Genomic DNA, 57,671 nt, shown 5'->3' on the forward strand with positions numbered 1-57,671 from the left:
GTGGCAGAGAATCTTCCCAATCTCATCCCAGCCGCGTTTATGCCCACCCGACTTTACTTCCCCAGCGAAGAAGTGGATTTTGATAGCGAGGGCGGTCTGCGCGCGCCGGGGCCTCTACCCGTCGATCTAACCTATACGGTAATCTCATCTGTACCATTTCGCGATCGCACAGCTCTAGGTAAAGCTTCGCAGAGATATCCCACACCGATTCGCTCCTTCTATCTCAAGGTGCCTCCTGCAATCGCAGGTGCAATCGCGGCCAAGGCTCAGGAGATCCTGGACACAGCCACCAATGTTGTGGGCGATAAAAAGCTAGAGTTTGATAATCCCTACGATAAGGCTCTATATCTAGCCCAAACCTTAAAACAACGCTATCGCATTCAAGATTTGCAGCTCAGTGCCACACCCTCGAACGATCCGAATAGCGACCTGGTTTTGCAGTTTCTCAAGCAGGGCGGCGGTCAGCCCAGCCACTTTGTCAGCACTATGGTATTAATGCTGCGATCGCTCGGCATTCCAGCCAGATATATGGTGGGCTTCGACCCGGGCAAATACAATCCATTCACTGGATTGTATGAAGTGATGAATACCGATGCCCATTCGATGGTGGAGGTGTTCTTCCCACGTCACGGTTGGATTGCTTTCGATCCCGTGCCGGGGAGGAATCTATTTCCTGCTTCCATTGAGGAAGATAAAACATTTAGTACCTTACAAACTTTTTGGAATTGGATAGCGGGCTTTTTACCATCACCTGTAGTGGGCTTTTTTACCGTCGTATTTAATACCATCGGACGCTGGATCGGTAGCGTATTTATCGGGTTGATGAACTGGCTGATTAACCTGGGTTGGACGGGGTTTATTGTCGGTGCTTTGATTCTATTCTCTGTAGTGCTAGGTCTGTGGGGAAGTTGGCAGGCGATCGTCTGGGGACTCGATCTCCTGCGCCTGCGTCGCCTGGAGCCAGTCCAGCGCACCTACCAGTTGATGCTGCGCTTCCTGTCCGAGCGAGGTATGCGTAAATCTCCGCATCAAACTCCACAGGAATATGCTTTACAGGTGATAAATCGCGTGCAACCGCATCAAGCTAGTGCAATTCTAGAGATTACCAAGGCATATCAGGATTGGCGCTACGGCGATCGCGCGTCTAGTTGGAGGTATCTGCGATCGCTGCTAAATAAACTGCGGCAGCGCCCGAGCCGTAGCGATCGCTAACTTATGCCATTATGATCTATAGTTTGCCATAACCCGCTCAGTTCAAAGAACCTTCTGCACCATGAGTTCTAAATTCTTAAGCCATTTAAACCCCTCGCAACAAAAGGCAGCCAGCCATACCCAAGGCCCACTGCTGGTGGTGGCTGGGGCAGGATCGGGTAAGACTCGCACGCTCACCTACCGCATTGCCAACCTGATTTTGCATGGCGGGATCGATCCCAGTAATATTCTGGCGGTAACTTTTACTAATAAAGCTGCCCGCGAGATGAAGGAACGCATTGAGGCATTATTTGCCCAGGAGCAAGCTTTAGCAAAACACGGTTGCACCTACGCAGAACTAGGGGAGTTTGAACAAAAGCGGCTTAAATCGGAGGTTTATCACAACTACACCAAAGACCTGTGGATCGGCACATTTCATAGTTTGTGCGCCCGCATTTTGAGGTTTGATATCAATAAGTACGCCGATAGCAAAGGGCACGTATGGCAAAAGAACTTCTCTATTTTTGATGATTCTGATGCCCAATCTCTCGTTAAAGAGATTGTCACTAAACAACTGAATCTAGACGATAAGAAGTACGAACCTCGTTCCGTCCGCTTTGCGATCGGTAATGCCAAAAACCGAGGCTGGACACCACAACAGCTAGAAGCTAACGAGCCGGGGCTGCGCGGTCGCACGATCGCTCAAGTTTACGAAATCTATCAAGAGCGCCTGGCAACCAATAATGCCCTGGACTTCGACGATCTCATCTTTATCCCCGTACAACTATTTCGCCAGAACCCAGAAGTGTTGAACTACTGGCATCGTCGCTTCCATCACATCCTCGTCGATGAATACCAGGACACCAATCGCACTCAATACGAACTGATTCGCCTGCTCGCCACTAATGGAGTCAACAGGAAAGATTATGATTGGAAGGGGCGCTCTATCTTTGTGGTGGGCGATGCCGATCAATCGATCTACTCTTTCCGTCTAGCCGATTTTACAATTCTGATGGAATTTCAAGAGGCATTTGGCGATCGCCTCCCCGATGACGAAACAAAAACCATGATCAAGCTAGAAGAAAATTATCGCTCGGTGGCGAATATCCTGGAAGTAGCAAACCAGTTAATTGAGAATAATACACAACGAATTGAGAAAACGCTCCGTCCTACTCGCCCTGAAGGTGAAAAGATCGTCCTGCATCGCGTCAACGACGAAATTGACGAAGCACAATACGTCAGCGATCGCATTCGAGCTATCCAAGCGGAAATTCCCGACTGTCATTTAGGACATTTCGCGATTCTCTATCGCACGAACGCCCAATCGCGGCCATTTGAAGACATGCTGGTACGCTGGAACATCCCTTATCACATCGTCGGCGGTCTGCGTTTCTACGATCGCCGTGAAGTTAAGGACTTATTGGCCTACCTGCGCGTGCTTGCCAATCCTGCGGATACTGTCAGTCTATTACGGGTAATCAACACGCCACGACGCGGTATTGGAACTGCGACGATCGATCGACTGGTGGAATCAGCGCAAGCCCTAGGTATACCGTTATTCCAGGTTTTAACTGATGAGGCAACCGTGAAAACTGTAGCGGGGCGATCGGCCAAACCCGTCCTGGCATTCGCCGACCTGATTCAGAAATGGATGGATTTGGCGGGTTCCATCTCAGCGACTGAAGTAATTCAAGGTATCATCACCGAGTCTGGTTACGCAGCGGATTTGCAAGCTCAAGGTACGGACGAAGCCGCCGATCGCCTATCGAACCTACAAGAATTGGTGAACGCGGCAATTCAGTTTGCCGAGGAAAATGAGGATAACTCATTGGAAGCCTTTTTAGCTAATGCGGCACTTGCATCCAGTTTGGACGACTCGCCTGAAGATAGCAAAAGAGTAACGCTAATGACCCTACATTCCGCTAAGGGATTGGAGTTTCCCGTTGTCTTTCTGGTGGGATTGGAGCAGGGGCTATTCCCAGGTTTCCGATCGCTAGCCGACCCCATGCAGCTAGAGGAAGAACGCCGCCTACTGTACGTGGGAATTACCCGCGCCCAAGAGAAGTTATTTCTCACCCATGCCCAGGAACGCCGCCTGTACGGCAACCGCGAGCCGACCAGCCCTTCGCAGTTTCTGGCGGAATTACCCAAGGAACTGCTGAGTGGTAGCGGCAAGAATAAACTGCCGACCTACAAGCGCATTGGTTCGGTTAACAGCCTGGATCGCCTGCAAAAGAATGCCAAATCGTCTAGCCAATCGCAGCGATCGCCCTCCGAAAATTGGCAAATTGGCGATCGGCTCGAACATGAGGCTTTTGGTGAGGGCGAAATCACCCACATATTTGGCGAAGGAGATAAGAAATTTATTGCCGTCAAGTTTCCTAAGATGGGGCGCAAAATAATTAATCCTAAACTCGACCCGATTCAGAAAGTGACTTAGGAGATTTCCATAAAAAATATACCGATAATTGCAGAGGTATCGCCCCATGCCTACCCTAAATCAAAGGGAGCAACCATAAAGGATTACCCCTACATCCCATTTTAGAACCATATTTGAAACTATACTGAAAATTATGTCTAATAGAAGCGACTGGTTTCCCACTTCCATCTGGCATTTTGATGTAGACAACTTTCTGCCACTTAACAAGCGATTATTAGAAGCAATCCTGGCAGAGAGGAAAAAAGATCCGCAAGGAGTTTTACTATCAAATGCTGGTGGATGGCATAGTGCCGATAATTTTCAGACCCGCACAGAGTTTAAGGATATTGTGAGTTTAGTTGCTGACAAGGCTCTCCAGGTAGTGCAGGAAATCAACTGGGATCTCTCAAGGGTTAAACTTACCGTGCATAGTTGTTGGGCAATTGTTAACGGTAGGTTTGCTTCTAACTACATTCATACCCATCCCAACTCTCTCTTAAGTGCCGTCTATTACGTCCAGGCTCCAGAAAACTGCGGCGGGGTATTTTTCCGCGATCCTAGAGAAGCCGCCCATGTATTCTTACCACCTGTTGCCGAGGTATCGCCTTGGACGCTACAAAAAGTCACCTTTAAGCCAGTTGAAGGCAGAATCATAATTTTTCCCAGTTGGCTCTTGCATGGTGTGGAACCCAATTTCAGCGATCGTGATCGCATTAGCATGAGCTTCAATATTGGCATGCAAGCAACTTAAGCAGGCAGAAATTAAGACATGGCACTACTAATCTTTTTCTCTCTCCTAATCGTCGCAATCTCAATTTGGTGTTATTGCTCCGGCAACCTGAGATATTACAGGAGATACGGTTGTTTCAAGGGTCACTACCTAAAAAATGCACGCTCTATCATTGCCGGAGCAATATACCAATTCTCTAAAGCTATACTACGGATTTAGATCCCCCTAAATCCCCCTTAAAAAGGGGGACTTTAATTAGTTCCCCCCTTTTTTAAGTAGGTTAGGGGGGATCTTCACGTACACTGGTAATAGATACATTTAGTGTGACTTCCATCTATAGCCATAATTCTTAGAATTGGTATTATATAAAATCCGGGTATATACTTATTAGACTTTATCGGCAATAAAAAAGCAAAATGCCATCAAAAGCTTATGCAGCAAGCATTTCGCTTAATTTTAGGTCATTCCTGAAAGCCTTGCTGTAGCGGTTTTCAGATGAAAACGAGAAGGGGGTTTGGGGGCGTTGCCCCCAAGAAGTGGTTTCACCCCTTCACCCCGTCAATAAAACCTGTTCTCAATTGAAAAATGCTATACACAAGTCTTTGACTATTTACGATTAAGTCTACTATTTAACCGGATTTCATATCACTGGTGCAAAACATGCCTTTATCACTTCATCCCAAGGCACGGCATTGATTAAATTAACCGCCAGTGCTTCTAATGGGTCATTTACCCTTACAGGGCGAATTGGTGGACACATATGGGTTCTCCTATTGCGTTTTCTTGGTTCTTTGCTAGGGCGATCGCGACTTAATGAAGCGATCGCCTTTACTTTTAGAATACTACCGTAAGAGTTTTTATGGCGTCAATACTTTTTCGTAAATATTTGTTTGTAAGGACATTTACGGTAAAATATTGATATAAGCTTTTACATGGGAGAAATACCAATGTCACGAGTAGCGTTACTACGCAAGAAATTAGGGATAACTCAGCGTCAGCTTGCTGACTCTGTAGGTGTCACAGAAACTACTATCCGTAATTGGGAGAACAATAGAAACGGTGTTGATTGGTTTGTTCGTATTGCCAAACTGTGCGAAGCCTTGGAATGTCAGCCTGAAGAACTCTTTGATTATGAGGAGGTCAAATAGTCATGAACTTCATCCAGCACGTATACAAGGCCGTCACGATCGACCAGCGGGACATTGACGGCTATATAAACCTAAACGAGATGGCTAATGCCACTGGTAAGCGCATCGACAAATGGTTAACCAACCAATCAACTCAGGACTCGATCGCTGAATTTGAAAGTTTAACTCCCCCGAATTCGGGGGAGTTAAAACCTGCGATCGTCACTCAAGAGGGTAGATTTGGGGGCGGCACCTGGGCGCATCCCGATATTGCTATTCAATTTGCTCAGTGGTGCAGTCCCAGCTTTGCTTTGCAGGTTTCCAAGTGGGTTAGAGAATGGATTACCACAGGCAAGCGGCCTAGCAGTGAAGACTTGGAAGCTATGAGCGTAGGGCAACTGCAATACGAGTTGCAACGAGCTAGAAGCTGGTACAAGCTGATTGACTGCCATCTCAGTATGGTTAAGGAAAGGTCTTTATTTGAGGCTATCAAATATCAGCAGTCAGAGATCGATTTAGAGGTTGAGTAACATGACAGTAGAGAGATGGACAGATGAGAGATTGGATCGGCTGGCTACAACCGTTGCGGAAAACAGCGAGCAGATCGCTCGAAATGGCGAACAGATTAGGGAATTGCGGGAACTGTTTTCAGAGATGCGGTCAAGTCAAGCAATGCTACAACAGGAACAATCTGAGGCTAGTCGCCAATTTATGCATATGATTGGCATAATCTCCCAACAGCAGAGCGAGATAGCGGGTCTGCGCACTGAGACTAATCGCATGTTAGATATCTTGATCAACCAGCGCCAGGGCGAAGATGATGAGGGTGGCTGACAAAAAGCCCCCAAGTGCTTGGGGGCTTTTTGATTGTTTAATTATTTTGGCTTAACTTCATTTTCAAAAAGCTGAGCTACCAATACTTTGGCGAGTGGTTGGTGGTTACAGTGTACCAAAAAAAAATTGAGATTACAACTTCTTCAAAAACTCATTAGCTTGTTGCCTACCTATTTCTAAAAACTCTTTGTAACTTATTCCTTGGCATCTAGCTCCTATGCGATAAAAGCTTTCTGACGCTGGACTGTTACTGCTATATAGCCAGTTATCTCCTGAATAATTTTTTGTTGGTGGTTGGGATAAATAGTTCCTAATGTGAGAAGCATGAAACTTTAACCCATCAATAAGTTTCGGGTAATATTGCCTTAACAAATCATCTTGGATGAGCAATGAACCTTTCATCCTCTCAGCTTCAGCATCTATCTCATTTGCAATTTCAGTAATTCTTTGTGAATCAATCGGCTGATCGCGTATTCTAGTTAACGGCCCTTTTTGAACAAATTCATCACTTAATCTCCAAACACTAGAGCTATTCAAAGCGTCTGAAATTCTCTTACAATCGCCAGAGACTAAAGCTGCGTTAAAAAGCCGTTTGCCAAGGAACATCCAAAACAAGATTCCACCTATGCCTAAGACCAATAGCCCGTATCTGAGCCAAAGCTTTCTGTTCCGTTGCTGCCGATCGCGCTGCTGTTTCCTCAGTTCCTCTAAGTCTCTACGTTTCATAGGTCATCAATACTAGGAGGTTTAGGGCGATCCGATCGCATCATCAATGCTTCGTAGGCTCTCTGATGATGACGATGCGTTATCCATTGATGATAAGTTGTCGAATGTACCTGTACGCTATGTCCCATCTGTTGCGCTGCTAGGGAGATATCTAAGCCAAATTCAAGCGTTCTGATCGCCCATGCATGGCGCAGATCGTAGGGTTGAAATGGTATTCCCACTCTCTTAAAAAACTTATTTACCTTTGCCCCCAAGTAGGTGTTATTCTTCGCTGCCGCCGTTGGGCGCATACCGTTAAGCAAATCGAATTGCTCTACCCACTCTGGAAAACATGCCCACACCTGGCGAGCGCCTGTCTTACCATCCAGCACCGTAGCGATCGGCATGTCATCGATGCTGAGGTTAAATGCCTCATGGGGACGCAAACCATATGTAGCCAGCATTCCGTAGATCCATTGCCAGGGGCGATCGCTGATTTTGTAGTACCACTGCACGATCGTGCGATCGTCTGGTAGCTCCCTGGGTGTTACTTTGCTGGGTGAATAGCTGCCAGAGTAAGGTTTTAGGTCGATGCCGAGCTGGGCAAATCTGGCTAGCGCCCCCAAAGCTATGCAATAGCGCTTTCTTGTGCGCGTGTCCGGTTTGGTGTCTAGCATGGCAGCGGTTAAAATTTCAGCGGTTAGCAACTTGCCTTTCGGTAACTTGGTAAAGACTGCTGCATAGTCTTTCTCCCATGTGGTTTCTGTTTTTGGCGATCGCGATCGACGGCTAAAGTAATCTGTTTCAAATCTCTCAACCCAAGCTTTAATCGTGTCAGATCGTTCGATTTGTTCGATTCGCGTTTTTAGATCGCGATTTTGCCTTTTATATCAATCATAGAACTTGGACTAAAATCAGGACTAAAACTCTAGTTTGACGTTCCATAAAACATGGGGGTGGAGAGACTTGAACTCTCACGACTGTTAAGGTCAACGGATTTTAAGTCCGCAGCGTCTACCATTCCGCCACACCCCCAAAGGGCTTTGTCATTTTAACGCAACTTGTAACGCAACAACAGCGATCGCTTTAAAGAATTTTCTAGTTACTCGGGTGAATTTCGACATGAATTAACTGCGCGTTAACCCTTGACTGTAATGGTTACCTATGTAAACCCAAACGGGACGCAAAAATGGGAAGACGATCTCGGAAATCTGACGCACTTTGCGATCGCGAATGCCTTTTAATAACTTCTTGTAATTTGCCAGGATAAATATGTCCTTGATACAGGCTCCGAGGGCATAATTTTCGCCCACCAGCCGCCAGCCGTAGCCCTCGTCTATACACCTGCGCCGCAGTTGGGCAAAGTTATAGTCGTGGGTATGGTAGACAAAACCTTCGGAGTAGACGATCTCGTTGCCTTTTTTGTGTATGCGCCCCTGAAAGCCCTTATCCTCAAAAATATCCATTTTGCCAAAGGGATATGCTTGCCACACAGATCGCCGGATAGCACAATTAACCGTGGAGAATCCCATGTTGTGATAGGTACTAATCCAGTTTTTCGCTTCTGAGGTGAAGTAAAACGTCTCGCCGCAGGAGTCCCAGAAAAAACGCTGCATGTCATGGCGTTCCCTAATGCCACCCTGCACCGCCGCGATCGCTGCATTGTCAACCATAGGCTGCACCATCAGATCCAGCCATTGACGATCTCCGGGTTCGGCATCCTGGTTGATAAAAAGTAAAAATTCACCTGTAGATACCTCTGCACCTAGATCGCGGGTAAGTCCATGATTGAATTCGCGGTTATCGATCTCGATGAGTTTAATCGGAAATTCCTGCAATACCTGTTTAGTATCTGGACGGGAGCCGGAATCGATAATTACTACTTCGTAGGATTTGCTAGTCTCTTGGGTATATATTGCCTGTAAAGTGCGCCGTAATAGGTCACCACCGTTGTAGGTGGGAATAATGATGCTGGCATCCATGAAATTTCAGTAAAATTGCAAAACGAAACGAAGAACTCAAGTTCTTGGCTGAAAGCTCAAGTCAGTTAAAACTGACTGAAATACCTAGCCCCTAATATTACCTGGCGACTAGAAATCGCGGCTACACAAACAAAGTTTGCCTGCTCGGACTCCGAGAAAAGGGGGGTATAGCTATAGCCAACAGGCTTAGGACGGGGTGCAGGGGTTCCACACGGCAGTGGCTCTAGCGGGGAACCCCCAAGACCGCCCTGCCTCCCCTGCGTGGGGGCGCAGCCCCCACACCCCCCTGTCCTAACAGATCTGTCTATGGCTATAACAAACCAGGGTTTGGTATTAACCTGTTGAAACAGGTTTTAGCTCTTAGCCTTGAAATTGATTTCAAGGATTTTTTGATTGTGACACTAAAGTATAGATGCTTAGAATCCTAACAAGTGGTGTCCCCGACAAAATTTTGAATTAAGCCGATCAAAGTATCTGCCAGGCGATCGTAGAAAAAATAATCGTGGGCACCAATGGTTTTAACCACTTTGCCACCAAACTTTTGCTTAAACCGCGAGAACTTGTAATAGGCGTGCTGCGGGTCATTACTAAAGCCGTAAAAGTCATAAGTTTTACATCCTCTGGCTTTAGCCCTTTGGATGGCTGCCCAATGGATGGCGTAGCTTGCCATCACGTGGGGCGCTCGATCGCTACGCCCGCCATAGAGATAATAGGCGCGATCGCCCCAGTACAGGACTAAAATAGCGACGAGGGTCTGCCCCTGCCATGTTGCCAAGCCAATTTCAGCTAGATCGGCGCGGAAGAGCGTTTGACAGAGGTTAATAAAAAAGCCGTAGGGTTCGCCAAAGAATTTTTGCCGCTCCACCGTCTCCCAAAATAAATCGTAGAATTGGGGAATGGCCGCATCCGCCTGGCTAAATTGCGTTTCTACACCGTACCGCCAACTCAAACGCAGGTTGTACCTGCCCTTGGGATGCATGTCGGAGAGCATTTGTTCTTGAGATTGGCACAGATCGACAACCAGAGTTTCGCATGGGAAGGTATCGGCGATCGCGCGCGCAAATTCTGTCCCCAGCCATTGCGGCGTTTGCTCTAGGAGCGGTTCGATGCGCAGGGCGATCGCGCCCCACTCTTTAGCAATTTCCTCTGCCTGTTTGAGTAATAGCTCTATACCTTCGACTGCCCAGCGATCGCTCAGGATGGGACCACCTGGCGCGAGCAAAAGATTAGCTTTGCTGTGGTGGGGGAATAAATAAAAAATACAGCCCCCAACCAGGATGGTGGAGTTGGCATTATGGCTAAACAGACCATAACGGAATGTTTGATAGCCTTCCAGTTGTTTGAAATCCGCCCAAGCCCACGACTGCATAAAGCAACTATGAGGGGCAGCTTGCACCAATGCTTCCCAAGCCTGGCTTTCCGTGTTAGTTAATAAGGCAACTTTTAGATGCAACTAATTCCCTTCAAGCTCCCTGGCATTGAACTCACCGGATTTGCCACCACTCTTATGCAGCAAGCGCACGCTAGAAATGACCATTGTTTTCTCTAGTGCCTTTGCCATATCGTAAATCGTAAGGGCAGCAACGGTGGCGGCAGTGAGTGCTTCCATTTCCACGCCAGTTTCAGCCTTAGTTTTGACCTCTGCCTCAATTTGGTAGCCAGGAATATTTTCATCTAGCATAATCCGCACATCAACCGCCGATAGCGGCAAGGGATGGCACAGGGGAATCAGGTTGGCGGTATGTTTGGCAGCCATGATGCCTGCTAGTCGCGCCGTACCCAAGACATCGCCTTTAGGCACATTACCCGCTTGAATAGCATCTAGCGTCGTAGTTTTCATAGCTATTTCGCAGACAGCGATCGCACGTCGGATGGTTGGCTCTTTGGCAGAGATATCAACCATATGCACGGCACCTGTTTCATCCAGATGAGTCAGAGTTGGGGCAGAATCCATATAAATTTTAATTTCTAGCTCTAATCACTATTTTGAGCTACAAACTCCACTTTTTACACAGTCGTGAAGGCAACAAAATCTAGATCCGCGCGATCGCATCTCATAGCCCATCGTTAGCCAAATAAGGAAGAGTCGCATCATTTCTAGGGAAATTCTTGAATATAAAATAACCTAAAAGAGGAGCAGAGACAGCTAATAGAAGAACTCGTTGACCTAATATTGGTTCCATAAAATTTTGGTAATCATTTACAGTAACTAGTGCGTTTCTTTGTACTGGTGATTTGCCAAGGAAATCGATAATATTAAAGATTAAAATAATAGAATTATAGAAACAATGACAAAGAATTGGCGTAATCAGGTTGCAAGTTTTAAAATATAAAATTGAAAAAATAGCACCTCCAATAAAGAGAGAAATAACATCATATCGAAAGTGAATAATCGCAAATAGTAGAGATGAGGTAATAATTCCTGCTCTTACTCCCCATTTGCTTACCCACTTTTGTAAAACTACACCACGGCAAAATAATTCTTCAACAACTGGAGCTAATAATACTGATGAAATACCATATAGAATAATCTCCAAAATATTAGATAAATGTCTTGAATTAAGATGTCTCTCTACATAATCTGGAAACACAAAAGACAAATTGTATAAGGTTAGAGAGCTGAAACCATAATTAAAAGGAATTTCTAAAGCAACGATAGATAATATCAATTTGAAATTAATACTATTTTTAGAGCCGACTATCTTATCAAGACTTAAGTTTGCTGTACTAATTTGCTTTAATAATATAAATACAAAAACAGGAATTAAGACTATACCTGCTATTCCTATAATTACCTTATCTCTAGTTAAATCCGAGAAACTTCTTTCGATTAAGAAGCTAACAGCCCATATTGTCGAGTAAAATATAGTGGGTAAGGCAATGGATAAAAATAATAATAACTCTGGTATATTAATCCCAGCAAATAGATCGCGAACTGAATTTCTGTTTTCTAGATATACTTTCTGTCTAGAAGGTATAAACAGTAGAATTGATAGACCGAATATGCTAAATAATCCTATCCACCCCCAATACTGAGAATAACCTTTGCTTCGAGTAAATAGTAAACTTCCTTTAACAAAGAGAACATATCCAGCTACAAACAAACCCAATATCGCCAGAGATACGATCGCAGGGAGCGTAGAAGGTATTACGGTCTTTGCTTGAATAAGCATTCCAAGAATTATTGATGGAAAATATTTCAAACCTAGTCCAACCAGGATTAAATTGATGGCTTTTTCCTTGCGATCTTCCATGTGGGTGATGTATTAGAAGAATTTTTAATGTCTAACCTTTAGACATTAAAATATAGAAATCTCGCGATTTGTAAAAAATTATTTTCTTGGGCTTAGTCCAATGAAACCCTTACTTCTAGGCTTAATTAAGCTCTATCGATTAGTGTTATCCCCGCTTATCGGCCCCTCTTGTCGCTTTCAACCAACCTGTTCCCAGTACGCTATGACGGCAATCGAAAGGTTTGGAGCGTGGCAGGGTTCCTGGTTGGCAATTAAACGGATTGGGCGCTGTCACCCGTGGCATCCCGGTGGTTACGATCCCGTGCCAGAGAAGTGTCAGGAGCATTCTCATTAGAGATCGTAAGATCGCGATCGCCGATCGCGCATGTGCTAACACCATAAACTCCGGCCAGCAACAGCCAGCTCAGAATATTTATCCTCGGCTCGTAAAACACGACATCTAACATGCCAAAAATTAGGTAAAGGGCGATCGCTACTACGGTCACTGCTACTAAACCCTTAATTTGAGGTGATAGTTTAGCTTTTAACCCCCAATAAATTATCCACCCCACTATTCCTAAAAATCCAAATAAGGCGGGCAAGCCCGCCCCCACTGCCAACGCCAGGTAAAAATTATGCTCGTGGGGCAATCCCTTCAGATCGTAGCCCTGTGTAGCGGCAATCAAGTCGAAACTGCGCAACCCCCAACCCTGGATCGGATGCTGTTGAATTAACCGCAGCGCATACTGCCACGCATCCAAACGATAGAGCGTCGAGACAAAATCCTTCTGACTGGGATCGAAGGTACTGGTCAAACGATTGATAAACCCGCCTGGGAATAAGGGTCGCAGCCATTCACCGCCGATTCCCAAAAAGGAACCCCATGCTGCCCAGGCGATCGAACCAGCGCTGAGACTCAGACCGACTACCAGATACCAAAAGCGATAGTAAATTGCCAGCACCACAAATCCCAGTGCCACGATCGCCCAGGCATTACGCGAACCCGCTAGCATCAGCGTCGCTATCCCCAGACCCAGAGCGATCGCTGCTATCACCTGTTGCCTCTTGCCATTACCAACTTTATCTTTGACTTTACCAAGCGCAAAGTGACAGGCGATCGGCAATACCAGAGCCAAATACAAAGCCGCCTCGTTATAGTGACCGAATAGGGAAGTTACGCGCCCATCTTGACTGAAGCCCAAGCTGATTTCATAACTGCCAAATAAACGCGGTAAGAACCAATTTGGTCGATTAATTAGCGCTTGAATTACACCTAAAGCTCCAACTGGAATCGAACTGACTACCCAAAGATAGGCGAGGTGCTGAAATTGGGCAGTAGTTTGGATGAGGAAAGCGGCGATCGCAAATAGCAAGAAAAATGGCAAAAAATTCCATAACCCAGTCCAGGCAACGGAAACATCGAAAGCCAGCAACGTGGCGATCGCCAACCATCCAGCCAGTACCAACCAACCGCGATTTACAGGACTGTCAAGATCCCGCCATCCCCGTCGCACTAGGAATAAACCTAGCAGAAACATGGCAAATACTGGCGAGACGGCATTATTTAAAGGCAAAATCAGTACCAGGGTTTGCAACCAGTACCAATAGAGATTTAACTCTGGATCTGGCGATCGCATCCAGAGATGCTGGCATATTTGCTGCGTTACTTTCGTTAAATTCAATCTGACAACTTACAAGTGCGATAGACTGCTGCAGAACTAACTAAGTAGCTGTTTTATAGCTATAGCCAACAGGCTTAGGACGGGGCGCAGGGGTTCCACCCCTGCGTGGGGGCGCAGCCCCCACACCCCCCTGTCCTAACAGATCTGTCCATGGCTATATGATAGAGCAACGGCAACATGCTATAGCGTTTTTCAATTGAGAACAGGTTTTATTGACGGGGTGAAGGGGTGGAACCCCTTGCTTCTTCGGGATGACTACAGCGTCGATCGATTAGTTGTTGCGATCGCTTGAGCGATCGCTTCAGCATGAGTAGAAATCAAAGCATGATCGGCTCCCGCCAGAATTTCTAGACGGGCACGGGGAATCTTGTCGGCATAGGTTTGACAATGCCAGAGGGGAATGGTGTCATCGAGTTCCCCAGCAATTACTAAGGTTGGGATATTGATGCGATGGATATCTTTTTCGACCGTATCGATGGCATCTTCAGGACGCAGGCGATCGAAGAGAAAAGTCTTAGCCACAGGCTGATCGACCAGTTCTCGGCGAGCATATTTGACGGTTTGAAACTGCTTGCGCTTGCCAATTAGGGTAGCAATGGGAGCAATCAGCGCTAGTGCGACATCTACTAATTTAGTTTCCCATAGTAGAGGCTTGAGGTGATTGTAACGCCCCACAAAGCTATCATCGCGAATTCCCGCTGGTGCGATCAGAAACATGCTTTTTAGATAGGAATTAGCAGCCATATTACTGGCATCATCGTCGGTATCCGATCCGGCGATCGCGTAGGCAGAGGCAGTCCAGCCACCATAGGAATGCCCAGCCAAATAGAATTCCTTCAGTTGCATCGCTGCGATGAACTCCCGCAAGAATTCCACTTGATGCCAAATTGTATATTTGAGCTTGGGTTTAGAAGACTCGCCGAAACCAAGTAAATCCAGCGCAATACAGTGAAATTGCCCGGATAATTGCTGTACGACTGGCTCCCACGCACTCGCCTCACCCAAAAATCCATGCAAGAAAACTATGGGTTGTCCTTCACCTTGCTCCAGGTATGCTGCCGTATATTCTCTAAGTGCAATTTTCTGTTTGTGCATAGGTTATGAGATCGATGGTAAAGCTTTTGCGTAAGTTCTGCTAAACAGATACCCATATTAGAATATTCAGTATCACGATCGCGATCGCTCCTATGACTCAACCTCTAGCCCAAACGACAACAGAGCGCCCAAGCTGGACAACTGCCGATCTGGAACTTTTGCCAGACGATGGCAGCCGCTATGAAATTATTGATAACGAACGGCGCGATTCCTTTCAGGATGCGTCCCGCCGCGATCTCAAGCTAAAACTTTACTCAACCCGAGGCGTGCAGGAGTACTGGGTAATTGACTGGAGATTGCGGCAAATAGAGGTTTATCGCCGCAGTCAAACTGCACTCGGACTGGTTAGCACTCTGTTCCCTGGCGACGAACTTACAACCCCTCTACTGCCTGGGTTTAACTGCCCTGTCAGCAATTTGTTCCCCCAGCAGTAATACGACCGAGGATTGCGCGTTCCTAACATGATTGCTAGTGTAGTGTTGACCTTCTAAATCGTATAAATGACAATTGCTAACAATCCCAATTATGGCGCAGGTAAGTACGTCAATCGCGGCGGTCCTGCCCGATACACCGTAACCATCCGCAATCGCCAGACTGGAGCCATCCATCAAATCCAGGTGAGCAGCGATCGCTACATTCTCGAAGCCGCAGAGGAGCAGGGCATCGAACTACCGTTCGCCTGTCGCAATGGTGCCTGCACTACCTGTGCCATGCGGGTGAAATCCGGCAGAATTTATCAACCCGAAGCGATCGGTCTATCGGCAGATCTGAAGCAGCAAAACTATGCCCTAGTTTGCGTTGGTTATGCCTGCTCCGACGTGGAAATCGAAACTCAGGACGAAGATGAGGTGTATCAACTCCAGTTTGGGCGCTATTTTGCCAAAAAACACCGCCATCGTGTAGTATTTGGTTTGCCTATAGACCACGACTAATGAGCAAGCAAGATCGCTCTATCGTTAGCAACCGTAAGACCAAACGCTATCGGCTCTGGTTGATTTTGCTGTTGTTACTGGTATTGCTCAATTTGGGCTTGGGTTGGTTTCGCGGTAATGCCGAACATAGTGGCGAAGCCTGGGTGGTTAAACGGGTAGTCAGCGGCCAGACTATTGAAGCTCAGCTTGCCAGCGACTCAACCGAAATAGTACAACGAGTTCGCCTGATCGGTATTAGCGCCCCTTTACGCGAACAGTCTCCTTGGGGAGAACGCGCCCAACAAAGGCTGGAAAAGCTCACAAACGATCGCAAAGTTATGCTTGAGTTTGACACCGAGCGTAAAGACAATTCAGATCGTTTATTGGCTTATGTGTGGCTGGACAATCGCTTGATTAACGCTCAAATGATTGAAGAAGGCTATGTTTTGGCTGAGTCCCTACCTCCCAACGTCAAGTACGAGAGAAAGTTTGAACTCGATCAACGCAAAGCCAGGCTCTTGGAAGTGGGAATATGGGATACGCGCAACCCGATGCGGCTTTCTCCAAAGGAGTTCAGACGACAATCCAATCAAAATTCTAATTAGCCCTATTCAAGAAGAGCATTTGGCGACTGAAGTCGCGGCTACACGAACAAAGTCCGCCTTCGCGGACTTCAAGAATAGCGTTTTTCAATTGAGAACTGGTTTTATTGACGGGGTGAAACCCCTTCTTGGGGGCAACGCCCCCAAACTGCCTACCCTGTCCAATCTGAAAACCGCTATAAAAGGCGAAACTAAAAAGGATTTGGGATGAGAAAACGATCGCTCTTGAGAATCAGGGAAGGTCAACCCCAGATCGCCAAACCCATAATAAAATAGGGTGGGCATTGCCCACCCTACCGATCTCCGCTAAGCTCTTTATCTCTCCCGAACAGAACGATGCGTTAAGCGATTATGTCATAGGCACCAGGAACATTAGGCGCACCTGCGAATCCAGGTACTGGTGAAAGTTGAGCGAATCTTTCAAAAGTCGTACCCAAACCGCCGCCATCGCGATCGAAGTAGAGACCGCCATTAGCCGAATCATAACCAACAGTGGAAATACCGATAGGAGTTGGTGCGTTGATTCCTTCTAAAGCACCCGCTGTCACAACTAAGCCAAAGTTAACTGGCAGAGCAGGAATAGCAGGGAATAGAACACCCGTTTGTCCGGCTACTAGCGAGCCACCAAAAGCCGCAGCGCTAATTTGAATCTGATCGCCTTGCGGTACATCGTTGTAGTCAGTAAGTACATCGATTTCGCCAGGCGTGAAATTGACGAATCTAAAGAAATCTCCACCGGCACCACCTGTAAGTGTATCCGCGCCTGTATTACCAATGAGAATATCAGCACCATCGCCGCCATGGATGCTGTCATTACCAGCGCCACCATCCATGAAATCGTCGCCACCATTACCAGCAAGCGTGTCATCGTTCACTGTAGTTTGCAGCAAGATCCCATTCGCCGTGGTTGCTATGCCAGGATTAGGCGAGAAGGAGTCAGCTACAGGAGAACCTACCAGGCTAACACCATGGACACCATCACCACCGCCACCACCAACTGTGAAGACGGATGTGTCACCTGTATTCACCGTATCGGTGGAAGTGATAAAGCTCCCATTAACAGCTAGTAGTTGCGCGCCAGGGTTCAAAAGCTGATCTCTGGTTACGCCCACAACTGTAATTGTTTGGTTAGCTGGCTGACCGCTGCTAGCCGTACCAGCAATTGTAATTACAGCAGCACCAGCAGGGTTTGTGGTGATGCTCACCGTAGCATCTCGATCTAATTGACTGATAGAGATGGTGTCACCCGTGCTGAAGTCAAAAATTGTGTCGCCGCCCCCAAAGCCGCCTCTGCTTCTGACAGCCTGCTCTGCACCTATAAAGACGGATAGATCGTTGGGGATAGCGCTAAAGAATTGGAACTGATCGGCACCGGAGTCGCCGAACATACTGTCGCTACCAACTCCGCCGATGAGGGAATCGTTACCTTCGCCACCCAACATGCGATCGCCACCCAAACCAGCGACGATCAAATCGTGACCGATGTCACCGTTCATGACGTTGCTGCCGCTGACACTGCCATACAGAGTGTCTTCTGCTTGACCGCCAAATAACGTGTTGCCACCATTAGTAGAAGCAATTAACAAATCGTCATGTCTATTACCGAGCAGCATATCGCCGCTGAAGCCAAACCGAGCGCCCACGATGGTATCGTTCCCCTGACCGCCAAAGAGGCTATCATTTCCACCAGCAGTGGAAGCATTACTATCAGCCAACAACAAATCGTCGTCGAAGTTACCATTCAAAGTATCTCGACCGCTATTACCGATGAGAGTGTCATTACCGCCCAAACCCCGAGCATCGTCACCTTCGGGTGTGGCAGTGTAACTGTCATTCGCAGCGGTTCCTACAAAAACTGCCATAACAACCTCCCCTTATCCATCAGTCTCAATTTTCGGGTTTACCATGACTTGCTCTTGTATCCAAATCCTGCAATGTGAATTTCAGATAGGAGTTTGGATTGCTCTATCTAAATTTAAACTCCACAAACCCAAGCGATCGATACCCCATCGCCGCCAACCACACAGGTATAGCCGAAGGAATTTCAAACACTACCCCCTGGGGTTCTGTGCCCGTCTCTTATAGAAACCCCACAACTACCTACCAGGGTAATTCCTACCTGGCTTCACATTCACTTCACAGACCAGTACGGCAAGCCCTAGCATCACATACACCAAGACAAGGAAGAACTCGTGCAACTTACCGGATTCAAGGACATTTTCCATTGCCTCCTTATGCTTTCCCCGATCTACTAACTTCTGCACCGCTACCTTCAGCATAAACCTCAGTGTTTAGCTGTATATCCCCCTTGTTTAGGTAAGTCTCGGCCTACTTCTATTTTAACTCTTTCTTGGCTGCATTGGAAGTAGAGAGGATCTATGAGGAAAGGTCAACTTTACAATCGCCAAGCCTACAAAAAACAGGGCGAGCAACGCCCGCCCTGCCAACTATCTCTACTTCAAGATCCGGGGATTAATAACTGGGAAACTGAACGATCGGAAATTGACACCCAACCCCCAGCCCCCACAATCCTATACACCAATTCTAATGTCAGAAGAACTATTAACCCCCTCAACAACAGCAGGTACTGGAGAAAGTTGAGCGAATAGCACCCAATCTGTACCCAGACCAGCACCATCGCGATCGAAGTAGAGTCCGCCACCTAAGTTGTCGTAGTAGAAGGATGAAATTCCCAGCGAATAACCGAGGGCAGCGGCACTAGCAGGTGCACCCGCACCGTCATCGTGCTCGAAGTTGACACCTAGCACTCCAGCTCCAGGGTTAGCAAAGACTTGACCGGCGATCAGCGTGCCACCAAAGCCAGCCGCACTGATTTCAACCACATCGTCATCTGCTGCACCCCTGTAGTCAGTGACTACATCCACTTCACCAGGTGTGAAGTTGACAAATCGGAAGATATCCACTGAGGCATCACCACCCGTGAGCGTGTCGAAGCCAACATTACCAATCAGAGTGTCAGAACCATCGCCGCCATTAATTCTGTCGTTGCCCGCTCCAGCATCCATGAAATCATCGCCACCATTACCAGTAAGAATGTCATCGTTGACTGTGGTTTGCAACAAAATCCCATTCGCTAGAGTGGCAACACCAGCTTCAGGCGAGAAGGAATCAGCTACAGGGGTACCTACTAGACTCTTCCCATTAACGCCACCACCTGAGGTGCCACCACCAACCGTGAATACGGATGTATCGCCCGAGTTGACTGTATCTAAGGAAGTAATAAAACTGCCATTAATCGCTACTAGTTGAGAGCCGGGACTCAAAAGCTGATCTCTAGTGACACCAACCACTGTAATTGTTTGGTTGGCAGGCTGGCCGTCACTTGCCGTACCAGCAATGGTAATTACGGCAGCACCAGCGGAGTTTGTGGTGACGCTCACCGTAGCATCTCGATCTAACTGGCTGATGGAGATGGTGTCACCCGTGCTGAAGTCAAAAATCGTGTCGCCGCCACCGAAACCGCCTCTGCTTCTGACTACCTGTTCTGCACCTGTGAAGACAGACAGATCGTTGGGTACTGCACTGAAGAATTGGAATTGATCGGCACCTAGTTCGCCAAACATATTTTCGCTGCCAGCGCCACCGATGAGAGTGTCGTTGCCTTCACCACCCAACATGCGATCGCCACCTAAACCAGCGATCAGAACGTCATCGGCTAAATCTCCATTCATCACATTATTATTGGAGACGCTGCCATAGATGGTGTCGTTACCTTGACCGCCGAAGAGAGTGTTGCCACCATTGGTAGAGGCGATCATCAGGTCTTCACCTCGGTTACCCAACAACTGGTCGCCACTGAAACCAAAGCGAGCGCCTACTAAAGTATCGCTACCTTGACCGCCAAACAGGCTATCGTTTCCACCTGCGGTAGAGGAGTTGCTATCGGCAAACAACATGTCGTTGTCGGCGTTACCATTCAAAGTATCTTGACCGCTATTGCCTATGAGCGTATCGTTGCCGCCCAAACCTAGAGCATTGTCGCCAGCGGGGGTCGCGGTATAACTATCGTTTGCTACAGTTCCAGTAAAATTAGCCATATTTCCTCATGTTTTTCGTTTCAAGTTTTAGAGTCACCACGACCTTGCCTTTATATCCAAATCCTTTACTGTGAATTTCCAGATGAGAATTGGATTGCCCTAAATATAAATTCATCAAAACCAAAGAAGGGTTGTTAATACTGGCTCCGATTTGGTTTGAGAACTGACTGCGTGGTCTTTGTTGTCTGTAATTTATGTAACTAATGTATAGGTTTCTCAGAGTTGAGAAGGCGATCGCACTCTCTATAAACCTGTGACTTTTTGGACGTTAGGGTGCGATCGCGATCGCACCTGGATGATAATTTCCGTAAGAAACGTATCGATAGCCGTAGGGGGACTGTAGGGGCAGTGCCTCCGTGCCTGTCCCATAACCTATGACAATTACGAGAAACCTCCTGGAACCATAAATAAGTCACAAAAAAGGGCGGGCATTGCCCGCCCTGAGGAGAATAGTCTTATCTATGCAGCAGAACCTTTATCTGGTAAGCAGATCGACATAGCTACGCAATAATGTGAACCGATGCAGCATTGGGGGCATTAGCAGCACCAGGAACGGGAGATAGCTGCGCGAACTGCACGTAAGTCGTGCCCAATCCACCGCCATCCTGGTCAAAGTAGAGGCCACCACCATTGGTATCGTAGCCAATCGTCGAAATCCCAATTGGAGTTGCGGCGTTAATACCCGTCAGACCACCGGCAACGGCTCGGAACCCAAATTGTCCGGGAAGAGCAGGGGCAAATGCTCCGGCTTGGCCGGCAACGAGCGAACCACCAAAAGCGCTGGCGCTGATTTCGATGATATCTCCATCCCCAGTCCGCCTGTAGTCGGTGAGCGTATCAATTTCCTCAGGTGAGAGAGAGAAGTTCACAAATCTGAAGATATCAGCTCCGGTACCACCCGTAAGCGTATCAAAGCCAGTATTGCCGATTAGGGTGTCATTTTCACTGCCACCATTGATGCTGTCATTGCCAGCTCCAGCATCCATGAAATCAGCACCAGCATTACCAGTGAGAATGTCGTCGTTGACTGTGGTTTGCAACAGAATCCCAGCAGCCGTAGTTGCTACGCCAGGATCGGGAGAGAAAGAATCAGCTGTAGGAGCACCTACTAAACTCTTCCCATTGACACCACCACCAGAGGTGCTACCACCAACGGTGAATACAGATGTATCGCCCGAGTTGACTGTATCCAGGGAAGTAATGAAACTGCCATTAATCGCCACGAGTTGAGAGCCAGGACTTAGAAGCTGATCTCTAGTGACACCAACTACTGTAATTGTTTGGTTGGCAGGTTCTCCACTGCTAGCCGTACCAGCGATCGTAATTACAGCAGCACCAGCAGAATTTGTAGTGATACTAACCGTGGCATTTCGATCTAGCTGACTGATAGAGATGGTGTCACCCGTGCTGAAGTCAAAGATAGTGTCACCGCCACCAAAGCCACCCCTGCTTCTAACGACCTGCTCTGGCCCCGTGAAGACGGATAGATCGTTGGGAACTGCGCTAAAGAATTGGAATTGATCGGCACCTAACTCGCCGAACATATTGTCACTGCCTTTACCACCAATCAAGGTGTCGTTACCTTCGCCGCCTAACATGCGATCGCCACCTAAACCAGCGATCAGAACGTCATCGGCTAAATCTCCATTCATCACATTATTATTGGAGACGCTGCCATAGATGGTGTCATTTCCTTGACCGCCGAAGAGAGTGTTGCCACCATTGGTAGAAGCGATCATGAGGTCTTCACCTCGGTTACCTAAAAGCTGGTCGCCACTGAAGCCAAAGCGAGCGCCTACTAAAGTATCGTTACCTTGACCGCCAAACAGACTATCGTTTCCACCTGCGGTAGAGGAGTTGCTATCGGCGAACAACATGTCGTTGTCGGCGTTACCATTCAAAGTATCTTGACCGCTATTGCCTATGAGCGTATCGTTGCCGCCCAAACCTAGAGCATTGTCGCCAGCGGGGGTCGCAGTGTAGCTGTCATTTGCTACGGTTCCAGTAAAATTAGCCATAATAATTACCCTTTGTCCTTTCGTTTACAAGTTCAAGTTCTAGATTCATAACGACCTTGCCTTCATATCCAAATCTTTCACTGCGAACTCCAGGAGGAGAATTTGGATAGACCTCAAGTAAGTTCCACAGATCCAAACGAGTGAATGGCATATCAACCTGTCACTGTTGGTTTGAGAACTCACTGCGCGATCTGTTGACCTTATGCAATTAATGTACGTGTTCGCCGAAGTTGAGAAGACGATCGCGCGCTCAGTGAATTTGTGATTTTTCTGGGTTTAAAGTGCGATCGCGATCGCTTGAGAATTGGTAGGGTGGCTGAAGTATGCTATTCTGCCTGCTAGTCGATCGAATCCTGTTAAAATTTGCCTGTTTTGCACTGCGGTTTGTATGGGGTGGCGGTAGTCCATGAATAAGTTGCGATCGAGGACATTAAAGTTACCTGGGAGGGTTTATACCTCACTCAAACTATGTTTGTGGGGCTGTCTTTTAGTGGCGATCGCTCTACTGATGCCGATCCAGTTGGTGCAGGCACAGTCCGTTAAGGATCTACAGAACTACCAGCAGCAGGTCGAGCAACAAAAACAAATTCTCCAAAAGCAGCAGGAGCAAATTAAAAACCTGGCCAAGCCCGCTCAAGATCGGCTGGATGCATTACGCCAAAATGTTGTCATCACAGAGGCGCAAATTCAGCAAAATACTCTGAGGCTAGAAAAGGCGGAAGCGGCATTCAAACAATCTCAGGCAAACTTACAGAAGTTTGAATTTGCCTTGAAGCAAAAGCGCGTTGCTACAGCTACACGCCTGCGCTACCTCCAACGCCAACAGGATGGACGATGGTGGGTGTTGCTGCTTGGCAGTCGCGATCTGCAGCAGTTTAGCGATCGCCGCCGCCAGTTAAGTCGCATTTACCAGAGCGATCGCGCTTTACTGGCATCTCTGAAAGGAAATACGGACAAAATCGAGGAGCAATACAATCGCATTGCCGCTCAAAAAAATGACATTGCCCTGCTTAACCAAAAGCTAGCTTATCAAAAAGCCAATCTAGAAGCTGAAGCCACAGCTCAGAACTATATTGTCGATCGACTCAAGAGCGATCGACGCGCACTGGAAGCGGCGGAAGAGAGATTAACTCGGGACTCCCAACAAATTACGTCGCTAATTCTTGCCAAGACTCAGCCCGCACCGGGTATCGTAATTATTCCCGGCACGGGACAGATGATGTACCCCACAGTTGGCCCGATTACCAGCCCGTTTGGCTGGCGGATGCATCCCATTCTGGGCTACGAGAAATTTCATGCGGGTATGGACTTTGGCGCTGAATATGGCAGCATCATCTACGCTGCCGATAGCGGGACGGTTATTTTTGCTGGTTGGTATGGCGGCTATGGTAACGCGGTAATCATCGATCACGGTAACAGGATTACCACGCTTTACGGTCACGCCAGCGAACTTTACGTGCGGGAGGGACAATCAGTGCAAAAGGGACAACCGATCGCCGCAGTTGGTTCTACGGGTTTCTCCACGGGGCCACACTTGCACTTTGAAGTACGGAGCAATGGCGAACCAACCGATCCCGCACCTTTCTTGTAATTTACAAAAGTTGGTAGTCATGAAAAAGTGTTGAGTCTTTGAGGATTTCGCAGAAAAAAGAACTCTTGAATCGGCTGATTCCCCTTCTCGAACATTTCTCAAACGCATGTATGTGGAGTCGCCCAACGATTACAACGGTTGGGCGCGCACGGTGCGCGATCGGTGTCAAAAGCTATAGCTATAAAACTGGAGAGCTAGTTGCCCCTACTTAACCAATTTGACATTTGGTGGCTGGATCGGAAACAGTGTCGGGGAGGTCTTATATTGCAAAGCACTGCGCGGCAGTACGCGCTGCACTTCTTCTACCGTAGTAATGCCGCTATTTACCTTATCGATCGCCGCCAGCCGGAATGAATCAAACTCCACTTCGCTGAGGTAATAGTTCATTTGGGTAATCGACCCTTCGTAGATAATCTGGCGAATGGAGTCGTTGACATCGATTAGCTCGACGACTGCCTCTCTGCCTAAGTAACCTGTATTAAAGCAGCGATCGCATCCCTTGCCCCGCTGCCAATTATGAGATGCCGCGGCAGGGTCTAGACCGAGAATCTGCAATTCTGCATTAGAGGGTGTATGCGGTTGAGCGCAATATCTGCATACCTTACGCACGAGGCGTTGCGCCACAATACCAAGTAAGGCATCGCTAATCAAGCCCGGATCGGGGCCTAAATCCTTCAAACGCGGGATGGCACTAGCGGCATCGTTGGTGTGCATCGTACTGAGTACGAGGTGCCCCGTAAGCGCAGCGCGAATTACGGTTTCCGCCGTTTCGGGATCGCGCACTTCCCCCACCATAATTACATCCGGATCTTGACGCAAGATTGCCCGTAGGCCGGCTGCGAAGGTCATACCCGCCGCCTCGTGTACCTGAGTTTGGGTGATATTGGGCAGAATATATTCCACCGGATCTTCGACAGTACAGACATTGACCTGCTCGGTTGCCACCATTTGCAAGCTAGTGTAGAGCGTACTGGTCTTACCAGAACCAGTGGGGCCAGTCATAATTACCAGTCCTTGCGGTTGCCGCAGCCAGGTTTCATAAATGCTCAGCGCCCTTGGTGTAAATCCCAAACTATCAATGTGTCCGGAGAAGGGGTTTTCCCGTGGTAATAATCGGATGACCGCTTTCTCTCCACCGACACAGGGTAGAGTGCTAACCCGCATATCCAGCCCCAGTTCCAAATTTTCACTGGATGTGTAGTTCTTGCCGATGCGACCGTCTTGGGGACGACGGCTTTCGGCGATATCCATATCGCACATCACCTTGAGTGCCACAATTATCTTGCGGCTGAGTTCGAGGGGTAGGGTTTTAATATCTCGCAAAATGCCATCGATGCGGTAGCGAATTCTCAAACCATCTTGGGTAGGCTCCATGTGAATATCGCTGGCGCGATTCTGCAAAGCGACAGCGATCAGAGCGTTGATCCGGCGCGTTTGATCGACAGCCTGAGATAGATATAGATCGGTAACTTCGCCAATGTCAGCCTGTTCTGCTTCACCTGTGAGCGGGTTAATTAATGGCGCGGAGTTGATGCTATTCTGGCTGGGGATATTCTGCTTGCGGAACCACAGTCGATAGCTTTCGGCTGAAATGGGGATAATTTTAATTTCTGTCAGCGTGCGATCGCTCATGCGGCAAATTTCTGCGCGATCGATCTCCCTGGGGCTGCCCAGATAGTAACAACTGCGCCATAGCAGTAATGGCACGACTGGCGGTAACAGATTGCGATTCTCAAACTCGGCAAAGAAACGATAATTTAGTTCGGAGTCTAGTAAGTCGAGCTTCACCATATTCTGCTCGTCTATTAAAAGAGCGAGCGCCTCCTGACAAGATTGGATGTCATTGTTCCTCAGTTGCTGCCAAACCGAATTAGGAGTAGGTGGAAATCTCATGTTTGAGTTACCTGTAGGGTTGATGCCGAGATGCATATGGATACTTTATGGCGTAAAAATGGTGTAGGTATGCGGCACGCAAACTACATCAGTAATTTGGCGATCGCTCAAGCGCCGTGATTATGCCATAGGTTTTAGTTTTACGATCGGTTATTTAGATCCAACTAAGGTTAAGAATGCCCTGGGCGTGGAATAAAGTTTCAAGCCTGTACCGACAATAATTATTGCTGGCGATCGCCGTTATTGCGGGTGTGGCGATCGCGAGCGATCGTTAAGCTTAGGCAAAATCTTAGCGGGTCCCCTATTTATTTCGATTAAACTGGAAAACTTAGACTTATGTATGACAAGGTTGCAAGTGAACCGTTGCATCTATAGAGACGCTAAAGTGCTTGCATTACAAGCCTTTAACCAGCCGATCTCCATAAAAACTCAACCGCGAACGAGCATCCTTGGCATAGACCCACTAGATCGCAACTAAGGACTAATGAGCGAACAAAAAAGAGCCTTACTCACGGGAATCACCGGTCAGGACGGATCCTATATTTCCGAACTGCTTCTGTCTAAGGGATATCAGGTACATGGCATCGTGCGTCGCAGCTCGACCATCAACACCGATCGCATTAACCATCTTTATCAAGATCCCCACTTACCAGATACACAGCTTTTTCTGCATTACGGCGATCTCACCGATGGCACCACACTCAGAAAGATCTTAGAATCCGTGCGACCGCATGAGGTCTATAACCTGGGCGCGCAATCCCACGTCCGAGTTAGCTTTGATGCACCAGAGTTTACAGTTGACTCTGTGGCGATGGGCACTCTACGTTTGTTAGAGGCTTTGCGCGACTTTCAACAACGTACAGGCCAACAGGTACGCTTCTACCAAGCTGGTTCTTCTGAGATGTTTGGACTGGTTCAAGCCGTACCTCAGAGCGAGACTACGCCCTTTTATCCCCGCAGTCCCTATGCCTGTGCTAAGGTTTACGGTCACTGGCAAACCGTCAACTATCGTGAATCATACGACCTGTTTGCTTGCAACGGAATATTGTTCAACCATGAGTGCGTGGTCGATAGTACGCCTGTCATTATTCGCAAGGATGGCTTAATTGATGTTCTACCTATTGAGGACATCGTGCCTCATCGCAGCGACCCTAAAACTGCCCCCATCCATACAACAGATTTAGCTCCTGAAGAACAATTTGAAGTTTGGGATGCTAAGGGTTGGGCTAAGGTTACCTGCATGACCGCTACCTGGAATGGGTACAAGCGCAAACCCAATAAAGTCGTTCACCAAATAGCAGCCAGAGGTGCAGTCTATCACACGACCAGCGATCATGTGGTGTTTCTGAGTCAGGATGATGCGATCGTCGAAAAGCCCACCGAACAAGTACGAGTGGGGGATTCCCTCGCGCTGATCGATTTGCCCGACCCAACTGACCAGATTGATATAACTGAAACTGAAGCGTGGCTGCTGGGGATAATCGTAGCTGAGGGATATGTAAGCGAGCAGGGTAAGATACAGGTAACTAACCAGGATGCATCTCTATTGCAGCGGGTAGCAGCACACTGGCGTAAGGTGACAGGCGGGAGTTCCTCTGAATATATTTCTCCCAGCGGATTTGCCAATGGGCAAAACGTAACCCAACTAAGATTGACAGGAGCATGTGCCTATGGCCGCTACCTGTATGAGTCGCTTTACAGCCGCTCGGGACACAAACGCATTCCGCAAAGAGTTTTGAATGCCTGCGATGAAGCACGTTTGGCATTTTTGCAGGGCTATAATGCTGGAGATGGACTGAAAAGTACTCCCTGCACCTACGAGTTCCAAGGTTTCAAGACATCCTCGCCTGTCTTAGCTGCTGGGCTGTATTGGATGGCGCTGACGACACTAAACCAAAGGGCGATTATTTGTACGGAAGAGCGCGATGGGAGACTCTACTATCAAATCAATCTCAACTCACCTAATGTACCTGGAGGTAAAGGTGAGCATCTGAAGCGCCCGCTGGCTGAAGTGGTAAAAGCTCAGCCCGTTGAATATTCCGGCTGGTTATTCGACTTAGCCACAACCTCTGGGACATTTCATGCTGGTGTAGGTCAAGCCTGGATTCACAATTCACCGCGTCGCGGCGAAACGTTTGTGACGCGCAAAATTACCAGGGCGATCGCTCGCATCGTTGGCAAGCAGCAAGACAAGCTATATTTAGGCAACCTCGATTCCAAGCGCGACTGGGGCTATGCCAAAGAGTACGTCGAAGCGATGTGGTTGATGTTGCAGCAGGAAAAACCGGATGATTATGTGATTGCCACGGGTGAGACCCACACTGTGAGGGAGTTTCTCGAAGTTGCCTTTAGCTACGTTGGGCTGAATTGGCAGGACTATGTGGAAATCGATCCGCGTTATTTCCGTCCCGCTGAAGTGGATTTGCTCTTGGGAGATGCCACAAAGGCAAAGCAAAAGCTGGGTTGGGGTCCCAAGGTGACGTTTAGAGAACTGGTAGAAATTATGGTAGATGCCGATCTAGAGGCGAACGGGTTACCAACACCACACGGTGGGGCTGGACAGGATCGCACCATGAATCGACAATCTAGCACGAATGAAAATTGGCAGTAAGTGGCAATGTAGCCGCCATAAGACTTAGGACGGGTTTCTACCCCTGCATGGGGGACTACGCCATCACCCTCCTCTATTAACCGATTCTGTCTACAGCTATAACAAAATCATGATTTCCCTAGAAAATAAGCGAATACTGGTAACAGGTGGTGCGGGCTTTTTAGGCTCCCTCGTGGTAGAGCGACTGCTTGCCGCTGGAGCTAACAAAGATCTGATTGCAATTCCGCGATCTCGCGATTGCGACCTGCGATCGCTTACTAACTGCGAGCAGGCAGTACGCGGTCAAGACATCGTAATTCACCTCGCCGCCCATGTCGGTGGCATTGGTTTGAATCGTGAAAAACCAGCGGAGTTGTTCTACGACAACTCGATCATGGGGACGCAGCTAATTCACGCCGCCTACGAAGCAGGGGTAAAGAAATTTGTCTGTGTCGGTACAATTTGCGCCTACCCCAAGTTCACTCCCGTACCATTCCATGAGGACGATCTGTGGAACGGCTATCCTGAGGAAACTAACGCACCCTATGGGATTGCTAAGAAGGCTCTGTTGGTGCAGTTGCAATCCTATCGCCAACAGTATGGGTTTAATGGTATCTATCTCTTGCCGGTAAATCTCTACGGGCCAGCGGATAATTTTAATCCACTTAGCTCACATGTTATTCCGGCATTGATCCGCAAGGTGTATGAAGCAGAGCAACGTAATGAGGCTCAAATTTTCGTTTGGGGTGATGGCACGCCAACGCGCGAATTTATCTATGCGGATGATGCGGCACGCGGTATTGTCATGGGCACTCAATCCTACGACGAGGGCGATCCGGTTAATCTGGGTACTGGCTACGAAATCTCTATCCGCGATCTGATCGAACTCATCTGCGAACTGATGGAATATAAGGGCGAAATCGTCTGGCAGACTGATAAGCCCAACGGTCAGCCCCGTCGCTGTTTGGATATCGAACGCGCTAAGGCCAAATTTGGGTTTACGGCCCAAATGGATTTCCGGGAAGGGCTGGGTCATACGATCGCCTGGTATCGACAGCACGCCGACCAGATCGACTCTGGGACTTTAGTGTAGCATTTAGCTATAGCGGTTTTCAGATGAAAACGAGAAGGGGGGTTGGGGGCGTTTGCCCCCAAGAAGGGGTGGAACCCCTTCACCCCGTCCTAACAGATCTGTCTACGGCTATAACTGTATTGCATGGGCTGCATCCCAGGTCATAAACAACTACGTCAATCTCAAAGCTGTATTTTGACAATCCCATCAATCTCTAGTCGAACCAACCAATATTCTTGTCATTTACTTTGCTCAACGCAGCGTTAGAGCCAACAGGACGACTCAGAATGCGACTGAGATATGCGGCTTTTTCTTGAGCTGGGTTGGGTTTGGACTCGGGCCGTGGTGCTGGTACTGAGATTTGGGCTTCGCTCGCGCTTGGCTCGGCTGGTGTAATCTCTAGCTGTAGGCGTTGTGTCGCGAGCGCTTTCACTTCCTCGGTTAGCTTAATATTGGCTTCGGCTAGTTTCAGGTTATCTTTTTTCGCCAGATCGAGTTCGGTTTTTAGCCGATCTAACTGTTCTAGATATTCCTTTAACTGCGAAATCTGGGCTTGACTGGCTTCCAATTCGGTCTGCAAGTCTTGTACTTGTTGTTGTAGTTTGCTCTCGCGATCGCGAGATGCCTCTAGGTCTGACTTCAGTCGATCTACTAACTCTGTTAAATCCAATGATGAGTCTGCGGCAGTGGGAGGAGATGCCGTCGCCGCAGGCTTGGTCTGTGCTGCCGCTGTCTTTTTCGTTGTGGATGCCTTAGGGGTAGGGGTAGTGGCTTTTACCTCAGGTTCGGTAGCGGCTTTTTGCGTCTCCGCCCGCAACATGTCCGTCAAGCTTCTTTTCGTCATCGTTTTACAGTCCAATCTCGTTGTAGTTCGTCGGCAACGCGCCGATAGTCTGCTTCTGCCTCCCGCGCGTTTTTGCCCCGCCATTGCAAAATGGTTTTACCTTCCAGTGCGGCGCGCTCGTGGGCTTTGTAGGCACGGACAAAAGCATGACAGGCAGGAATGCCCACCTCCATCAGCGTATTTTGTGCTTCTAATGCCTCGTTGAGGCTGCGCGGATCGACCCGCGTCAATAGCACTCGATGCGCCACATCCGCAGGCACTACCGTCTCTTTTACCGTCTCGATCAGTGCGGCTAAATCCAGGGGGGCGGGGGGAGTTGGTAGTACTAAATAGTCAGCGATCGCTACCACCGCTGTCAAAGCTTCAGAACGCAGAGCGGGGGGCGTATCGACTACGACCAGGTCGTAACTTTTAAACTGCGGTAATTGCGCGAGATTATCTGGATTATGATCTCGCGCAATGTCAAAGCCAATACCGTTGGCGTTGCGATCGCCCCACCAGGATGCCGAACCTTGGGGGTCGGCATCAACTAGAAGTACCTTTTTATGCTCGGCAAATGCCGCCGCCAAATTAATCGCCGTAGTGGTCTTACCGACTCCACCCTTGCCGTTGATGACTGCTAGAACTTTGATAGAAGAAAGTGGTTGCACGTATGTCCAGCTTGCCTATATGCCTAAATCGAGATCGATCGGGCTACTGCAACAGTAGCTTATCGGGTTGAGTATAACTCTTAAGCATTAGATCTGACGCAAAATCTCAAATTATTGTTACTAGCGCACCTACTAGCCCAGAAGTTCTTATACCAAATCCCGATCTGTTAACTCCTTGTGTAGCCATCAGTAAAGTCTCGCATAGGTAACCACCCGCCCCAACTCATCCGTAGTACTGCTGACCTGAGCGAACGTCGCGTCGTAGGTGTATTGCTTGCCAGTACCAGAAACCGCATCGCCGATGCGCGTGATATTGCCCTTGGCATCGTAACTGTAGTTGGTGGCTTGCCCGCGTCCGTTGGTAATCTGCGCGACTTGAAGATGTAGCGGGTTTGATTGCCGTAGCGATCGCTTGTAGTATTTCCCCTATTTTGCCATATTCGACCTTTATTTCAAATTTACGTTCTCATTGCCGTTAGTTAAGCAACTCTGTTATGCTACTTTGCCATGAGGACGGATACGCTTTTCTTTCAATTATTTCAGACTTTTCACAGTTTGCTTTTCGAGTTAATCGAGCAGCCAGTATCCACTGCTGACGGCTACGAGTTCGTCTCAGCCGAGGTAAAAGAGAAAGCTTTTCGCTTCGATGGCATCTTCTTGCCAGATGTGGTAGATAAGCCGATCATTTTCATAGAAGTACAGTTTCAGCCTAAACCAGATTTCTACTGGGCATTTACTTCGGAGATTTTTCTGTATCTCAACCAATATCAACCTGAACAAGATTGGCAAGCAGTGGCAATTTTTGCACGACGCAGTTACGATCCTGGGGAATTGCCTCATTTTCGTGAGTTGTTGCAGAGCGATCGCATTGTACGGGTTTATCTAGAAGATTGGCTCGATCGCCAAACCAGTTCTTTGGGTATAGCGATTGTGCAATTGATCTTGGCATCAGAGGCAAGCGCACCCGATCTTGCCAAACAGTTAGCTGTGCAGGTGGAACAAAGTACCACATCACTCCTGCGTGCAGAAGTAGTAGAATTTATTGAGACGGTTCTGGTCTATAAGTTTCCGCTGTTAAATCGTAAGGAGATTGAGGCAATGTTTACAATTGACGATTTAAAGCATACGCGGGTTTATCAGGATGCCAAGCTAGAGGGTATGCAGCAAGGTATGCAGCAAGGTATGCAGCAAGGACAGGCTGCACTGCTCCTACGATTACTCGATCGCAAATTTAGCTCTTTAAGTCAGGAGCTACGATCGCAAGTTGAAACACTCTCTACTACTCAACTGGAGAGCCTAGCGGAAGCAATTTTAGATTTCGATCTCGTTACCGATCTGGAAGCTTGGTTGCAAAAACAATAATGAGTTTGCTTAGCAGTGAGATAAGCGATCGCAAGGCAATTTAAATTCTCACGACGATATGTTTTGCTATCCTACTTGTTAATGAAATTCGATCGCACTTCAAGAACATATTGCTAAACAAGAAGCTATGGCGATCGCTATTCAAGAACGTAAAGCCAAAGTACAAGCGGAACAGCGCCAAGTTGAACTAGAGGAACTATTAAGCAAGTATCGCGATCGCTTCGGTGATATACCAGAATAAATAGCGATCGCGTTCTCAATAAAAACTGAGGCGATCGCTTCGATGATATCCCTGAGCAAACAGGCGATCGCACTGGAAAAACCTAATGAGCGATCGCTTCTTCAATAAAAAACTGAGGCGATCGCTCCGACAAAACCCTTTAATGATGGCGATCGCACTGAGAAAACTTAATGGGCGATCGCTTTCTCAATAAAAAGCCGAGGCGATCGCTTCGACAGAAACCCTTAATGACGGCGATCGCACTGAGAAAACCTAATGGGCGATCGCATGGGGAAATATCTATTAGGCGATCACTATCGCAAACAAATCTCTGTTCTACCGTCGGCGATATAGTTTTCGGTCGTATAGAGGTACATGCATTTATGAATGCGACAAAGCTGAGAATAGGAATGCTGAGTAGAATGAACACCACACTACTACTGATACTAGACTACTGAAAGTAATAGTTTGTGTACCATCTCTTAGTATTTCGATACCACTCTTGGGCTTGTTGCCTTTGTCTCACGAACTCTATTGGTTGACGCTCGTCTCGACCATCTTCATTCTTTATCCATTCAACCCAGCCTTCATCCTCCTCAAAGGTTGAGTATTCTTCAACATCTGAATAGGTAAACTGATAGCGAATTCGATAACCGATTGGAAGCGTTTTCCAATAAGTGGCTTCCCAGGGAGTTAATGTTTCCCACATTACAGTGCCTGGAATTACTTCCAGCCGAGAATTACCTGGAGAAAGCAAATGAATCATGCTAATTAGATTTTCTCCTACCTCGCGACTACCACAGACGATTTCACCTTCATTTACAGGCTCTATTCCTAGTGGCCAAGAGAAATATTGTTCCCATTGAGGATTAGAAACAGTTTCCCATTGATTCCCTCCTTGAGCTGTTAGATAATAGCCTAAGTTAACTTCTTCTCTCAATGCTGCTGTAATCTCTAACAGGGAAGGCATGAAACCTCCTTTGATTTGACCTGAATTATCAAAGTCTTCAGATGATGCTGCTAGCAGATACCCTTTTTGAAAGAGTTTATAAAATATGTTTGCGATTTCATCAACTGTTAGTTCAAGCGGATCTCGATTGATCGCTATGCAACCATATTGCTCATCCGGAACAATCCAACTAAAACCAATTACTTCTTCAATGGCAGTATCAAGAAACCAATACTCAAATTTATTCATCATCCTAGGCTGTAGTATCTTGTAGGTGGTATATTGTTGTCCTTTATATTCAAGATTCCATATCTCATAATTAGTTTAGGTGGCTTTCCATCGATACAGCAAATGCATCTAGCTATGGAACCCGCACTCTTTTTAGGTCTAATTCCGGAGACATAAACATTGTAGTGTCTCGATTCCTTTTTAGGATCTTTGCAATGAGGACGATACATTGCATCCCCTTCCTCTTGAGGATAAACTTTACTGTAATCTCTAATTCTGGGGTGTTTACCTCTAAAATTCTGCAAAGCACTTGTAGCAGTACCTGGGCTGCTATCTTTATATCCTCCAAAAGGTAGATCTGGTCTTACTAGATCTTCACAGCGATTGTATTCTGGACATTTTGTGCTACAGGTTTCCCTTGTCGGCGGTATAGTTGTCGACCTATGGGGATACATACTCTTATGGTGCGACGAAGCTGAGAATAAGAATAGTGCGTATGAAGCACACTACAACTGGGGTTCAGCCATTTTTCATCTATTGAAGTAAATGCCTTATCCTGCTTTAGTTTGAGGCTGTTTTCTCCTTTTTTTGTCTAAGTCCTGCTAGTTACCTTCATTGGAGGTTTTTCTTTTGGTAATTTCAAAGTAATTGCTCAACCCCCCTATTAGATCTTTGAAACCCTCTGCTGAAAGGCATCGTGTGATTTAATATAATTTCTAATTTTTTCCTCTTAAACCCTGAAAGCCGCATTTTTTCGTCGGTATTCTATGAGAACAGAATTTTTATTCAAAATCCGCGATCTGCAACCTTTACTAGGAGCAGGTTTCGGCAAGGGGGGGGTAGTTGAGCAATTACATTTCAAAGTAGTTAATGTACCATTGCCTAATGTTGTCGTACCACTCCTGAGATTGCTTCCTTCTTGCAATAAGTGTTTGAGGTTGTCGCTCAACACGTCCATCTTTATGACGAATGAAATCAACCCATCCTTCTCCTTCGTCAAAAGTTGAGAATTTCTCAAGCTGCTCATTAGATGATTGAGACTGAAAGTGAACTCGATAACCTATAGGGAGGTTTTTCCAATAAGTTGCTTGCCAAGGAACTACCTCCTCCCACATGCTAGTCTCTAAAATGATGTAACTATCCAATTCATCAGCAAATAGTAAATCATGCTCTGCAAGTAATCTCTCTCCTATTGCACGATCAGCACACATAAGAACATTGTATCCCCAATGAAAATATTGATTCCATTTCGGTTTTGAAACTGATTCCCACTGTTCTCCCCCTTTTAGGGTCAGGTAGTAACCTAGATTTATCTCCTCTCTCAAAGCTGCTTTAATTTCTACAAGTGAAGGAATAAATCCTCCTTTAATTTGACGCAGGTCATCAAAGTCTTCTGCTGATACTGCCATTAGATCTCCTTTTTGAAATAGAGAGTGCAATATATCTGCTATTTCATCAATGGTTAGTTCAAGTGGGGCGCGATCAATAGCTATACAACCATATTGGTCATCGGGAACAATCCAACCAAAACCAATTACCTCTTCAACGGCAATATCAAGAAACCAATACTCAAATCTATTCATCATCCTGGGTTATAGTATTTCTTGCCGGGGTTATTATTATCTTTTATATTCAAAATTCCATACCTAAGTTCTATTCTAGGTGGATCTCCATCTACACAACACTTACAGCTACCTATGGAACCAGCACTTTGCTCAATTCCCTGCCTATAGAGGGATAATATAAAAATATTGAAGTGTCTTGCTTGTCCATCAGGATTTTTACAAATCGGCTTGTACATATAGCCTCTTTTATTTCTTGGCTCAGATATTAGCTCTCTATAGTCTCTAATTTTAGAATGTCTTCCTCTAAAATTCTGTAAAGCATTCACAGCACCATAATTTCCTTCAAGTACTTTATCTTTATATCCTCCAAAAGGCAGATCTGGTCTTACTAGATCGCTACAGCGATCGTATTGAGGGTAGTGTTTACTACAACTTCTTTTTTTATCTTCACAACCAGGATTTGGACATGATGGTGGTGGGGTAGCTGTAGGTCTTGGATTAGGTTTAGGTGTGGGTGTAGGTCTAGGGCTTGGTGGTGTAGCAGTTGGCGTGGGGCTTGGCGCAGATCTTGACCATAGCCATCCCACAGCTCCCACTGCTGCGGCTCCTAACCCTCCCAATAACTCTCCCAACCCTCTACCCATTGCACCCCAAAGCTCAGCAAAAGGGTTTGCTTCTTCTAATCCCATAGGGTCAGTCCCATTTACTGAAGAGTTAAATACATATCTATAAAGATTTACATCACCACTCGCAAAACTAATGGGATCTTCCGAGATAAAGCGTCCCACAAGAGGATCGTAATACCTGCCTCGGTGGAAATACAAGCCTATCCATGCATCCCACTCGCGACCAGTAAAGGCAAACCTAGTTGCTGAGGCAGTCCCTGTCTGGTTGGTGATGTTGCCGAAACTGTCGTATTTGCGATGACTCAGCACCACACCACTACTATTCACCACATCCCTTACCGTACCCAGGTTATCCGCCAACGGCCAGAGAATATTGCCATTACTGTCATCCGCCAGGATCTGATCCAGCATCGCCCCATGCATATAGCGACGGGCTAAGTTGCTGGAGTTGTCAAAGCTCAGCAGAATATGGTCGCGGTCATAAATAAATCTGCGTTCTGGTGGCGGTATAGTCGGCAAGCCTTCTGGGGAAATACTCATCCCAATGCGGCGGTCAAATACATCATATATATATGATGCTGACCTCACGACTGTAGTCCCGCTCTTCACCTCCACCTTCGTCAAACGATTGCGATAGTCCCAAGTGTAGTCAGTGACTTCATTGGGGCTACTTCTCGTCCGTTTGAGGCGATTGCCCTCATTATCATAGGTAAACGTATAACCAGCAGCTCCTGTCAGGCGGTTATATGTCGTAGTCGAATACCCCGTATTCTGACGATTGCCATTCGCATCGTAGGTATACGCCTCATCCGTCTGATAGCTATGATCCACCGCTGTCACCTGATCGGTATTGTCATAGCTATACGCACTCGTCCCATCCGGCGAAGCAAACTGCGTAATCCTCGATACCATGTCGTACACCCAACTCTGATTCGAGATGACATTCGCACCCTGCTGATGGGTTATCGCTGTCAACCGACTGGCAGAATCGTAGGTATGCGTGCTGGTTGCCACGGGTGCAGATGTATCCAGCGATGCATAACGACTAATTCCCGTCATCTGGTTCACCGCATTGTAGGTAAAGTCAACCCGCTTATTACTCACTCCCACACCTGTCTGCGTCACCTGCGTCAAACGCTGCAAAGCATCGTAACCAAAGTTCGCCGTGCCCAGCGCTTGCGCGTTCACCGTATCGCTCAGACTAAGGCGACTACCCACACTATTATAAGTAGCAGTCAAAACTACATTCGGCGACACTGGTGTCCCCACATTATCCTCAGAGACTAACCGTCCCGCCGCATCATAGGCAAAGCGATAGGTGGAATCAGGATCGCTGACCTGCGTCACTTGTCCCACTGCGTCATAGCTGATGCTCATCGTGCGAATGACCGCATTCGTGCTGCTCATCCACTGCTCTGCCGTCAAACGGTTCAAATTATCGTAGACAAATTTGCGGATGCGACCATTGCGGTCTTTCGCCTGGGTCAGATTCCCCATCGCATCGTATTGATAGGTGCGGGTCTGGCTGAAGGGATTGGTATCCGTCGTCAGGCGATTGAGCGGGTCATAAACATAACTGGTGGAGTTGTTATTCGGGTCGGTAATCCTGGTGAGATTGCCCGACTTGTCATAGGTGAGGCGCGTTATCTGATTGAGCGGATTTGTAATCTGGGTCTGGCGATTGAGGTTGTCGTAGGCATATTTGGTGATGCGACCGAGGGCATCGGTGACGCTAATGGCATTTCCCACCAGATCGTAGGCGGTAGTCGCAGTCTGGTTTAACGGATCGCTCGCCGTCAGGCGACGGTTGAGCGCGTCGTAGGTATAGGTCGTAGTCCGATTCAGCGCATCCGTGACGCTCAGCAGATTATCTACCGCATCATATATATAAGTCGTAGTTTGATTCAGCGCATCTGTACTGCTGACCAACCGACTCCGCGCATCGTAAGCAGACTGCGTCACCTGACCCAGCGCATCCGTGACGCTAATTTGATTATTGTCCAGGTCGTAAGCATAACTGGTAGTCTCGTTCAGCGGATTAATCGTCTGAATCAAGCGGTTGCGCGCATCGTAGCGATTTTGCGTCACGCGATTCAGTGCATCCGCAACCGAAATCAGATTCCCCACCGCATCGTAGGTATTAGTGGTGACGGGAGCGGTCAAAACGCCCGTGCCATCGGGGTCGGGTTGCGTTACCCGCGTGACGCGGTTCATGGCATCGTAAGCGTATTGCGTCACGTTGCCCCGCGCATCGGTCGTGCTGGTGAGATTGCCATTGGCATCGTAGGCATATGTCGTCACGGGTGCGACCAATACACCCGCCGCATCCGGATCTGGCTGCGTTACCCGCGTCAACCGATTCATGCTGTCGTAGACGTATTGCGTCACGTTATTTCTGGCATCGGTAAATCTGGTGCGATTGCCCGCCGTATCGTATTGATATGCCAAGACCGCCTGGTCTACGGTGCCTTGCGCTAGCGTCACTCGAATTAACCGTCCTTGCAAGTCGTAGTCGTTCGACGTGATGCGTCCCAGCGGATCGGTGATGGTTTTCACCAGTCCTTGCGCGGTGTAGGTATAGCGAGTCACAATATTCGTGACGCCCACCACCTGCGTGGCGGAGAGCACATTGCCATTGGCGGGGTCTAGCGCATAATTAACCACCCGCCCCAACTCATCTGTAGTACTGCTGACCTGAGCGAACGTCGCGTCGTAGGTATATTGCTTGCCGCTGCTAGAAATCGCATCGGAGATACGGGTGATATTACCCTTGGCATCGTAGCCGTAATTGGTTGCCTGTCCGCGACCGTTGAGGATTTGCGTGACTTGAAACTGCCCGTCATATTGATAACTCGACAGTGAACCTACCTGGTCTGATGTGGCGATTAAATTGCCCCTTTGATCGAGCAGATAGGCAGTGGCGTTGCCGTTGCCATCGATGTAGATTGTCGCGGGGGTAATCGCTTCGGTGAAGTCGGGGCTGAAGGCTTCAGGTGCGTTGAACAGATCGACCGTTTGTCCTGGTGGGTACAGACCCTTCACTGCCACTGGCCGTACTTGCACGGTGGAGCCATCTTTGCGCGTGCCACCCGATACCCGTCCGGCAAAGTCATAGGTAATTGTGCCTCGGTTGCCCCGCGCATCGGTGCTGGCGGTCATGCGGCGATCGCTATCGTATTCGTAGTTTATCTGCGTATTATCGGGATGCGTAATGCGGATCAGGTTGCCGATGCCGTCGTAGGTGAGGCGCGTCACGCGGTTGGCGGGGTCGGTAATGCTGGTGACGCGGGTACCCGTGTAGGCAAGTGTTGTCGTCAGGTTCACCGGATCGATTATTTGGGTCAGCTTCCCCGTGCCATCGTAAATGTAGCGGGTTTGGTTGCCGTAGCGATCGCTCACCACACTCAACTTCAAACTGGCATTAAAGCTATACACCGTGCCATCTTTGAGCGATCGCCGAAACGTACCATCGCTTAGCCGCACCAGCACCGAAAAATCTCCCGCTGGCGATCCCCACGGATCTCCCACATTGCCAGTAGGGGCTTGAAACACAAGTTGCGTACCATCGCCATCCACTAGCATCACCGTATTAGAGTTATCCTGATTGGGGATAATTTCCTGCCAACCTTCTAATCCCCAGCCGCTACCGAGAAAACTGCTAATGCGATTGACTGATGACACGGAAATAGAAGAGGTAGTTGAATTACTACTAAACTGCGGCGAGCTAGAGTTATAGGACTGCACGCTAGTGGAAATGTTGCAACTACACCTCCCCGTGGGCATGTTTCTCAGATCTAGTTGCAGGGCACCATCGACAATGCCGCTGGCATTGCCAGATGCAGGCATTGCCCAGAAATTTTCGTTACCCGTCAAGCCAAACTGCGATCCTTGATACCCTGGCACCTGGTAGCTAAAACTGCCACTTTGCGCCGACATCTTGGCGATTAGCCTCTGGTTGACATCGCTGACATAGGCATAGCGGAAATGAACGATTGGTCTGGGATCTGCGGTCAAAGAGTCGTAGCGCAAAGTCAGTCCCCGCGTCTCGCCCAGGGACTGATAGGTAACCAGGTCTTGCGTCTCGATTAACGCACCCGTATGCAGTTCGACCTCTGAGTTGATGGGCAACTTGACACTACAGACGTTAGGCTTGTAGTTACCAGGCAGATCTTCAGGTGGAATAGGAATATTGGGCATGTCGCCGCAATCATCTGGTTGCCCATCACGCCTTCTTAGATAATTAAAACGATATGCGAAATTCTGTCCTAACGGGGGTGTAGATGGGTTATTACCCCAAGCCGATGGCCCCCACCCTCGGAGATTGACAATATTACCGCCAATCGGGTCGAGAAGGGTGTTTAGCCCTTCCCTCCCACACCACCCGGCATGCGGGTCCGCACCGGGCGGTTCATAATCGCCGCGCAAACAAACCTCAAGAAAATCAGGCATAACCCTGGACTTTCATCCAAAGTTCTCGCACTGAAAGCCAACCCTGTAACTGTAACCACTGATTCGTCATTCCCGTATGGGTTGCCAGAGTCTTTGACAAACGCCAATAGCCTTTGCGACTAATGCCGGTCAAAATCGCCTGTCGTTTACTAGTGCCTAGAGCCAGCAGATGTCGGATACGAGTGCGAGGTCTGCGCCACTGTTGACCGTAACACATACGAATTCGTCGCCGCAACCAACCATCCAACTGCTCAATTGGACTGTAATGCTGGGAAATGCCGTAGTAGTTCATCCAACCTCGTAAGTATCGGTTCAACCGTTCCATGCGGTACTCCATTGAAACACCCCAACTACGTGACGTTAAGCCCCGCAGTCGATGTATGAAATCCCGATAGGCTTGGTCTGACCACCAAATCCGAATTCCTCGGAACGTAAATCCCAGAAATTCTAATTTGTCAGTCCTGACCACACGACTTTTCTGCCGATTTACTTTGAGCTTCAGCTTTTGGCTCAGGTATCGGCTGATATTAGCCAACACCCTCTGCCCTGCCCGTCTACTTTTGACCAGAATTACCAAGTCATCCATATAGCGAGCAAAGCGATGTCCTCTTGCCTCTAACTCTTTGTCGAGGTCATCCAACAAGATGTTGGCGAGCAACGGTGACAGTGGCGACCCTTGTGGAGTGCCCCAATCCGTTGCCGCGAAAGTGTGACCGACCATAACTCCCGCTCGCAGATACCGTCCGATTAAACCCAGAAGTACCTTATCGGTTACTTTCCGAGCAATGCGGGACATCAGCATGTCGTGGTCTACATTGTCAAAGAATTTCTCCAAATCAATGTCTACCGCAACTTGATACCCTGCTTTGATGGCGGACTTTACCTGCCGAATTGCTCCGTGGGCAGATCGCTTGGGTCGACTGCCATAGCTTGAGTCCGAAAATCCTGGCTCAAACATTGGCGATAACACTTGTAGAATGGCTTGCTGGATTACCCGGTCTATGACACAAGGTATTCCTAGCTTTCTCTCGCCGCCTCTTGGCTTTGGTATTACTACCTGTCGCACTGGCTGCGGTTGATACGTACCATCCTTCAGGGAAGCGCGAATCTCTGTCCAATGCTCCCTTGCATAGTCGAGGAAATCTCCTATAGTCATACCGTCGATTCCGGCTGCTCCTTGGTTCGATTTCACCCTTCCCCATGCCTGTTGCACATTGTTGCGCTCTAATATTCGCGCCATCAGGTTGTCTAAGGCTGGCTTTATGTCAGCACGCCATCCGTCATCTCCCCCGGTCGGGTTCATCGATGCGTCTGAGTTGTTCATTGCTCCTCCTTATGGCAATTATGTTCTGTCCTTCGTCCTGGATTGGACTACTATGACTTCTGCTGACTTCTGCAAGGCTTGACACCAAGAGTTCCCTCTTAGTGGGCTGTCCTTTTTGCTTTAGGGTTCTGTGGCTTCCTAACCGTTTCCGGCTCTTACCTCATTCAGACTCCCTTTACTCTTAGAACCGCAACCTTACAGACCTCCCCAGATAAGAACGTGAACTGTCCCGCCGCAACCGTGTCATTTACTGTGCCCCTTGAACCAGAGGTTTTGTTGTGTTGTGCCAACTCACCCAGGGGTCTCAGCCTTCTATGACATTTCTGTTCGTCGGCTCGTCGGTTTGCTATCCGGCTTCCTTCAAACACTTCCTCGCGAAAGCACTCTTGCCTTAAGCTAGTAGTGGTCGTCTCTCGGATCTGTAAATTGATCATTTGGACGCTGGTTCTCCTACAGGGGACTTTCACCCCATTAGTTCACGCCCATGCTGGGCGTACACTACTGCACCAGCAGTCCAAATGCCTAAGGTAATCTCTGCCCTAAGCCCACCTAAAGGAGCTACTGGTATGTCATCGCCCTTACCAATTGCAACTATAATGCCTTGATCTCTGTTCACGCCAAGCCAATTAAAGGCTACCCAACCCCAGTGCATAAATGGTCCTCTCAAGCCAGGCTGCACCCACTTTACTTCTTCCGAATAGTTATTGGGGATGTTGCCATTATCACTCAGGGGATGCTTGATTACTGTGAATGAATAGTCGTAATCAACTGGACACTGTCCACCAGGCAAAGGGTGGGGATACGGATTTGGAACAGTTGCCATACAAAATCCACTGTGATATCTAATTTGGATAGGGAAGCCTGTTGGGGGGGTAATCTCTTTGATTTCCATAGCATATCACAGATTCTTTGGGATGCAATGTCTGCCGTGCGACCATGCTATTAATCTTTACGATTTGCACTTTGCGAGCTAAGAAAGCTAGGAAATGATTTCCTGACTTAGAGCTAAAGTCAGCTAAAGCAGGCTAAAATGAGTGTCATTGAAATTAATACAATAACCAATCCTGTAGGGAGTAGTCCACCGTGTCTACCCCGAGATTTCGGGTCAACTACAGAGAAATTGCCCTTACAAGATCTGTACAATTATCTTCCGTAAATTCTCGTGCCTCATGCCCTATGACAATTTGTGCAAAGTCCTGTCCGAGAAATATCCCGATCGCTTTGCCTCCTGGCTATTGGGCGAGGAATATTCTAGTTCTGATATTGAGGTACTCAAAACGGAACTGAGCATCGAACCGATTCGCCCTGACTCCGTGACGTTACTGCGTACCAAGTCTCAAATTTTGCATTTAGAGTTTCAGGTATTAGTAGCATCCAATCCACCTCTAGCATTGCGCTTTCTAGATTATTGGGTAAGGTTGTATCGTCAGTATCGCCTGCCGATTATCCAAATCGTCATCCTGTTAAAGCCCACCGAGCAAGTGGTAGATGACACTTTTGCGGTTGGTACAACTCGCCATTCCTTCCAAGTCATTAAGATGTGGGAGCAAGATCCTTTACCGCTTTTGCAAGATGAGGCATTGCTACCTTTAGCAGTTTTAGCTGCTACGACTATGCCTGCTCAACTCCTCAAACAGGTTGATTCGGCTATTAGTAATATAGAAGAAGCTGACCGTAGAAAAGATGTGGCGGCATGTGCCAAGATTATGGCTGGGCTAAGATATAAAAAGACGCTGATTGAAGGGTTATTCAGGGAGCAAATGATGCGTGAATCTGTTATTTATCAGGAAATCTTACAAGAAGGCAGACAAGAAGGCAGACAAGAAGGGCGGCAAGTAGGCTTGCAAGAAGGGCGACAAGTAGGCTTGCAGGAAGAGGCTAGAGCACTTGTATTACGTCAGTTAACCAGAAAAATTGGCGTACTTGATGCACAAGTAGCTGATCGCATCTCTACTCTAGGTATTGGACGGTTAGAGGACTTAGCTGAGGCACTCCTGGAGTTCGATCGCCCCTCAGATTTAGATAATTGGCTGCGATCGCTTTCTTAAGCCGTATGCAATTACGAATGGTTTGGCTTACCAGGCAGTCTTGGCGTGACTGCCGGCGGTGACTACCTCGCGCACCTTGAGGTCGCAACTCTGCCACACCTTATCGTCGAGCGCAGTTTGCTCGATCAGGCTGGCTAGACGTAAAGTTTGCAAAGCCTGAACCCCACCAACAGATGGTTGCTGGCCGCCGCGCACGCAGGCAACAAAATGCTCTAACTCGGCGTTGAGCGGCTCGATATTGCTGGTGTAGACTTTCTCGATAAAGCCATCCTGGCGATAAAGCACCTGACCGTAGGCTGCCATATAGTCGGCAGTTGTTTGGCGGTGAATTAAAATTTCGTTGTTGAGAAAGTCGGACTCAGTTAGAGAATTTTTGCAATGGGCGACGATGCGTCTTTGCTTGCGGTGCGTGACTTTACTAGCAGTCAGCGTTGCAATTACACCGCTATCAAAGCCAACTGTAGCAGTGACGTAGTCTAAGTAGCCCGAGTCGGAAACTAGATTGCCGTGGGCGCTCAGGCGTACTACCTGACCTGGTACCAGTTCCAGTAACAGGTCGATGTCGTGAATCATGAGGTCAAACACCACGGACACGTCGTTAGCCCGTTGAGAATAGGGACTGAGACGATGCGCCTCGATCGCCAGTAACTGCTCGTGTTGCAGTACTTTACTCAGTTCTTGGAAAGCGGGGTTAAAGCGCTCGATGTGTCCTACTTGCAGGATGCAGTTGGATTCGGCAGCGGTATTTACCAGCGATTCTGCTTCGGCTATCGTGGCGGCGATCGGCTTTTCAATCAGGACATGCACGCCTGCCCGCAAGCAGGTCATGCCAACATCGTAATGCAATCGCGTGGGTACGGCTATACAAACCGCGTCCACTAAGGGCAAAAGCTCGTGATAGTCTTCAAAATACTTAATGCGGAGCTTACTGGCAGTATCGAGACCGCGATCGACATTAACGTCAGAGACACCAACCAGTTCGACATCTTTAAGCAAACTCAGAACCCTGGCATGGTGTTGACCCATATTACCAACACCAATCACTCCCACCCGAAGGAGCTCAAGTTGACTACGATTGGGGTTCATATTCCTCACACGCTGAATCCTTCAAGATCCTAGCATAATTACCCATGGTCATCTGCGATAAATTCCTCAACTAGCCTGCCATTGAATTAGCCTGTATTGCGCATACCTGCCGCGATGCCGTTAACGGTTAACAGGGCACCCCGCAGCAGTTCGCCTCTAGAGTAACGATAGCGCAAATTAATCGAATCAGTACCATATTGACGCAGTCGCTTGACCAGGGAGGCTTGAATAAAGCCCAGAGGCACGATCGAGCCATTGCGTAACTGTACGGAGCGTTGCAAGTCCGGATCGCCATCGAGCAAATGGTGGTGGTTGGTAATTTGCAGTACTACCCTGCTGGTGCGGTGGTATTCATCAGCGATTTGGGCAAATAGGCGATCGGATGTTTCCCTAAACGATGGCTCCGTTAACTCCCGTACGTAGTGATGGGCAATTTGCAGGTCGGTCTTGGCAAGTGTCATCTCGACGCGAGAGATGGCGGTTTTAAAGAAGGGCCACTTGGCATAGAAAAATTGGAGGAGCGTCAGATTCCCTTCCGGATTTTCATTCAGGAAATCTTCTAGAGCTGTACCAACGCCATACCAGGACGGCAACAGGAAGCGACTTTGCGTCCAGCCAAACACCCAGGGAATGGCTCTGAGGCTACCGAGGTCGCGCTTGCCACCTCGTCGTGCCGGACGGGAGCTAATGCGTAACTGGCTGATTTCTTCAATCGGCGTGACCTGGTGGAAGAAGTCAGCAAATTGCGGCTGTTCGTAGATGAGCTGACGGTAAACTTCGCGCGATCGCGTTGCCAGCCCCTCTACAGTTTCGATCCAACAGTTGACTGTATCGGTGGCATTGGGTAGTAGTGCCGACTGTATCACCGCAGTGGCGATCGTTTCCAGGTTGTACAGGGCAATTTCGGGCAAAGAATACTTAGATGCCAGTACTTCACCTTGCTCGGTAATCTTAATGCGACCGTGCATGCTTCGCCCTGGCTGCGCCACGATCGCTTCGTAGGTAGGCCCGCCACCGCGACCGACCGATCCGCCACGACCGTGGAATATTCGCAATTCCAGACCATATTCTTCAGCTTTTGCCTGTAATGCTTGCTGGGCTTTGTAAATCTCCCAATTACTGCTCAAGAAGCCCGAATCTTTATTGCTATCTGAGTAACCCAACATAATTTCTTGCAGGTGATTGTGACTGGTCAGATAGCAGCGATATAGGGGTAGTTCTGCGAGTTCTTGCAAGACTGTGGGAGCGCGTTTTAAGTCTTCTACGGTTTCAAACAGAGGCACGACAAACAACGTGCCCATCCCCGTAGCCGGATCGTACAAGCCCGCCTCTTTTGCCAGCAGCAGTACCTCTAGCATGTCGCTGACGCTGTGGTTCATGCTAATGATGTAGGTTTGACAGATATCTGGCGAGAACTCCTTTTGGAGTTTGGACAACATGCGAAAAGTCTCGATTGTCTCGTTAGTTTTCTCCGAAAAAGACAAGTGCGTTGGAATAATGGGACGGCGGGTTTGCAGTTCTCTTGCCAGCCACTGCACGCGAACTTCCTCAGACATATCGTGGTAGGAGACGGGCAGTAGTTTGAGATAGTCGGCGATTTCCGCGATCGCCTCGCAATGGCGACCGCTTTCCTGGCGAATATCCAGATGTGCCAAATGAAATCCATATACTTCCACTTGACAGATCAGATCGCGCACTGCCTTACATTTCAAGTTCGTACTGCTGAGGCTATGCTCGATCAGTTTTAACTCTGTAAGGAAGTCCGCTGGCGATTGATAGAAGGACATGCAACTCCAGTTACACTGGGGCACGGATGCGGCGTGTTCGGCAATCTGCCAATTGGTAGAACGCAATTGGTTGTTGCGCTCCAGCGTATTTTCGAGGCGCTTGAGAATGTAGGCGAGTTTGAGGCGATAGGGTTCCTGGCGAAACTTGATGGAGTTAGCTTCGTACACCTCCGGCATCTCTGCTTGATCTCGACCCAGGGAATCGAGTAAATCCTGCGATACATCAGTCAAGCTTTGAGACGGAGACAGCAACCCGCTGAGACGCTTGATGGATTTAATGTATTTCCCTAAAACCAGACTGCGCTGATAGCAAGCGGTTTGCCAGGTGATGTCTGGAGTGACTGAGGGATTGCCATCGCGATCGGCTCCGACCCAGGATCCAAAGCGGCAGAAGTTATGACGTGGAGGTGCGATCTTAGGGAAGACTTCTTTGAGCGACTGCTCCAGCCGTGCGTACAGGATGGGAATAGCATCAAATAAAACTTCTTGAAAGTAGTGCAGCGTATAGTCTGCTTCATCGAGTACGGTGGGCTTCGACTGGTTAAGTTCGTCGGTGTACCACCACAGACGCAGTTCTTCTTGCATTTGCTGTTGCAAAGCCTCTGCTTCCCAAACGTTCGCTCCGCTAAATGTTAATGCTTCATTGTCGTCTGAGGCAGGATCGGCTAAGCGATCTAGTTGACGTAGCAATTGTGCCAAACTCCGTTGCTTTTCCCGAATCGTGTGCCGAACGATTTCGGTGGGGTGGGCTGTAAATACTAGTTCGATGTCCAGGTTGTCGATCAGCCTCTGCACGTAGCGGGGCGGCACATTTTGCTGCTTTAGTTTGGGGAAGAGCCAGCGAAATGTCCCTACTGGGGAACTGGCTTCCCCATTAATCGTATCGACGCGGTGTTGTTGCCTTTCCTCTTGTTCGTGCTGCTGCTCGACGATATTAATTAACTGGAAATACATGGCAAAGGCTCGCGCTGCCGTAATTGCCTCGGGTAGGTCCAGGCTCTCGACTACTTTTAAAACTTCTTGCGCTGGGTATTCCGGTGCTTGCCCCTCGGGCGAACACATGGCTCGCAATTGGCGGAGCAAGTCCACTAATTCCTGCCCGCATTCCTGGCATAACACTGACTCCAGTAAATCCTCGACGAGTTTGCGGTTGCGGTGCAATCGCGAATTAGCTACGCGGAGATCGCTGGCTCTGTTGACAATCTTCATCAATGATTCTGAGAGTGAAGCAGCAGGTGAACTCATTAAGGGATCTCCGAATTTTTATGTAGCAAACTGCATGTAGCTGTACCGGGTGCAGATCTAATCCTAACTGTTTCTACCATACAAGGCTAGCTCATAGCCATTTTTACCCCAAGAGCTTAATTTTTGTGTCGATCGATAGCGATCGCTTGCGCAACACAACCATAAGCTCGCCCAAAAGCCCTGCAGTTAATTGCAGGCTAAGAGTATAGTGCCTGGCGACTGGAAGTCGCGGCTACACAAACAAAGCCTGCCTGCGCAGGCTCTGAGCAAAGACGTTTGCAAACCAGGATTTGGTATAAGCCCTAACAACTCTTATACTCAGGTCGTAAGCAACAAACTTGTTTTACCGAATCATGAAACTTTCCGAACTAGCTAGCCGCCTGAGCGGGTGCCAGCTTGACGCAGGCGATCGCGATCCTGAAATTACTGGCGTGGCAGCGCTCGATCGCGCCCAGCCTGGCGAATTAACTTTTTTAAGCTCGACCAAATATTTACCTCTGCTCCAGTCCACCCAAGCCAGTGCCGCCATATTGGATCTGCAAACGCCCTGCGACTTGCCCTGCCTCCGTACTAGCAACCCCCGCCTGGTCTTTGCCCATGCGATCGCCCTGTTTTACCAACCACCTCAAGTCCCCATCGGCATTCACCCCACCGCCATTATCGGACAGGACGTACAACTCGGTAAGGATGTGGCGATCGCGGCAGGAGTTGTGATTGGCGATCGGGTACATTTGGGCGGTCGCGCGACAATTTTCCCCAATACCACGATCTACAACGACGTTAAGCTGGGCGACAACACGACTATTCATGCCAACTGCGTCATCCGCGAACACAGTCAAATTGGCTCTAGCTGCATCATTCACCCCAATACGGTAATTGGTGGCGATGGGTTTGGCTACGAAATTCAAGATAACGGCACCTGGTTTAAAATTCCCCAATCTGGCTGCGTCGTAGTTGCCGACAACGTAGAAATCGGTTGTCTGAGCGCCATCGATCGCCCCTCGGTAGGTACGACCGAAATTGCTACGGGCACCAAAATCGACAATCTCGTCCAAATCGGACACGGCTCTAAGGTTGGCCCTCACTGCATTTTAGTCTCTCAGGTCGGTTTAGCCGGAGGCGTAAATTTGGGGCATCATGTCGTCTTAGCCGGACAAGTTGGCATTGCCGACCATGCTGACATTGGCGACGGTGCGGTTTTAGGAGCTAAGTCTGGCGTAGTCAGCTACGTCGAACCAGGCACGAGGATGATGGGCTATCCCGTCGTGCCGGAAAAAGACTGGAAGCGGATAGTAGTAGCAGAGCGGCAACTGCCAGAGATGTTGCACAAGCTGCGCAAGCTGGAAAAGCGCATCGCCGAGCTAGAAGGGAAGGCAGGAGTAATTACCAACGAATAAAAAAATAGTCCCCCTTTACATTTTTCTGTATAAATACCTGAAATGGGGTGTTATCCTGCAATTTTCTGTATAAATACCTGAAATGGGGTGTTATCCTGCAATTTTCTGTATAATACTTAGTTATGGTGTGCGTATTATCACCGTTCGGTAACGTGCCAGTCGTTATATAAACCGTTGCTCCAACAGTCTAATCATGATTGAAGTAAAAATAGATATTCAAACTCCTCCAGAACAATTACGTCAATTAGCTATGGAGCAAGGTTATGATATTCGTTCACCCATAGCACAGCATCCAAACACGCCGCCCGATGTACTTATTATTTTTGAAGCACTGAATCCTCAAACTCCTCCAGAACAGCTATGTCAATTAGCTCAACATCAGGGTCTGGAAATTCGTTCGATCGCGGCTCAAAATCCTAGTACGCCTCTAGACGTGCTACCGTACCTAGCAAACGATCGAGAAGCAGAGGTGCGATATGCAGTAGCAGTTAATCGCCATACCCCCAGCAGCGTGTTGGGCGAACTAGCTAACGATCGCGCGTGGATTGTCCGTTTCGGAGTCGCTCAAAACCCTAATACTTGTGGTGAGGTATTAGCTAGATTGGCTATTGATGGCGATCGGGATAGAGATGCCGTGCTGAATATTAATCCGTTTAGCAGTCAATTAATTTCTTTCTTGCCTCATAAAATAATTTCAGAAATGAGGAAATGCGCAGTTGATTATATACCCGGTAAGAATGCCGAACGCGCTAGCGTGCAGTATGCAGTTGCTGCCAATCCTAATACATCAGCCGATACATTAGCTGAGTTAGTGGGGTCTTGGGATGTTAGTTGCCGTACAGCCGTTGCTGCCCATCCAAATACAAGAAGTAACTTACTGGCTCGATTAGCAGATGACAAAGATGAAAAAGTGCGCGAGGCAGTTGCAGGAAATCAAAACACCCCTAGTGAGATTTTAGTTAAGTTAGCGGCGGATAAGACTTGTCTGGTTTGTCAGGTGGCATTGCTCTTTAATCCCAGCGCGCCATTCGAGTCCTTGTGCCAGCTATATAAAGAAGGTGCCACTGAGTTGTCCTTGCGAAATCCCAACACGCCTATTGAGGTATTTATGGAATTATCAGCACATCAGGATCCAAAAAATCGTTCCGCTGTTGCTTTATCTCCGTACGCACCAATCGAAATTTTGGCTAAACTAGCAGACGATCCTGATGCCTTTGTTCGTGCTGATGTTGCTAGTAATCCAAAGACAACAAGCCATGTATTAGATCGATTAAGCGACGATAAGCATCACCCCAGTCGAATTAACTCTCTTCAAAATCCGAATATAGCTGTTAATACATTAGTGAGGCTGTCAACTGATAAAGATCCTGTCGTGCGTTACTGGGTTGCTAAAAACTTTAAAACGCCTATTGATGTACTTGCTAAGTTAATATTTGATGAAAGCGATAGCGTATGCGATGCCGCTCGTTCTAATCTGGGGCAAGACTTTTATTGTAAAATTCCTAATAAAAAGCGTGATGAAATGAGATTATTTTATTAAATTATATGAATTTCTCCCACTAAGGCTCCTTAGTGCACAGTTTGCCATATGCTCACTGCAACCAACGCACAGCGATCGCTCTGGCTTAGATTCAAAGTTGATCCTGCGCCGGTGAGTTTGAGTACGTTATGCGGATCTTCAGAAAACCAGCTAGAGGCGGAATAATAGTAGAGCCTCACTAAATACTGGAGGAGATGAATGTTGATGTTGAAAGATTATATAGAGATGATAACAGGGGAGAAATGTGGAAATTCCTCTCGCGAAGAAATTTATGATATTTTAGATCGATCTCCATACGATTTTTACTTGTCTACCGAAGCTTATGAAATGTATCAATGTCTTAGCGGTGGAGCTTTGGAATTTGACAGGTTTTATCTCAGCCCCTTTTTCTACATTTGTTCACTTCAAGAAGCAATCAGTACATACATAAGACTTCATGAACTTGTTGAAAGCTTAGATCGGCATCTATTCCCTATCGTCCCCATAAATGAAGATTTACGTGGTATTCATACCATATTTATCACTGGATATGAACAACTGCAAGAAGTATCATCAGTCATGAGGTGGCATGAAGTTGATGGATTTGTAGAAGAATCTCCAAGTCTTACTGTTTTCATAGAAAAGTGGATGCAAAATCTTTCCCGTAGTTCTTAATTCTTAATACCCATGTCTACGCCAGCTTCAGATTACAACCATCTACATAATTTACTAGCAGCACAACAGTGGAAGGAAGCTGATGATGAAACTGCCAGGATTATGCTGAAAATTGCACAAAGAGAGGCGGAAGGTTGGTTAGATTATGAGTCTATCGCCAAATTTCCCTGCGACGACCTCAACACGATAGATCGCCTTTGGATGCAGTATTCAAACAATCGATTTGGTATCAGCATATGGAAAGATATCTGGTTGCATTTCGGCAGCAAAGTTGCTCATGACGTGGAACGTCGTATCGGTGAAATTGTTGGTTGGCACGAAGGTGGTTGGAAATTTGGAGATAAGATAAACTTTAGCTTATCTGCTCCTATAGGACATCTCCCAAATCTATTTTCTGCGAAAACAGGAATTTTATTGAGAATACTGGGATGTACAGAAATGATGCACTCTGCGCTTGCGTGGAGATTTGCAAACTGCTTATTGACAGAGCCAAGACAAGAACAACCTCTTGATATTGTCCAGACCCAAACTGATGTGAAATATGAAGAGAAAGGAACGACTTTAAATATATACGTTGCTCACCAAGAACCACTTACTTCAGAAAATTCGTTAGAGGCAGCTTATCGTAAAGCGTTACTTCTGCTGAGGACTAGACAGTATTTAGAAGCACTGGAAATTTTTGAAGCAATTTTACAGATTTATCCAAATTTCGTTGATGCTCATCGAGATATGGGGCTAGCACTCGGTAGTCTTGGCAGGCATGAGGCAGCATTAAATGCTTTTGAAACAGCTTTACAGCTAGATCCAACCTTTGAATCGGCATATTTTTATAAAGAGTCTGCACTCTACAACCTTGGGCGTTTAGAAGAAGCACTGCATTCTTACGAGACATTACTCAAACTCAAGCCACAATCTACTTTGGGTTATTTTCGTAAGGGAGTAGTCCTTTACCAACTTAGACGCTATGAAGAAGCCTTACCCTCATTGGAGCAGTCACTATATTTCGATCCAAACAATGCTGAGGCTCATCGACTTAGAGGAGCAATGCTTGACGATCTACAACGGCACGATGAGGCGTTATTTTGTTTGAATGAGGCATTGCGATTAGATCCAAATTCTGCTTCAGTCCATCACAGTAGAGGGGCTGTTTTGGACAATCTTGGACGACACGAAGAAGCATTGCATTCAATAGACCTCTTGCAAATTAGCCAACTGAGGAGCCTTGAGAGCGTTCAAAATTGTAGAGACCAGCAATTAGATTGCAACGCAAACCAAAGCGGTGACGACGATTGCGATAGCGTCCAGATAAGATGCGGAAGATCTTCAAGCGGCGATTAACATGCTCAATGCCAACCCGTTGGCGCGCAAGTTGGCGGTTGAACGCTTTCTGCTCAGGCGTAAGCTGACCACCTTTCGGTTTCTTGTGGGGTAAGCGGCAGTAGAGATGCAGTTTCTGGATGCCTTGATAACCCTTGTCCTGCAAACTCTCGGTTTGAGGATGGAAATGGATGCCAGAAGCTTTGAACAGCTTGAAATCATGCCGTCGCCCCTTGCCGAAAAACGTACAGATAATCTGCCCAGTAAGAGCGTCAATTATGAGTTGACATTTGAGCGTGTGCCCTTTCTGTTTGCCGCTATAAAAGGCACGTTGGTGCCGCTTAGGACGCTCAATGCGAGTTTCAGTCACATCAACGATCGCGACTGTAGGTATCCCAAAGCCCCGCACCAACTGGCGCTTCCCAGGTAGTCGAAAGCGACGTGAGCGGATTAAAGTCTCCTCTACCCAATGCACTATTCGACAAACTGTAGACTCGCTGATGCCCCAACTAGTGGCGATGTGAAAGTAGGTGCGATATTCCCGCCAATACTCGAAGGCAACCAATATGCGGTCTTCTAGTCCGAGTTTAGGCTTGGCTCCAGGTGTTGGCGTTGCTCGCCACTCTGGTTTAAGCATTTTCACAATTGCTTTGAACGTATTAGTCTCGATACCAAATCGACGCTTAAAGTGTGCAGCAGGTAGGGTTTGCGCTATTATATAGTTCATCATCAGGACGCTTTTTCGTTATTGCTATGTCCTGATATTTTCCTATCTTGGGGTTCTTTGGCAACTCAACCTCAACCTAATCTGCAAGAGGTCTAATAGAAGAAGCTCTACAATTAAACCCAAATCATGCGGGAGCCATCCAAAGCAGGAAAATTGTGCTTGAAAAGCTTGGACGGCATCAATGACAAAAATTTCCTTTACTGTTACTACAAAAATTACTGCGTAACAATACTATGTATAAATGTTTAACTGCTAAACAGTTACAAGAATTAGCTTCCAAAAATCCCTATTTGGTTGCTTGTCATCCTTATACTCCTCCAGAAATTTTGCGACGACTCACACAAAAGTATGCCAAGGAGGTGGAAGATATTCGCATAGATTCAATGGGTCATGAATATTTTGTGGATGTTCCTAATCCCGACTACCATCCATTCATTCTCAAAACAATCACTGAAAACCCAAATACCCCTGTAGATTTGTTACTACAGCTAGGCGCAGATTTTCCTCAACAGATGCTCGATAATCCTACGCTGAATACCTTGAGGCAAGATACCCCACTAGTTGCACGAATGCCTGCTCGCACCATCAATCGGTTGCTGCAACTAGAGCAAGTACCGCCATGGATAACAGAAGAAATATCAAGAAACTGTCAGGTGCGAAAATGGCTGGCAGGAGATTCTAGTACGCCATCAAGCCTCTTAGAAAAGCTTGCTCAGGATACAGATGTGGAAGTTCGTTGCAGCGTAGCAAGCAACCCCAACACACCTTTACATTATTTGGAAGAGCTTGCTCAGGATACAGATCTGAAAGTTCGTTGCAGGGTAGTAGGGAATCACAGTACACCTATACATTATTTGGAAGAGCTTGCTCAGGATACAGATCTGAAAGTTCGTCGCAGCGTAGCATCTGCTCTCAATATTCTGAATATGTCTGTGAACTGTCTAGAAATGCTTGCCCAGGATGCTAATCTAGAAGTTCGTGTTGTTCTAGCAAATAATGAAAATACCCCTGCTAGCTGCTTAGTAATCCTCACTCAGGATGCTGAAGTAGTAGTTCGTCGTAGGGTGGCTGGCAAAAGCAATACACCTGCAAGTTGTCTAGAAATTCTTGCCCAGGATGTCGATGTGGAAGTCCGTTGTTGGGTAGCAAGAAATCGGAACACACCCGTACGCTGTTTAGAAATCTTTGCTCAGGATGCAGACGTTTCTATACGTAGCAGTGTTGCATGGAACAGCAATACACCTATTAGCTCGTTAGAAATTCTCGCTCAGGATGCTGATGCAGAGGTTCGTAGTAATGTGGCACGACATGAGAACTTACCAATAAACCACCTAGAAATGCTTGCTAAAGATACTAATGTAGCAGTTCGCCGCAGCGCCGCATTTAGATCCGGAAAGCCCACGCACATCTATGAAATGCTTATTCAGGATAAGGACGAAGAAGTTTGCTGGAAAGCGGAAATTAGTGAAATGTCACCTGGATGCTTTATGTAAAAATGTTGGCTGTTAAAATGATTATATTTTAGTCACCTATGAGATTAATTTCTACAACTTTACTCGGTAAGATTCAGGTTTTTAACAATGACATCAAATCCCAACGATAATCTCGATCAACTTCGACAGACGTTACTTGAACGTTATGAAGAGGAAATGCCTTACTATCGTGAGACTGAGGGTTTTGATAGTCAAGTTGAGTGCTGCCAACAAGTTCTGCCTATCTTTCGACAGATTGGCGATCGTGATGGGGAGATAGATACCCTATGCAATCTCGGCTTTGCCTACCTTAGCCTCTACCAATATCAAGAAGCGATTGAGTCCTATCAATCCGTTCTACCAATCTTGCGACAGATGAACAACCAAGAAGAAGAGGCAAATGTGCTCGGCAACCTAGGTGATACCTACCGTAGCCTTGGTGAATATCAGCAAGCAATAGAGTTTTACCAGCAAGCCCTACCGATCTTTAGGCAAATAGGAAGCTGTTCGGAAGAGTTAAAAGCATTGAAGAATCAGGCTTTTCGGAAAGAAGCACTGACACTAGTACATTTGGGCAGTATTCACCTCACTCTAAACCAATTTGAGCAGGCAATTGAGTATTATCAGCAAGCATTGCCTATCTTTCAGCAAGTTCGTAACTTTGAAATTGAGCCAACTGCCCTAGTTGGGATAGCTAGTACCTGTGAAAACCTCAGCCAATTTGAGCAGGCAATTGAATATTATCAAAAAGCTCTGAATTGCTATCAATTGTATGGTAGTTCTCTAGAAAAGGCAAACACGCTGAACAGTTTGGGAAATGTTTACAACTGTCTCAGCCAGTATTCACAGGCAATTAAATCTTACCAGCAAGCTCTACACCTCTACAGACAAATTAATAGTCCTCAATTAACTGAGTGCATCGTGCTGAGCAAGTTGGGTAGAATAATGGTTCAGCAAGATCAGATTGAAGACGCTTTGCAACATTTTTCTGAATCAGTTGCAATGTGGAAATCGTTTCAGACCGATCAGGGTGATTTAGCACATACCGCGCACCTGTCACCTGTGGATGAAATCGTTAATGACGATTATCAATTGCATGTCTCCCTGTTTCAACAGCTCGGTTTATTTACGCCCCGAACAATGTTAATGGATGAAATCGCTGATGACTATAGCTTGTATGCCAACTTGTTGGAACAGCGAGGAGAATCCGTAAAAGCACAGCAGGTTTTGAATCTGCTCAACTTACCCTAGAGATTTGGATTTGAACTGGTGAAGCCCTTACCAATATCAAAGCACATAACTGTTGATTTACGAGGTGATGTTTCTAATTCTAGGCGTAGAATTACAGGCAATGTTGTAACTCCTGGTTGTTCTACATTTGATGTTGTGAAGCGGGAACGGTAAATCATTTAGATTGAACCGTAAGCTAGTCTGACGGCGGGAACCTAGTGTTGCTCTTCTCCCGACTATAGCATTTTTCAATTGAGAACGGGTTTTATTGATGGGGTAAAGGGGTGGAACCCCTTCTTGGGGGCATTGCCCCCAAACCCCCTACTTGTTCCGATCTGAAAACCGCTATAGCACTAGCGAAAAGCGCAATCCCACTCAAGGCTTTGACTGTGAACGCGATCGCCCAAGTTAAATATAGAAGGGCAATGACTGAAACAAGGTCAATCCTATGACAATTCGACAACCCCGCTACAGCAAAGAGGAATTTGCTCGTCGTGGCGATGAGATCTATGAATCTAAGGTGCGTCCCCAAGTCGAGCAAGGTAATCATGGCAAGATTGTCGCGATCGATATCGAAACTGGAGATTTTGAGGTTGATGTGCGTGAAATAGCTGCTTGCGATCGCCTCGAAACCCGTTACCCAGACGCTCAAATCTGGATTGTCCGCATTGGTTCTCGCCATATTCGTCGATTCGGCTGACGCACGAAGAGAACCGCATGATTACCGGAATCGTCAACGAGGACTTTGAACCAATTATTCCACTTTCAGTTTGTGGCTCCGATGGCAAAATTTACACACAAAATGCGATCGTCGATACAGGCTCAGCAAAGTAAGCACGGTCTAACTAGCCCGTTGCCCAACGACCGTATTGAGTTTCTTCATTGAGTTCAAGAGTTTACCAGCGGCGGGTAAAGCGGAACGTTATGAAGAGCATATAGCGATTTTCACTTGATAACGGGTTGTATTTTCGGGGTGAAGGAGTTCCACCTCTTCTTGGGGGCAACGCCCCCAAACCCCCTTCTTGCTTTCACCTGAAAACCTGCTACAACAGACTCTGGGGCTAGAGTAAGGTAAAATGGAGGGACGATGCAGGGGTCGTGCCTCCGTGCCTGCTCCTACATACCTGCCCTCACTACCAATCAATCCAGACTATTTAATTGGAATACCTTCCACAATTGAAACCACAGAATTTGTGGGGATAACTCTAGTAAGCTTAA

At 47.6% G+C, this 57,671-nt stretch carries 47 protein-coding genes, 1 tRNA gene and 3 pseudogenes (2 of these 51 only partly in view); 23 read left to right on the plus strand and 28 right to left on the minus strand.

Going from position 1 to position 57,671, the window contains the following annotated elements; translation table 11 throughout:
* From PSE6802_RS0114170 to PSE6802_RS0114195, 6 genes are all read left to right on the plus strand, one after another.
* Positions 1-1,212, plus strand: the 3' portion of a protein-coding gene (locus PSE6802_RS0114170) for a transglutaminase TgpA family protein (protein WP_019500719.1). The gene continues 1,107 nt to the left of window position 1, outside the view; 1,212 of the gene's 2,319 nt are visible here — the last part of the coding sequence; its start codon lies off the left edge, out of view; its stop codon occupies positions 1,210-1,212.
* A gap of 61 nt (positions 1,213-1,273) precedes the next feature.
* A complete protein-coding gene (gene pcrA, locus PSE6802_RS0114175; protein ID WP_019500720.1) occupies positions 1,274-3,631 on the plus strand; it encodes a DNA helicase PcrA in 2,358 nt (785 codons plus the stop codon).
* Positions 3,632-3,764: 133 nt separating this feature from the next.
* Positions 3,765-4,361, plus strand: coding sequence for a TIGR02466 family protein (locus PSE6802_RS0114180; RefSeq protein WP_019500721.1), 597 nt, complete (start codon positions 3,765-3,767; stop codon positions 4,359-4,361).
* A gap of 926 nt (positions 4,362-5,287) precedes the next feature.
* Positions 5,288-5,488, plus strand: a complete 201-nt coding sequence (locus PSE6802_RS0114185) for a helix-turn-helix transcriptional regulator (RefSeq protein ID WP_263970350.1) — start codon at positions 5,288-5,290, stop codon at positions 5,486-5,488.
* Positions 5,489-5,490: 2 nt separating this feature from the next.
* Positions 5,491-5,997 (plus strand): KilA-N domain-containing protein, encoded by a 507-nt coding sequence (locus PSE6802_RS31120; RefSeq protein ID WP_019500723.1) that lies wholly within the window; start codon positions 5,491-5,493, stop codon positions 5,995-5,997.
* 1 nt (position 5,998) lies between these two features.
* Positions 5,999-6,301, plus strand: a complete 303-nt coding sequence (locus PSE6802_RS0114195; RefSeq protein WP_019500724.1) for a hypothetical protein — start codon at positions 5,999-6,001, stop codon at positions 6,299-6,301.
* A gap of 132 nt (positions 6,302-6,433) precedes the next feature.
* Here the strand turns inward: PSE6802_RS0114195 and PSE6802_RS0114200 are convergent, their stop codons facing one another.
* From PSE6802_RS0114200 to PSE6802_RS0114230, 7 genes are all read right to left on the minus strand, one after another.
* Positions 6,434-7,027: a hypothetical protein gene (locus PSE6802_RS0114200; protein ID WP_019500725.1), complete on the minus strand. Its 594-nt coding sequence runs from the start codon at positions 7,025-7,027 to the stop codon at positions 6,434-6,436.
* Entirely contained in the window at positions 7,024-7,713 is a 690-nt protein-coding gene (locus PSE6802_RS29005; RefSeq protein ID WP_019500726.1) for a site-specific integrase, read from the minus strand. The genes PSE6802_RS0114200 and PSE6802_RS29005 overlap by 4 nt, the downstream gene beginning before the upstream one ends.
* 244 nt (positions 7,714-7,957) lie before the next feature.
* Positions 7,958-8,041: transfer RNA gene (locus PSE6802_RS0114210), tRNA-Leu, on the minus strand.
* Positions 8,042-8,133: 92 nt separating this feature from the next.
* The gene (locus PSE6802_RS0114215; protein WP_019500727.1) at positions 8,134-8,988 is read right to left on the minus strand and encodes a glycosyltransferase family 2 protein; all 855 of its coding nucleotides are present in this window, start codon (positions 8,986-8,988) and stop codon (positions 8,134-8,136) included.
* Between the two features lie 424 nt (positions 8,989-9,412).
* Positions 9,413-10,441 (minus strand): lipid II:glycine glycyltransferase FemX, encoded by a 1,029-nt coding sequence (locus tag PSE6802_RS0114220; protein ID WP_019500728.1) that lies wholly within the window; start codon positions 10,439-10,441, stop codon positions 9,413-9,415.
* Positions 10,442-10,942: a cyclic pyranopterin monophosphate synthase MoaC gene (gene moaC / locus PSE6802_RS0114225; RefSeq protein WP_019500729.1), complete on the minus strand. Its 501-nt coding sequence runs from the start codon at positions 10,940-10,942 to the stop codon at positions 10,442-10,444. It lies immediately after the preceding gene.
* A gap of 100 nt (positions 10,943-11,042) precedes the next feature.
* Positions 11,043-12,242, minus strand: coding sequence for a CPBP family intramembrane glutamic endopeptidase (locus PSE6802_RS0114230; protein WP_019500730.1), 1,200 nt, complete (start codon positions 12,240-12,242; stop codon positions 11,043-11,045).
* Between the two features lie 100 nt (positions 12,243-12,342).
* Between PSE6802_RS0114230 and yidD the strand changes: the two genes are divergently transcribed.
* The gene (gene yidD / locus PSE6802_RS31990; RefSeq protein WP_071592297.1) at positions 12,343-12,576 is read left to right on the plus strand and encodes a membrane protein insertion efficiency factor YidD; all 234 of its coding nucleotides are present in this window, start codon (positions 12,343-12,345) and stop codon (positions 12,574-12,576) included.
* On the opposite strand, the gene PSE6802_RS0114235 is transcribed toward yidD, so the two are convergent.
* On the minus strand, positions 12,494-13,903 hold the full coding sequence (locus tag PSE6802_RS0114235; protein ID WP_156815522.1) for an O-antigen ligase family protein: 1,410 nt from the start codon (positions 13,901-13,903) through the stop codon (positions 12,494-12,496). The two genes, yidD and PSE6802_RS0114235, sit on opposite strands and share 83 nt — an antisense overlap.
* A gap of 255 nt (positions 13,904-14,158) precedes the next feature.
* Positions 14,159-14,998 carry an alpha/beta fold hydrolase gene (locus PSE6802_RS0114240; protein WP_019500732.1) on the minus strand — a complete coding sequence of 280 codons (840 nt, stop codon included), beginning with the start codon at positions 14,996-14,998 and terminating at the stop codon, positions 14,159-14,161.
* 92 nt (positions 14,999-15,090) lie between these two features.
* Here PSE6802_RS0114240 and PSE6802_RS29010 point away from each other — a divergent pair, with 92 nt between their 5' ends.
* From PSE6802_RS29010 to PSE6802_RS0114255, 3 genes are all read left to right on the plus strand, one after another.
* Complete coding sequence (locus PSE6802_RS29010; protein WP_019500733.1) at positions 15,091-15,432, plus strand: Uma2 family endonuclease; 342 nt, start codon at positions 15,091-15,093, stop codon at positions 15,430-15,432.
* Positions 15,433-15,498: 66 nt separating this feature from the next.
* Positions 15,499-15,930, plus strand: coding sequence for a 2Fe-2S iron-sulfur cluster-binding protein (locus PSE6802_RS0114250; RefSeq protein ID WP_019500734.1), 432 nt, complete (start codon positions 15,499-15,501; stop codon positions 15,928-15,930).
* Entirely contained in the window at positions 15,930-16,514 is a 585-nt protein-coding gene (locus PSE6802_RS0114255) for a thermonuclease family protein (RefSeq protein WP_019500735.1), read from the plus strand. The genes PSE6802_RS0114250 and PSE6802_RS0114255 overlap by 1 nt, the downstream gene beginning before the upstream one ends.
* A gap of 338 nt (positions 16,515-16,852) precedes the next feature.
* Here the strand turns inward: PSE6802_RS0114255 and PSE6802_RS0114265 are convergent, their stop codons facing one another.
* The 6 genes from PSE6802_RS0114265 to PSE6802_RS35370 all read right to left on the minus strand — a co-directional run bounded on the left by PSE6802_RS0114265 (position 16,853) and on the right by PSE6802_RS35370 (position 22,995).
* On the minus strand, positions 16,853-18,373 hold the full coding sequence (locus tag PSE6802_RS0114265) for a calcium-binding protein (protein WP_019500737.1): 1,521 nt from the start codon (positions 18,371-18,373) through the stop codon (positions 16,853-16,855).
* A gap of 234 nt (positions 18,374-18,607) precedes the next feature.
* Entirely contained in the window at positions 18,608-18,790 is a 183-nt protein-coding gene (locus PSE6802_RS0114270; RefSeq protein ID WP_019500738.1) for a hypothetical protein, read from the minus strand.
* A 252-nt stretch (positions 18,791-19,042) separates the two neighbouring features.
* Positions 19,043-20,569: a calcium-binding protein gene (locus PSE6802_RS0114275; RefSeq protein WP_019500739.1), complete on the minus strand. Its 1,527-nt coding sequence runs from the start codon at positions 20,567-20,569 to the stop codon at positions 19,043-19,045.
* Between the two features lie 243 nt (positions 20,570-20,812).
* Complete coding sequence (locus PSE6802_RS35365; protein ID WP_263970351.1) at positions 20,813-20,938, minus strand: hypothetical protein; 126 nt, start codon at positions 20,936-20,938, stop codon at positions 20,813-20,815.
* Positions 20,939-21,069: 131 nt separating this feature from the next.
* On the minus strand, positions 21,070-22,587 hold the full coding sequence (locus PSE6802_RS0114280; RefSeq protein WP_019500740.1) for a calcium-binding protein: 1,518 nt from the start codon (positions 22,585-22,587) through the stop codon (positions 21,070-21,072).
* Positions 22,588-22,863: 276 nt separating this feature from the next.
* On the minus strand, positions 22,864-22,995 hold the full coding sequence (locus PSE6802_RS35370; protein WP_263970352.1) for a hypothetical protein: 132 nt from the start codon (positions 22,993-22,995) through the stop codon (positions 22,864-22,866).
* Here PSE6802_RS35370 and PSE6802_RS0114285 point away from each other — a divergent pair.
* Positions 22,994-24,178 (plus strand): murein hydrolase activator EnvC family protein, encoded by a 1,185-nt coding sequence (locus tag PSE6802_RS0114285; RefSeq protein WP_083901704.1) that lies wholly within the window; start codon positions 22,994-22,996, stop codon positions 24,176-24,178. The genes PSE6802_RS35370 and PSE6802_RS0114285 overlap by 2 nt on opposite strands.
* A gap of 204 nt (positions 24,179-24,382) precedes the next feature.
* Here the strand turns inward: PSE6802_RS0114285 and PSE6802_RS0114290 are convergent, their stop codons facing one another.
* Entirely contained in the window at positions 24,383-26,071 is a 1,689-nt protein-coding gene (locus tag PSE6802_RS0114290; RefSeq protein WP_019500742.1) for a GspE/PulE family protein, read from the minus strand.
* 484 nt (positions 26,072-26,555) lie between these two features.
* Here PSE6802_RS0114290 and PSE6802_RS35835 point away from each other — a divergent pair.
* From PSE6802_RS35835 to PSE6802_RS0114300, 3 genes and pseudogenes are all read left to right on the plus strand, one after another.
* Positions 26,556-27,167, plus strand: a pseudogene (locus tag PSE6802_RS35835) (GDP-mannose 4,6-dehydratase); the annotation flags it as partial.
* 939 nt (positions 27,168-28,106) lie between these two features.
* A pseudogene (locus tag PSE6802_RS35840) lies at positions 28,107-28,682 on the plus strand (GDP-mannose 4,6-dehydratase); the annotation flags it as partial.
* Between the two features lie 109 nt (positions 28,683-28,791).
* A complete protein-coding gene (locus PSE6802_RS0114300) occupies positions 28,792-29,754 on the plus strand; it encodes a GDP-L-fucose synthase family protein (RefSeq protein WP_019500744.1) in 963 nt (320 codons plus the stop codon).
* Positions 29,755-29,947: 193 nt separating this feature from the next.
* Here PSE6802_RS0114300 and PSE6802_RS0114305 read toward each other — a convergent pair whose 3' ends face one another.
* Together PSE6802_RS0114305 and PSE6802_RS0114310 are read right to left on the minus strand one after the other, a co-directional pair.
* A complete protein-coding gene (locus PSE6802_RS0114305) occupies positions 29,948-30,577 on the minus strand; it encodes a hypothetical protein (protein WP_156815523.1) in 630 nt (209 codons plus the stop codon).
* Entirely contained in the window at positions 30,574-31,227 is a 654-nt protein-coding gene (locus tag PSE6802_RS0114310) for a ParA family protein (RefSeq protein WP_019500746.1), read from the minus strand. Before PSE6802_RS0114310 ends, PSE6802_RS0114305 begins: the two co-directional genes overlap by 4 nt.
* Positions 31,228-31,734: 507 nt before the next feature.
* On the opposite strand from PSE6802_RS0114310, the gene PSE6802_RS0114315 reads away from it, so the two are divergent.
* A complete protein-coding gene (locus PSE6802_RS0114315; RefSeq protein ID WP_019500747.1) occupies positions 31,735-32,589 on the plus strand; it encodes an Rpn family recombination-promoting nuclease/putative transposase in 855 nt (284 codons plus the stop codon).
* A 671-nt stretch (positions 32,590-33,260) separates the two neighbouring features.
* Here PSE6802_RS0114315 and PSE6802_RS0114325 read toward each other — a convergent pair.
* From PSE6802_RS0114325 to PSE6802_RS0114355, 6 genes are all read right to left on the minus strand, one after another.
* Positions 33,261-34,007 (minus strand): hypothetical protein, encoded by a 747-nt coding sequence (locus tag PSE6802_RS0114325; RefSeq protein ID WP_019500749.1) that lies wholly within the window; start codon positions 34,005-34,007, stop codon positions 33,261-33,263.
* 830 nt (positions 34,008-34,837) lie between these two features.
* Positions 34,838-35,572: a hypothetical protein gene (locus PSE6802_RS0114335; RefSeq protein WP_026103309.1), complete on the minus strand. Its 735-nt coding sequence runs from the start codon at positions 35,570-35,572 to the stop codon at positions 34,838-34,840.
* Positions 35,569-40,626 (minus strand): RHS repeat-associated core domain-containing protein, encoded by a 5,058-nt coding sequence (locus PSE6802_RS0114340; RefSeq protein WP_083901705.1) that lies wholly within the window; start codon positions 40,624-40,626, stop codon positions 35,569-35,571. Before PSE6802_RS0114340 ends, PSE6802_RS0114335 begins: the two co-directional genes overlap by 4 nt.
* Positions 40,619-41,929: a group II intron reverse transcriptase/maturase gene (gene ltrA / locus PSE6802_RS0114345; protein WP_019498560.1), complete on the minus strand. Its 1,311-nt coding sequence runs from the start codon at positions 41,927-41,929 to the stop codon at positions 40,619-40,621. The genes PSE6802_RS0114340 and ltrA overlap by 8 nt, the downstream gene beginning before the upstream one ends.
* 185 nt (positions 41,930-42,114) lie before the next feature.
* Positions 42,115-42,384: a hypothetical protein gene (locus PSE6802_RS0114350; RefSeq protein ID WP_019500753.1), complete on the minus strand. Its 270-nt coding sequence runs from the start codon at positions 42,382-42,384 to the stop codon at positions 42,115-42,117.
* 29 nt (positions 42,385-42,413) lie between these two features.
* Positions 42,414-42,773: a hypothetical protein gene (locus PSE6802_RS0114355; RefSeq protein ID WP_156815524.1), complete on the minus strand. Its 360-nt coding sequence runs from the start codon at positions 42,771-42,773 to the stop codon at positions 42,414-42,416.
* A 346-nt stretch (positions 42,774-43,119) separates the two neighbouring features.
* Between PSE6802_RS0114355 and PSE6802_RS0114360 the strand changes: the two genes are divergently transcribed.
* On the plus strand, positions 43,120-43,998 hold the full coding sequence (locus tag PSE6802_RS0114360; RefSeq protein ID WP_019500755.1) for a DUF4351 domain-containing protein: 879 nt from the start codon (positions 43,120-43,122) through the stop codon (positions 43,996-43,998).
* A 27-nt stretch (positions 43,999-44,025) separates the two neighbouring features.
* Here PSE6802_RS0114360 and PSE6802_RS0114365 read toward each other — a convergent pair whose 3' ends face one another.
* Positions 44,026-45,084: a Gfo/Idh/MocA family protein gene (locus PSE6802_RS0114365; RefSeq protein ID WP_019500756.1), complete on the minus strand. Its 1,059-nt coding sequence runs from the start codon at positions 45,082-45,084 to the stop codon at positions 44,026-44,028.
* Positions 45,085-45,170: 86 nt separating this feature from the next.
* Complete coding sequence (gene ppc / locus PSE6802_RS0114370; RefSeq protein WP_019500757.1) at positions 45,171-48,116, minus strand: phosphoenolpyruvate carboxylase; 2,946 nt, start codon at positions 48,114-48,116, stop codon at positions 45,171-45,173.
* A gap of 353 nt (positions 48,117-48,469) precedes the next feature.
* On the opposite strand from ppc, the gene lpxD reads away from it, so the two are divergent.
* The 4 genes and pseudogenes from lpxD to PSE6802_RS31125 form a co-directional block, all read left to right on the plus strand.
* Positions 48,470-49,513, plus strand: a complete 1,044-nt coding sequence (lpxD, locus tag PSE6802_RS0114375) for a UDP-3-O-(3-hydroxymyristoyl)glucosamine N-acyltransferase (protein WP_019500758.1) — start codon at positions 48,470-48,472, stop codon at positions 49,511-49,513.
* A gap of 193 nt (positions 49,514-49,706) precedes the next feature.
* Positions 49,707-51,053 (plus strand): HEAT repeat domain-containing protein, encoded by a 1,347-nt coding sequence (locus PSE6802_RS0114380; RefSeq protein WP_019500759.1) that lies wholly within the window; start codon positions 49,707-49,709, stop codon positions 51,051-51,053.
* Positions 51,054-51,254: 201 nt separating this feature from the next.
* Positions 51,255-51,707, plus strand: coding sequence for a hypothetical protein (locus PSE6802_RS0114385; RefSeq protein ID WP_225902677.1), 453 nt, complete (start codon positions 51,255-51,257; stop codon positions 51,705-51,707).
* A gap of 12 nt (positions 51,708-51,719) precedes the next feature.
* Positions 51,720-52,877 (plus strand): annotated as a pseudogene (locus tag PSE6802_RS31125) (GUN4 domain-containing protein); the annotation flags it as partial.
* Positions 52,878-52,911: 34 nt separating this feature from the next.
* Here PSE6802_RS31125 and PSE6802_RS34835 read toward each other — a convergent pair.
* Positions 52,912-53,751: an IS5 family transposase gene (locus PSE6802_RS34835; protein WP_071592298.1), complete on the minus strand. Its 840-nt coding sequence runs from the start codon at positions 53,749-53,751 to the stop codon at positions 52,912-52,914.
* A 233-nt stretch (positions 53,752-53,984) separates the two neighbouring features.
* On the opposite strand from PSE6802_RS34835, the gene PSE6802_RS29020 reads away from it, so the two are divergent.
* The 3 genes from PSE6802_RS29020 (at position 53,985) to PSE6802_RS0114410 (ending at position 57,153) form a co-directional block, all read left to right on the plus strand.
* Complete coding sequence (locus PSE6802_RS29020) at positions 53,985-55,244, plus strand: HEAT repeat domain-containing protein (RefSeq protein WP_019500763.1); 1,260 nt, start codon at positions 53,985-53,987, stop codon at positions 55,242-55,244.
* An 87-nt stretch (positions 55,245-55,331) separates the two neighbouring features.
* Complete coding sequence (locus tag PSE6802_RS0114405) at positions 55,332-56,474, plus strand: tetratricopeptide repeat protein (RefSeq protein WP_019500764.1); 1,143 nt, start codon at positions 55,332-55,334, stop codon at positions 56,472-56,474.
* A gap of 427 nt (positions 56,475-56,901) precedes the next feature.
* Positions 56,902-57,153: a hypothetical protein gene (locus PSE6802_RS0114410; protein ID WP_019500765.1), complete on the plus strand. Its 252-nt coding sequence runs from the start codon at positions 56,902-56,904 to the stop codon at positions 57,151-57,153.
* A 450-nt stretch (positions 57,154-57,603) separates the two neighbouring features.
* Here PSE6802_RS0114410 and PSE6802_RS0114415 read toward each other — a convergent pair whose 3' ends face one another.
* Positions 57,604-57,671, minus strand: the end of a protein-coding gene (locus PSE6802_RS0114415) for a methyltransferase (protein ID WP_019500766.1). Its footprint extends 1,000 nt past the window's final position; only the last 68 of its 1,068 coding nucleotides appear in the window; the start codon falls outside the window, past its right edge; it ends in the stop codon at positions 57,604-57,606.

This window comes from Pseudanabaena sp. PCC 6802 (assembly GCF_000332175.1).
In the GTDB taxonomy this organism is placed as follows: Bacteria; Cyanobacteriota; Cyanobacteriia; order Pseudanabaenales; family Pseudanabaenaceae; genus PCC-6802.

Bases quoted from the DNA above. Each gene is read 5' to 3' on its own strand.
- pcrA (WP_019500720.1), top strand. From the start codon at position 1,274: ATGAGTTCTAAATTCTTAAGCCATTTAAACCCCTCGCAACAAAAGGCA.
- PSE6802_RS0114180 (WP_019500721.1), top strand. From the start codon at position 3,765: ATGTCTAATAGAAGCGACTGGTTTCCCACTTCCATCTGGCATTTTGAT.
- PSE6802_RS0114185 (WP_263970350.1), top strand. From the start codon at position 5,288: ATGTCACGAGTAGCGTTACTACGCAAGAAATTAGGGATAACTCAGCGT.
- PSE6802_RS31120 (WP_019500723.1), top strand. From the start codon at position 5,491: ATGAACTTCATCCAGCACGTATACAAGGCCGTCACGATCGACCAGCGG.
- PSE6802_RS0114195 (WP_019500724.1), top strand. From the start codon at position 5,999: ATGACAGTAGAGAGATGGACAGATGAGAGATTGGATCGGCTGGCTACA.
- PSE6802_RS0114200 (WP_019500725.1), bottom strand. From the start codon at position 7,027: ATGAAACGTAGAGACTTAGAGGAACTGAGGAAACAGCAGCGCGATCGG.
- PSE6802_RS0114215 (WP_019500727.1), bottom strand. From the start codon at position 8,988: ATGGATGCCAGCATCATTATTCCCACCTACAACGGTGGTGACCTATTA.
- moaC (WP_019500729.1), bottom strand. From the start codon at position 10,942: ATGGATTCTGCCCCAACTCTGACTCATCTGGATGAAACAGGTGCCGTG.
- PSE6802_RS0114230 (WP_019500730.1), bottom strand. From the start codon at position 12,242: ATGGAAGATCGCAAGGAAAAAGCCATCAATTTAATCCTGGTTGGACTA.
- yidD (WP_071592297.1), top strand. From the start codon at position 12,343: ATGAAACCCTTACTTCTAGGCTTAATTAAGCTCTATCGATTAGTGTTA.
- PSE6802_RS0114240 (WP_019500732.1), bottom strand. From the start codon at position 14,998: ATGCACAAACAGAAAATTGCACTTAGAGAATATACGGCAGCATACCTG.
- PSE6802_RS29010 (WP_019500733.1), top strand. From the start codon at position 15,091: ATGACTCAACCTCTAGCCCAAACGACAACAGAGCGCCCAAGCTGGACA.
- PSE6802_RS0114250 (WP_019500734.1), top strand. From the start codon at position 15,499: ATGACAATTGCTAACAATCCCAATTATGGCGCAGGTAAGTACGTCAAT.
- PSE6802_RS0114255 (WP_019500735.1), top strand. From the start codon at position 15,930: ATGAGCAAGCAAGATCGCTCTATCGTTAGCAACCGTAAGACCAAACGC.
- PSE6802_RS0114265 (WP_019500737.1), bottom strand. From the start codon at position 18,373: ATGGCAGTTTTTGTAGGAACCGCTGCGAATGACAGTTACACTGCCACA.
- PSE6802_RS0114270 (WP_019500738.1), bottom strand. From the start codon at position 18,790: ATGCTGAAGGTAGCGGTGCAGAAGTTAGTAGATCGGGGAAAGCATAAG.
- PSE6802_RS0114275 (WP_019500739.1), bottom strand. From the start codon at position 20,569: ATGGCTAATTTTACTGGAACTGTAGCAAACGATAGTTATACCGCGACC.
- PSE6802_RS35365 (WP_263970351.1), bottom strand. From the start codon at position 20,938: ATGGGACAGGCACGGAGGCACTGCCCCTACAGTCCCCCTACGGCTATC.
- PSE6802_RS0114280 (WP_019500740.1), bottom strand. From the start codon at position 22,587: ATGGCTAATTTTACTGGAACCGTAGCAAATGACAGCTACACTGCGACC.
- PSE6802_RS0114285 (WP_083901704.1), top strand. From the start codon at position 22,994: ATGAATAAGTTGCGATCGAGGACATTAAAGTTACCTGGGAGGGTTTAT.
- PSE6802_RS35370 (WP_263970352.1), bottom strand. From the start codon at position 22,995: ATGGACTACCGCCACCCCATACAAACCGCAGTGCAAAACAGGCAAATT.
- PSE6802_RS0114290 (WP_019500742.1), bottom strand. From the start codon at position 26,071: ATGAGATTTCCACCTACTCCTAATTCGGTTTGGCAGCAACTGAGGAAC.
- PSE6802_RS0114300 (WP_019500744.1), top strand. From the start codon at position 28,792: ATGATTTCCCTAGAAAATAAGCGAATACTGGTAACAGGTGGTGCGGGC.
- PSE6802_RS0114305 (WP_156815523.1), bottom strand. From the start codon at position 30,577: ATGACGAAAAGAAGCTTGACGGACATGTTGCGGGCGGAGACGCAAAAA.
- PSE6802_RS0114315 (WP_019500747.1), top strand. From the start codon at position 31,735: ATGAGGACGGATACGCTTTTCTTTCAATTATTTCAGACTTTTCACAGT.
- PSE6802_RS0114325 (WP_019500749.1), bottom strand. From the start codon at position 34,007: ATGAATAAATTTGAGTATTGGTTTCTTGATACTGCCATTGAAGAAGTA.
- PSE6802_RS0114335 (WP_026103309.1), bottom strand. From the start codon at position 35,572: ATGATGAATAGATTTGAGTATTGGTTTCTTGATATTGCCGTTGAAGAG.
- PSE6802_RS0114340 (WP_083901705.1), bottom strand. From the start codon at position 40,626: ATGCCTGATTTTCTTGAGGTTTGTTTGCGCGGCGATTATGAACCGCCC.
- ltrA (WP_019498560.1), bottom strand. From the start codon at position 41,929: ATGAACCCGACCGGGGGAGATGACGGATGGCGTGCTGACATAAAGCCA.
- PSE6802_RS0114350 (WP_019500753.1), bottom strand. From the start codon at position 42,384: ATGATCAATTTACAGATCCGAGAGACGACCACTACTAGCTTAAGGCAA.
- PSE6802_RS0114355 (WP_156815524.1), bottom strand. From the start codon at position 42,773: ATGGCAACTGTTCCAAATCCGTATCCCCACCCTTTGCCTGGTGGACAG.
- PSE6802_RS0114360 (WP_019500755.1), top strand. From the start codon at position 43,120: ATGCCCTATGACAATTTGTGCAAAGTCCTGTCCGAGAAATATCCCGAT.
- PSE6802_RS0114365 (WP_019500756.1), bottom strand. From the start codon at position 45,084: ATGAACCCCAATCGTAGTCAACTTGAGCTCCTTCGGGTGGGAGTGATT.
- ppc (WP_019500757.1), bottom strand. From the start codon at position 48,116: ATGAGTTCACCTGCTGCTTCACTCTCAGAATCATTGATGAAGATTGTC.
- lpxD (WP_019500758.1), top strand. From the start codon at position 48,470: ATGAAACTTTCCGAACTAGCTAGCCGCCTGAGCGGGTGCCAGCTTGAC.
- PSE6802_RS0114380 (WP_019500759.1), top strand. From the start codon at position 49,707: ATGATTGAAGTAAAAATAGATATTCAAACTCCTCCAGAACAATTACGT.
- PSE6802_RS34835 (WP_071592298.1), bottom strand. From the start codon at position 53,751: ATGAACTATATAATAGCGCAAACCCTACCTGCTGCACACTTTAAGCGT.
- PSE6802_RS29020 (WP_019500763.1), top strand. From the start codon at position 53,985: ATGTATAAATGTTTAACTGCTAAACAGTTACAAGAATTAGCTTCCAAA.
- PSE6802_RS0114405 (WP_019500764.1), top strand. From the start codon at position 55,332: ATGACATCAAATCCCAACGATAATCTCGATCAACTTCGACAGACGTTA.
- PSE6802_RS0114410 (WP_019500765.1), top strand. From the start codon at position 56,902: ATGACAATTCGACAACCCCGCTACAGCAAAGAGGAATTTGCTCGTCGT.